General features: G+C 70.0%; 37 protein-coding genes, 1 pseudogene and 1 riboswitch. Of the genes and pseudogenes, 14 read left to right on the top strand and 24 right to left on the bottom strand.

Annotation, left to right across the window (positions count from 1 at the left end):
• Positions 1-457: 457 nt before the first annotated feature.
• A complete protein-coding gene (locus tag AB0I77_RS50175) occupies positions 458-1,738 on the bottom strand; it encodes an MFS transporter (RefSeq protein WP_363289698.1) in 1,281 nt (426 codons plus the stop codon).
• 1,339 nt (positions 1,739-3,077) lie between these two features.
• Between AB0I77_RS50175 and AB0I77_RS50170 the strand changes: the two genes are divergently transcribed.
• Complete coding sequence (locus AB0I77_RS50170) at positions 3,078-3,452, top strand: hypothetical protein (RefSeq protein WP_363289697.1); 375 nt, start codon at positions 3,078-3,080, stop codon at positions 3,450-3,452.
• Here AB0I77_RS50170 and AB0I77_RS50165 read toward each other — a convergent pair.
• The 3 genes from AB0I77_RS50165 to AB0I77_RS50155 all read right to left on the bottom strand — a co-directional run bounded on the left by AB0I77_RS50165 (position 3,415) and on the right by AB0I77_RS50155 (position 6,825).
• The gene (locus AB0I77_RS50165; RefSeq protein ID WP_363289696.1) at positions 3,415-3,765 is read right to left on the bottom strand and encodes a metalloregulator ArsR/SmtB family transcription factor; all 351 of its coding nucleotides are present in this window, start codon (positions 3,763-3,765) and stop codon (positions 3,415-3,417) included. The genes AB0I77_RS50170 and AB0I77_RS50165 overlap by 38 nt on opposite strands.
• 136 nt (positions 3,766-3,901) lie before the next feature.
• The gene (locus AB0I77_RS50160; protein WP_363289695.1) at positions 3,902-5,632 is read right to left on the bottom strand and encodes a SulP family inorganic anion transporter; all 1,731 of its coding nucleotides are present in this window, start codon (positions 5,630-5,632) and stop codon (positions 3,902-3,904) included.
• Between the two features lie 296 nt (positions 5,633-5,928).
• A complete protein-coding gene (locus AB0I77_RS50155; RefSeq protein ID WP_363289694.1) occupies positions 5,929-6,825 on the bottom strand; it encodes an EamA family transporter in 897 nt (298 codons plus the stop codon).
• Positions 6,826-6,953: 128 nt separating this feature from the next.
• Here AB0I77_RS50155 and AB0I77_RS50150 point away from each other — a divergent pair, with 128 nt between their 5' ends.
• Positions 6,954-7,511, top strand: coding sequence for a CGNR zinc finger domain-containing protein (locus tag AB0I77_RS50150; RefSeq protein ID WP_363289693.1), 558 nt, complete (start codon positions 6,954-6,956; stop codon positions 7,509-7,511).
• Between the two features lie 666 nt (positions 7,512-8,177).
• Here the strand turns inward: AB0I77_RS50150 and AB0I77_RS50145 are convergent.
• The gene (locus tag AB0I77_RS50145) at positions 8,178-8,852 is read right to left on the bottom strand and encodes a class I SAM-dependent methyltransferase (RefSeq protein ID WP_363289692.1); all 675 of its coding nucleotides are present in this window, start codon (positions 8,850-8,852) and stop codon (positions 8,178-8,180) included.
• A 381-nt stretch (positions 8,853-9,233) separates the two neighbouring features.
• Here AB0I77_RS50145 and AB0I77_RS50140 point away from each other — a divergent pair, with 381 nt between their 5' ends.
• Positions 9,234-10,043: a PhzF family phenazine biosynthesis protein gene (locus tag AB0I77_RS50140; protein ID WP_363289691.1), complete on the top strand. Its 810-nt coding sequence runs from the start codon at positions 9,234-9,236 to the stop codon at positions 10,041-10,043.
• A gap of 37 nt (positions 10,044-10,080) precedes the next feature.
• Here the strand turns inward: AB0I77_RS50140 and AB0I77_RS50135 are convergent, their stop codons facing one another.
• Complete coding sequence (locus tag AB0I77_RS50135) at positions 10,081-10,881, bottom strand: type II CAAX endopeptidase family protein (RefSeq protein ID WP_363289690.1); 801 nt, start codon at positions 10,879-10,881, stop codon at positions 10,081-10,083.
• Positions 10,882-11,067: 186 nt separating this feature from the next.
• Between AB0I77_RS50135 and AB0I77_RS50130 the strand changes: the two are divergent.
• Positions 11,068-12,066: pseudogene (locus AB0I77_RS50130) on the top strand (hypothetical protein); the annotation flags it as partial.
• Between the two features lie 31 nt (positions 12,067-12,097).
• On the opposite strand, the gene AB0I77_RS50125 reads toward AB0I77_RS50130, so the two are convergent.
• Positions 12,098-13,615, bottom strand: coding sequence for a glutamate--cysteine ligase (locus AB0I77_RS50125; RefSeq protein ID WP_363289689.1), 1,518 nt, complete (start codon positions 13,613-13,615; stop codon positions 12,098-12,100).
• 560 nt (positions 13,616-14,175) lie between these two features.
• On the opposite strand from AB0I77_RS50125, the gene AB0I77_RS50120 reads away from it, so the two are divergent.
• The 3 genes from AB0I77_RS50120 to AB0I77_RS50110 all read left to right on the top strand — a co-directional run bounded on the left by AB0I77_RS50120 (position 14,176) and on the right by AB0I77_RS50110 (position 16,697).
• Positions 14,176-14,760 carry a hypothetical protein gene (locus tag AB0I77_RS50120; protein WP_363289688.1) on the top strand — a complete coding sequence of 195 codons (585 nt, stop codon included), beginning with the start codon at positions 14,176-14,178 and terminating at the stop codon, positions 14,758-14,760.
• A 427-nt stretch (positions 14,761-15,187) separates the two neighbouring features.
• Positions 15,188-15,391: a DUF5999 family protein gene (locus tag AB0I77_RS50115; protein ID WP_363289686.1), complete on the top strand. Its 204-nt coding sequence runs from the start codon at positions 15,188-15,190 to the stop codon at positions 15,389-15,391.
• Between the two features lie 256 nt (positions 15,392-15,647).
• Positions 15,648-16,697, top strand: coding sequence for a LacI family DNA-binding transcriptional regulator (locus tag AB0I77_RS50110; RefSeq protein WP_363289684.1), 1,050 nt, complete (start codon positions 15,648-15,650; stop codon positions 16,695-16,697).
• Between the two features lie 333 nt (positions 16,698-17,030).
• Here the strand turns inward: AB0I77_RS50110 and AB0I77_RS50105 are convergent, their stop codons facing one another.
• From AB0I77_RS50105 to AB0I77_RS50085, 5 genes are all read right to left on the bottom strand, one after another.
• Positions 17,031-18,089, bottom strand: coding sequence for an endo-1,4-beta-xylanase (locus tag AB0I77_RS50105; RefSeq protein WP_363289683.1), 1,059 nt, complete (start codon positions 18,087-18,089; stop codon positions 17,031-17,033).
• 55 nt (positions 18,090-18,144) lie between these two features.
• On the bottom strand, positions 18,145-18,981 hold the full coding sequence (locus tag AB0I77_RS50100) for a carbohydrate ABC transporter permease (RefSeq protein ID WP_363289682.1): 837 nt from the start codon (positions 18,979-18,981) through the stop codon (positions 18,145-18,147).
• Positions 18,978-19,976 (bottom strand): sugar ABC transporter permease, encoded by a 999-nt coding sequence (locus AB0I77_RS50095; protein WP_363289681.1) that lies wholly within the window; start codon positions 19,974-19,976, stop codon positions 18,978-18,980. Before AB0I77_RS50095 ends, AB0I77_RS50100 begins: the two co-directional genes overlap by 4 nt.
• Positions 19,977-19,982: 6 nt before the next feature.
• Positions 19,983-21,275 (bottom strand): extracellular solute-binding protein, encoded by a 1,293-nt coding sequence (locus tag AB0I77_RS50090; protein WP_363289680.1) that lies wholly within the window; start codon positions 21,273-21,275, stop codon positions 19,983-19,985.
• Between the two features lie 183 nt (positions 21,276-21,458).
• Complete coding sequence (locus tag AB0I77_RS50085) at positions 21,459-22,964, bottom strand: glycoside hydrolase family 43 protein (RefSeq protein ID WP_363289679.1); 1,506 nt, start codon at positions 22,962-22,964, stop codon at positions 21,459-21,461.
• 260 nt (positions 22,965-23,224) lie between these two features.
• Between AB0I77_RS50085 and AB0I77_RS50080 the strand changes: the two genes are divergently transcribed.
• Positions 23,225-25,177, top strand: coding sequence for an amino acid transporter (locus AB0I77_RS50080; RefSeq protein WP_363289678.1), 1,953 nt, complete (start codon positions 23,225-23,227; stop codon positions 25,175-25,177).
• 577 nt (positions 25,178-25,754) lie between these two features.
• On the opposite strand, the gene AB0I77_RS50075 is transcribed toward AB0I77_RS50080, so the two are convergent.
• A complete protein-coding gene (locus AB0I77_RS50075; RefSeq protein WP_363289677.1) occupies positions 25,755-26,387 on the bottom strand; it encodes a DUF1707 domain-containing protein in 633 nt (210 codons plus the stop codon).
• A gap of 205 nt (positions 26,388-26,592) precedes the next feature.
• Between AB0I77_RS50075 and AB0I77_RS50070 the strand changes: the two genes are divergently transcribed.
• The 5 genes from AB0I77_RS50070 to AB0I77_RS50050 all read left to right on the top strand — a co-directional run bounded on the left by AB0I77_RS50070 (position 26,593) and on the right by AB0I77_RS50050 (position 30,529).
• Positions 26,593-26,988: a helix-turn-helix transcriptional regulator gene (locus AB0I77_RS50070; RefSeq protein WP_363289676.1), complete on the top strand. Its 396-nt coding sequence runs from the start codon at positions 26,593-26,595 to the stop codon at positions 26,986-26,988.
• A 182-nt stretch (positions 26,989-27,170) separates the two neighbouring features.
• Positions 27,171-28,022 carry a molybdate ABC transporter substrate-binding protein gene (gene modA / locus AB0I77_RS50065; protein ID WP_363289675.1) on the top strand — a complete coding sequence of 284 codons (852 nt, stop codon included), beginning with the start codon at positions 27,171-27,173 and terminating at the stop codon, positions 28,020-28,022.
• A 29-nt stretch (positions 28,023-28,051) separates the two neighbouring features.
• A complete protein-coding gene (gene modB, locus AB0I77_RS50060) occupies positions 28,052-28,873 on the top strand; it encodes a molybdate ABC transporter permease subunit (protein WP_363289700.1) in 822 nt (273 codons plus the stop codon).
• 70 nt (positions 28,874-28,943) lie between these two features.
• Entirely contained in the window at positions 28,944-30,029 is a 1,086-nt protein-coding gene (locus AB0I77_RS50055) for an ABC transporter ATP-binding protein (RefSeq protein ID WP_363289674.1), read from the top strand.
• Between the two features lie 80 nt (positions 30,030-30,109).
• On the top strand, positions 30,110-30,529 hold the full coding sequence (locus tag AB0I77_RS50050) for a TOBE domain-containing protein (protein ID WP_363289673.1): 420 nt from the start codon (positions 30,110-30,112) through the stop codon (positions 30,527-30,529).
• 57 nt (positions 30,530-30,586) lie between these two features.
• Here the strand turns inward: AB0I77_RS50050 and gcvP are convergent, their stop codons facing one another.
• Complete coding sequence (gcvP, locus tag AB0I77_RS50045) at positions 30,587-33,472, bottom strand: aminomethyl-transferring glycine dehydrogenase (RefSeq protein WP_363289672.1); 2,886 nt, start codon at positions 33,470-33,472, stop codon at positions 30,587-30,589.
• Between the two features lie 185 nt (positions 33,473-33,657).
• Positions 33,658-33,753: riboswitch (glycine riboswitch) on the bottom strand.
• Between the two features lie 114 nt (positions 33,754-33,867).
• On the opposite strand from gcvP, the gene AB0I77_RS50040 reads away from it, so the two are divergent.
• Positions 33,868-34,239, top strand: coding sequence for a PRC-barrel domain-containing protein (locus AB0I77_RS50040; RefSeq protein ID WP_363289671.1), 372 nt, complete (start codon positions 33,868-33,870; stop codon positions 34,237-34,239).
• On the opposite strand, the gene AB0I77_RS50035 is transcribed toward AB0I77_RS50040, so the two are convergent.
• From AB0I77_RS50035 to AB0I77_RS49990, 10 genes are all read right to left on the bottom strand, one after another.
• Positions 34,161-35,639, bottom strand: coding sequence for a DNA polymerase IV (locus AB0I77_RS50035; RefSeq protein ID WP_363289670.1), 1,479 nt, complete (start codon positions 35,637-35,639; stop codon positions 34,161-34,163). The genes AB0I77_RS50040 and AB0I77_RS50035 overlap by 79 nt on opposite strands.
• Before the next feature lie 59 nt (positions 35,640-35,698).
• Positions 35,699-36,343, bottom strand: a complete 645-nt coding sequence (locus tag AB0I77_RS50030; RefSeq protein ID WP_363289669.1) for a MerR family transcriptional regulator — start codon at positions 36,341-36,343, stop codon at positions 35,699-35,701.
• A 265-nt stretch (positions 36,344-36,608) separates the two neighbouring features.
• Entirely contained in the window at positions 36,609-37,082 is a 474-nt protein-coding gene (locus AB0I77_RS50025; RefSeq protein ID WP_004002801.1) for a bifunctional nuclease family protein, read from the bottom strand.
• A gap of 85 nt (positions 37,083-37,167) precedes the next feature.
• A complete protein-coding gene (locus AB0I77_RS50020; protein ID WP_363289668.1) occupies positions 37,168-37,905 on the bottom strand; it encodes a MerR family transcriptional regulator in 738 nt (245 codons plus the stop codon).
• A gap of 18 nt (positions 37,906-37,923) precedes the next feature.
• Positions 37,924-38,883 (bottom strand): FHA domain-containing protein, encoded by a 960-nt coding sequence (locus AB0I77_RS50015; RefSeq protein ID WP_363289667.1) that lies wholly within the window; start codon positions 38,881-38,883, stop codon positions 37,924-37,926.
• 61 nt (positions 38,884-38,944) lie between these two features.
• Entirely contained in the window at positions 38,945-39,775 is an 831-nt protein-coding gene (locus tag AB0I77_RS50010; RefSeq protein ID WP_363289666.1) for a DUF881 domain-containing protein, read from the bottom strand.
• A gap of 5 nt (positions 39,776-39,780) precedes the next feature.
• Complete coding sequence (locus tag AB0I77_RS50005; RefSeq protein WP_003988855.1) at positions 39,781-40,113, bottom strand: small basic family protein; 333 nt, start codon at positions 40,111-40,113, stop codon at positions 39,781-39,783.
• The gene (locus AB0I77_RS50000; RefSeq protein ID WP_363289699.1) at positions 40,110-40,946 is read right to left on the bottom strand and encodes a DUF881 domain-containing protein; all 837 of its coding nucleotides are present in this window, start codon (positions 40,944-40,946) and stop codon (positions 40,110-40,112) included. The genes AB0I77_RS50005 and AB0I77_RS50000 overlap by 4 nt, the downstream gene beginning before the upstream one ends.
• A 166-nt stretch (positions 40,947-41,112) precedes the next feature.
• Entirely contained in the window at positions 41,113-43,608 is a 2,496-nt protein-coding gene (locus AB0I77_RS49995) for a mannose-1-phosphate guanyltransferase (RefSeq protein ID WP_363289665.1), read from the bottom strand.
• Between the two features lie 115 nt (positions 43,609-43,723).
• Positions 43,724-44,332 (bottom strand): CDP-alcohol phosphatidyltransferase family protein, encoded by a 609-nt coding sequence (locus AB0I77_RS49990; protein WP_363289664.1) that lies wholly within the window; start codon positions 44,330-44,332, stop codon positions 43,724-43,726.
• Positions 44,333-44,496: the final 164 nt, after the last annotated feature.

Genomic DNA, 44,496 nt, shown 5'->3' with positions numbered 1-44,496 from the left:
GGTGGGGTCGGCCCTCATCCCCCGGCGCGGGGGTTTTTTTTTTTTTTTGGGGGGGGGGGGGGGGGGGGGGCTCCCCCCCCCCCCCCGACCGATTTGAGTGGAGCCGCAGGTCCCGGCAACGGGACGGGGCATGGGGTTGTCGCCGCACGTTGCTCTCCGGATGACCGGTAGGCCCGCTGACGGCATCGGGCTGAACACGTGCGCCGTCGTGACTGTCCGCGCCCGGGAGGCAGCGGGTTGCCCGCAGACTTCGCATGTCCCCGGGGGTGTCGGTGTCGGGTTCCGGGGTTGGGCCGATGGGCGAGTTGGACGCGGTGGGGTCGCCCGCCAGCGTGGCAATCGATCAGCGATCACTGGCACAGGTCAGTTGTCCTGCCTGTGAAGGTGGATTCGATCTCGGGCAACCTTCACTGATCGGTCTTCGTCTCAGCGAAGATCGACGAACTGCTGGTTCGTCTCAGGGAAGGTTGACCGCTTCGGTTGGGTTCGTGGACGAATCCCGCCGTGTGGCCGACGAGTTCGGCGCCGTGGTTTCCGCGAGCACGGACGACTTAGGCATGTTCGGTGATGAGTCCCGCAGACCGCCGAGCGCCAGGACCGTCATCACCACCGCGGCCCCCGCCGCCACACCGAAACCGTGGTGCGCACCGCCCGCGTCCACGACCCGCCCCGCGACCGCCGCGGCGCCTGCTATTCCTGCCGCGCTTGCGGAGTTGCCCCAGGTGAACGCCTGGGTGAGGACGGCGCGCGGGACCGACGACTCTGTGAGCACGGAGGTGAGGATCAGTAGGACCGGCACGGCGAGTCCGGTCAGGGCGAGGGTGGCGCCGACCGCGAGGGGCGCATCGAGGAATGTCAGCGGGAGGCTCGCGAGGGTGAGCCAGGCAGTGGCCGCGGCCTGGTGGCGCCGGGGTGAGCCGCCGTGGCGCCAGGCTCCGTAGGCCCAACCACCCACCAGGTTGGTGCAGTTGGAGGCGAAATAGAGCAGTGCTGCCGCGTCCGGCGTGCCACGTTCGACGGCGTACGCGGCGACGGATACCTGCATCGCGCCGAAGAACACCCCGAGCGTGAGGCCGAGCGCGACCTGCCGCAGGAACGCGGAGCGGAGCAGGGCACGCCCGGCGTGCCGGCGTTCGGCGGGGCCGGGGAGGGGCGGCATGGTGCGGCGCTGGGCGGCGAGGGCGAGCCCGCCGACGACGACGAGCACGGCGGCGAGCAGCACCCCTGCGCCCGGGCGGCCCGCCGCACCGAGGACGCTCACCAGGGCCGGGCCGGCCATGTAGGACACGCCGTTGGCGAGGGCCTCCAGGGCGAAGGCGGTGGGCAGCGCGGCAGCACGTTCGCCGGACAGCAGGGCGGACCAGCGAGCGGCGGACAGGGCACCTAGCTGGGGCAGCGTTGCCCCGACGAGCACTCCGGCGACGAGGTCCGGAACGGCGCCGGCGAGCAGCAGCGCCACGGCCCCGGCATGTGCGCCCAGCGCGCAGGGGAGCACCCGCGCCTGCCCGAAACGGTCGACAAGGCGCCCGATTTGGGGTCCGGCGACGGCGTCCGCGACAGCGAATCCGCCGGTGACGAGACCCGCGGCGGCATACGACCCGGTGCGTGCGTGCACCAGCCAGACGATGCCGATCCCCGTCATGGCGATGCCCAGACGCCCGACGGCGGCGGGAAGGAAGAAGGCCGCTGCACCCGAAGTGCGCAGCAGGGTGCGGTAGTTCGTCGAAGCCGAAGGCACGACGCATCCCTTTCGCCGCCCGGCGGGACGCGCCACACGGGGTCGTCGGCGTCCGGATGTGCCGACCCGTGGCTGCGCCTGAAGCCGTCCAGTGGTGGCGTGGAGTGGGGACGCGCACTTCACGCCGACTCCGTCACCGGGCAGATGTCATGCGGTAGTTGATGACCTCCTCGAGCGTAGGGGAACGGCGCGCGGAAACGAACACCCCCAGAAGCAACGCGACCGGCTCTCCCTCCCCCCGCGCTCTGACCAGCACAACTACGAAACATCCAGTTCCAGGTCAGGGGGGGGGCGTCCTTATGGCGAAGTCGACGTTCGATGTAGGACGCTCGGCGGCAGGCGGAGGAACAGAGCCGGTGGCTGCCTCGCTATTGCTCCGCCCGATGCCGCGCCGGCCGGTTCCTCAAACGGCGGCGTGGAGTCTCGGCGTCCTCCAGGACCGCGGCCTGCGCGGTCACTTCGAGCACTCCCCGGACCTGCCCGTCGAACCGGACTCTCTCGCCGGCAGCCAGAGTCGGCGGACGCCTCAGCCTGCCCACCGGTGCCGCTCTTTCGCCCAGACCGGGCTCCCGGTCTCCGAGAGCCCTCCCGACAGATCATCTCCAGCTTTCCCGACCACAGCAGGTGGAACAGCACGGGCAGAACCTGGATCCGGTCGCCCACCAGCTCGGCTCCCTCCCCTCCCACAGGGACCTTCGGCTCGCTGAGCACCTCCAGGAGACGCTCGGCCACGGCCACCGGCCGACCCGAGCGTGCCCGGCGACACCGCGCCAGCCACCGGACGTTGGCCATGAGCACCGGATCCGGACGGCCGACCCACTCAAACTGCCGGCCCGCCACCCCTGGTGAGCGTGGCGACACTGTCGCCTGCCGTCGTGCCAAATGCAGCCAGAAGGGCGGCGACGATATCGCCCTCACCTGCGGATCTCTGTCGAGCAGGAGCAACGGTCCCGCTCCAGCCACGACTCGTAGCCCACGTGATCCCGCGCGGTCACCGAGTACGCAGCGGCCGGACAGGTTCGACCGCCTCGAACGGAACACGCTGTGAAAGTTCAGCTCAAACGCTGCTAACGCCTCATCGCCGCACGCTCGCGACAGCGCGGCCACCGCACCCCAGCCCAGAAGGCCGCGATTGTCGCCCGTCGGATCCCGGCCGAAGCGAGCGGCGAGCACGGCCTGGCGGGTGACCTCGCGGGGTGGGCCAAGGCGGGTGCGGTGGCCCCGGGCAAGCTGATGAGCAGCCGGGCCGCCACCGTGCACGCGGACGCCACGCTCGCCGAGGCTGCCCACATCACGGCACGCCACCGCATCGCAGCTGACGGTCGTCGATGCTGTGGGCATGCTCCGAGGCGTCGACAGCCGCGGCGACCTGGTCAAGGTGTTCCTCGACCTGGGCAAGGCGTTCCTACCGCCGGATCAGGAGATCGCCACCGAGATCCGGCGCACCGTCCTCGCCTCGGTGCAGGCCGCACGCGAAATGACCGTCACCGTGGCCTCACCTGCCAGTACTGGCCAAGGCCGTGCAGGCGAGCGCGGGCGTGGGGGACGTCCGTCTGGACCTCATGCGTCGCTGGCACGCCTCGACGTCAACGGCGACGGCCGGCGGCCGACGGCCCCGCGACGGCCGTACAAGGCGCACCTCCTGAGCGAACAAGGCTACGAGCGCGGCCGTGCGGTCAAGACGACGGCCCGGGTCCCCTCTGCGCTGCCTTGAGGTCGGCGAGGAGTTCGGCCTGTCCCGCCAGCACACCGGACAGGATCGTCCGGGCGATCTTCAGCAGTTCGGCCACGTGCGGGCTGGTCAGCGAGTAGTACACCGTCGAGCCCTCCTTGCGGGAGACGACCAGGTTCGCCCGGCGCAACACGGCCAGCTGCTGGGACAGATGCGCGGGCTCGATGCCGACCTCGGGCAGCATCTCGGCCACCGCGTGCTCACGTTCGCTGAGCAGCTCCAGGACGCGGATGCGCGCCGGGTGGCCCAGCGTTTTGAAGAACTCCGCCTTGAGTTGGTACAGCGGCGTGCTCACCGTGTCCCCTCCCTTCCGCGCCCGCAGGAGGGTTCGACCCGACGGTCCTCGGCGCATCGCGTCCAGTCACTCGTCACCCGCATGGGGACCATCCTCGTCCCGAGACACCGCCAGGACCGAATCCGCGTCCCCGGGGTCACGAGGCGGACTCCTCGGGGGCCGTCGTTCCCGTCCTGGCGGCGGTGGGTGGAGCGGGCAGCACTCCGGCCGTCTCCAGGTGATCGCGGGCCGCCCGGATCGCCTCGGGCGTGGTGGCGTACTCCCGCCCCTCGATACGCAGCAGGTCCAGCGCGCCCACGGAATCGAAGGCCTGGCGCTGGCCGGGGCGTACCCCGGAGGTCATCACGACGATGCCGCGCCGGTGGAGTTTGTCGACCGCGTCCTTGAGCACCAGCGCGCCGGTGGCGTCGACGGTGGTCACGCGGGACATGCGCAGGATGACGACGCGTACGTCGGCCACCTCGCTGAGCTCCAGCAGGAAGCGGTGGGCGGCGGCGAAGAACAGCGGGCCGTCGAGTCGGTAGGCCACGATGTGCTCGGCGAGCAGGGCGTGCTCCTCGGCGCTGTGGTCGCCCTGGTCGAGCGGCACCTGGTCGAGCCGGGCCTGCTGCGCGACCGCGCGCAGGGCCAGGGCGACGGCCACGGCCAGGCCGATGATCACGGCGTAGACCAGATCGAGGGCAAGGGTGCCGGCCGCCGTGAGGACGAGGATCACCGCGTCCGAGCGGGTGGCCCTGGCCATGGCGCGCAGCGAGCCCACCTCGACCATGCGGATCGCGGTGGCCAGCAGCACGCCCGCGAGCGCCGCGAGAGGGATCCGCGAGACCAGCGGGGCCGCCGCGAACACGATGGCCCCGAGGATCGCGGCGTGGGTGAGGGCCGCCAGCCGCGAGCCGGCGCCGGTGCGGACGTTGACCGCGGTCCGGGCGATCGCGCCGGTCGCGGGGACTCCGCCGAACAGCGGTGCCACGATGTTGGCCAGCCCCTGGCCGAACAGTTCCCGGTCCGGATCGTGTCGCTGTCCCACCGTCATGCCGTCGGCGACCGAGGCTGACAGCAGCGACTCCAACGCGGCCAGTGCCGCCACCGCGACCGCCGGGGCCAGCAGATTCCCCAGCGCGCCGAGGTCGAGGAAGGCAAGTGAGGGCGCGGGCAGCCCGGAGGGCAGGTCGCCGATCGGGCGCGCCCCGTCCAGACCGGCGGCCTGGGCGACGACGGTGGCCGCGATCACCGCGAGGATGGAGAAAGGCACGGTGGGCCGCCACCGCGCCCCGACGAGCATGACGGCCGCCACCGCGGCAGAGAAGCCGACCGCGGTCCAGTTCGGAGTCCGCGCGAACTCCGCCACCGCCCGCCAGGCCACCGCCAGCACCCGGTCGCCCTCCGGCTTGGGCACACCGAGGGCGTTGGGAACCTGTTGCAGGCCGATCACACAGGCGATGCCGAGCGTGAAGCCCTCGACGACGGGAGCGGGTACGTACCGCATGTACCGTCCGGCTTTCAGCAGCGCCAGCGCGACCAGCATCACGCCGGCCATCAGTCCGACGGTCAGCACTCCGCCCGGCCCGTGCTCGGCGACGATCGGCACCAGCACGACCGTCATCGCGCCCGTCGGCCCGGACACCTGGAGATTCGATCCGCCGAACACCGCGGCCAGCGCGCCCGCGACCACGGCGGTCGCCAACCCCGCCTCGGCCCCCAGACCGGAGGAGACGCCGAAGCCGAGCGCGAGCGGCAGCGCCACGATCGCGACGGTCAGGCCCGCGAGGAGGTCCCGGCGGGGGTCGCGGCGCAGGTCCGCCAGATCGGAGCGGCCGGGCAGCAGGACACGCACCGGGACCCACAGCTTGTTCGCAAGGAGGCTCACGACGCGGCGACCTCCGCGTCCCGCAACTCATGCGGGACGAACTTGGCCTCGGCCTGGTACAGCGGAACCGACACGGCACCCCTCGTTTTCCCGCCGCGGACGCGCGCCCGTGGCTTGCGGAGGCTGTGACCGGCAGGCTGACAGTGGCGGCACAGCCACACCAGCATGTAGTGACTTGCGAAATTTTGCAATTAAGAATGTCATACATATGTAATTTGCACACAGGCAGAACAGGGCAGCGGTCGTCCGACGAAGTAACTGTCTAAGGCATTTCAGCCATTACATCAGTCGGCGACTCACGCGGGACGTGCGCCGGGACGATCCACAGGTCCGGCACGCCGAGCGGCGCGGCGCACCGACCAGGCGCCAGCCAGGACTACCAGCGCCATGGCACCCAGTTGACGTGCCGTGAGCTGCTCGTTCAGCAAAACGAAACCGACTCCGGCTGCCACGGCGGGGCCCAGTGCCAGCAGCACTCCGAAGGCGCCCACATCGATGCGCCGCAGGACCGTCATGTCCAGCAAGTACGGGATCAGGGAGGACAGAAGGGCCACCAGGAGCCCGGTACCGAGGACGGCAGGGTGGTCCGCCACCCCGCCACCGTCGGTGACGGCGGTGACCGGAGTCAGCACGCAGGCTCCGCAGGCCAGCGCCAGGGTCAGGCCCGTCCAGTCGGGGAACAGGCGCCCGACCCGCTGACTCAGGACCACGTACCCGGCCCGGCACAGCGCGGCGGCGCCCCCCAGCAGCAGCCCGGCGGCGGAGAGCGAGGCCCCCGGGGTGGCCAGCAGGAGTACACCCGCAAGCGCGAGCAGCCCCACCGCGAGGTGCTCGAGCCGACGGGACAGAACGATCGACAAAGTGAGCGGCCCGAGCAGCTCCAAGGTCGTGGCCACCCCGATCGGCAGGCGGCTGATGGCCTGGAAGTACGCCAGGTTCATGGCGGCGAGGACCAGACCGAGTGAGATCACTGCCCGCCACTGCACAGCCGTGATGTCCCGGAGTCGCGGCCGGACCAGCATCCACAGGATCGCGGCCGAGAAGAACAGCCGCATACCGGCCAGCGCCGTGGGACCAACGGTCGTATACGCCTCCTTCGCCACGGCCGACCCCGCTTGAAGGCTGACGATCTGCGCCAACATCAACGCGGGTGCCGTCGCGGCGCCCTGCCACGGCGGGCGGGGGATCTTCACCGTCGTGCTCCTCCGGGTCCTGTCCGTGGTCAGCGCAGCCTGGCTCTGCCATGACGACCGTGCCGGCCGCCGGGAACTGCCGCCGCGCGCCACTACGGCTCGGACCCACACCATGATGTAATTGCCTTATGCATTTCAACCATTACGGCGGTGAGGCCGCCCGGCTGGCTGCGGACCTGGTCAATCTGACCGCGCCACCACGACCCGAGCAGTGGGAACCACTGCTCGCCACGCACGGCGTGGTGCACCGCACGCTCACCGCCGCGCAGGCCGAGACGATCTGGACATGGAGCCGCCGCCTGGCCGCGTGCTTCGGTCGGCAGGACCTCGAAGAACGGTGTCAGGCAATCAACACACTTCTCGCCGACGCCTCCAGCAGTCCTCGGATTTCCCTGCATGACGGCCGGCCCCACCTGCACTACAGCGCCGTCGGCGCCGACGCAGCCACGCATATCCGCGCCGTCACCGCGGCCGGACTCGCCTACGTCGTGTGCTCCGCCGGCGCCGAACGGCTGGGGCGCTGCGCGCGCCGCGACTGCGGTCTGGCATTCGTCGACACCTCCCGCAATGGCCGACGCGCCTACTGCTCCGTGCGCTGCGCCAACAACGACGCCGTGGCGCGTCACCGCGAGCGGCGCCACGATGACGCCCGGTCGTCAACCGCGCGGAAGACCCAGCGAACGTGACTGCCCGGGACGCCGCCTGCGCTACCAGTGCGGCTACGGCGCCGTCCGCGACTGCCTGCGATCTCTTCGGAATCGCCTTCCACGACCGACCGACCGACCGGACCGAGCTGAGCGCCGGCCGGTCCGCTGTCCGTTGGATCTTGCTTCGGCGGGGCGGTCGAACCGTCGCCCGACGGCTGCCTCGCCGAGGCGGTGCGCGAGTCGGAGCGTCTGATCGCTTCCGTGGCTTTCGCCGCCGTCACTGCTGTGCACGGCCGCACCTACACCTGCCGTTGCCCCGGCCGGTCCTCGACCGTACGGTGTCGGAGCCATGACCGCGCTGCGGATCGGAGGCCGGCTCACCGACCGCGTCGTCGGCCTGCCGCAGTCGGCGGCGTTCCACGCGCCCCACGCGATCCTCGCGGACGCGAACCGCACACACTCAACCCTCCAACGTCCGCATCCAGGCTGCCGTTTGGCGCGGGCGGGTGCCTGAAACGGAACGCCCTGAGAGGAGCTGAGCGGACATCGCGCGTGCGAGACCCGATCTCCCGCCGTCGGGACGCGTACTGGGACCATGCGGTCCACGCCGGGTGCTCAGCGCTGATTTGCCAGCCCCGGCCACGCCCACCACTAACCGTTGCACCGGAGAAGCGTAGGAGATCATCGTCACCGACAATGACGTGGTCATGGCCTTCCGCCCGGGTGCGGGCGCTCCGCGGTGCCGAGGATGTGAGTGGCCGCCGGAGAGGGCAAACGGGTCTCGGGGAAAGGGAACCTCTCCACCGAGGCGAGCGTGAACCCGGCAGCCGAGATGGCCGCTTGGGTGTCGCGGCCGGTGTGGCAACCGCCCATGAAAAGGGGCCAGACCGTGGCGTCCAGGACGCGCTGCGTGCGGCGCATCGCGGGTGAGTCGGCACGTACGTGCTCGAAGAAGCGGAGCTGTCCACCAGGCCGCAGGACGCGGTGCAGTTCGGCGAGCGCGGCTCGCGGATCGGCCACGGAACACAGGGTGAGGCAGACGACGGCCGCGTCGAACGAGCCGTCCGCCACAGGCAGTCGCTCGGCGAGCCCGTCGACCACGTCCACCGGAACCGGGGCCGTACGCGCGCTCTGCTCGGCCAGGGCACGAAGGCGCGGCTCCGGTTCGACGGCCACCACCCGCTTCACCTCGGGCGGATAGTGCGCGAAGTTCAACCCGTTGCCGGCGCCGATCTCGATGACCTCGCCGGCCAGGCCGGACAGCAGGCGCCTGCGGTGTTCCGTGATACCCGCCTTGTCCAGGGCGGGGGCCGCGACCTTCTCGTAGAAGCGGGCGAAGAGCGGATGGCGCAGGGCCGGTCGGCTGGTGCGGGGGCTCATTACTGATCACCGTCCTCTCGGAAACCGCTACCGCCAGCGTCTCACTGAGCAGACGGGCGCGGAGCGGCCGGCGCGCGAGCGCCCGGAGGCGCCAGCCGCCGGGCTGGTGGCCGATCATGCGCGGGACACCCGCGTGCGGTCCGCCGGCATCGCCGCGATGCGCGAGTGGCCGGGCCCGGATGTACGACCACGCGCCGGCCGCCCGCACCGGCCGTGTCGCCACGTTCCGATCACCTCCCAGCCGCCGGCCGCGCTTCCCGCCAACCGCTCCCCCGCCGCCAACGCCCCATCGACGCACCCCATCGACGGCGCCCCGAAACCAATCCAGCACTTCACAATTGGCCTTGGTCCGCCACTCCCCCGCTGCCCTAGCGTCGCGTCATGCGCATCCGAATCGTCGACGCCTTCACCGACCGTCCCTTCGCCGGCAACCCGGCCGGAGTCCTGCTCCTCGATGCCTTCCCGGAGGACGACTGGCTCCAGAACGTCGCCATGGAGGTCAACCACGCGGAGACCGCGTTCGCCCACCGTCTGCCCGAGGGCAGCGAGGCCGACTGGGCGCTGCGCTGGTTCACGCCCGCCGCCGAGGTCGAGATGTGCGGCCACGCGACCCTCGCCACGGCCCACGTCCTGCACACCACCGGCACCCACGGGGGCCCGGTGCGCTTCGCCACCCGCAGCGGTGTCCTGATCGCCACTCCCGGCGAGGACGGCTCGATCACCCTGGACTTCCCGACGGCCCCGCTCACGCCGGTCGATCTCCCCTACGGCGTCGCCGTAGCCCTGGGCGCCGAGCCGCGCGCCGCCTTCGACACCGGTCCGAACATCGGCGACCTGCTGCTCGAACTCGCCGACGAGAAGACGGTCCGCGGCCTCGCGCCCGATCACAAGGCACTCGTCGCCCACTCCGAACGCGGCATCATCGCCACCGCGCGGGCCGAAGAACCCTCCCGCGGCTACGACTTCGTCTCCCGCTGCTTCCTCCCCCGCATCGGCGTCGACGAGGACCCTGTCACCGGCAGCGCCCACACGGCCCTCGCCCCCTACTGGTCCGAGCGCCTGGGCCGCCCCGACCTCACCGGCCTCCAGGCCTCCCGCCGCTCCGGCCTCGTCCGCACACAACTGCGCGGCGACCGCACCCTGCTGACCGGCCGCGCGGTCACGGTCATCGACGGCCGGCTGCTGGCCTAGCCAGTCCCAGAAGGTCACACGGCATGCTGCCGGTGGCTCACGCCGTCGGCAGCCAGCCCACCTTGCCCGCCAGCAGGGCGTAACCGACGAACGCCCCGATGTCGAGCAGGGAATGCGCCACCACCAGCGGTCCCACCCGGCCCCAGCGGCGGTACAGGTACACGAACACCACGCCCATCGCCATGTTGCCGATGAAGCCACCGATGCCCTGGTAGAGGTGGTACGAGCCGCGCAGTACCGAACTGGCCACCAGCGCGGTGCCCGGCGTCCAGCCCAGCTGGCCGAGCCGGCGCAGCAGATAGCCGACGACGATGACCTCTTCGAGGATCGCGTTCTGCATCGCCGACAAGACCAGCACCGGGTACTTCCACCAGACGTCGGGCAACGCCTCGGGCACCACGGTGAGGTTGAAGCCGAGGCCCCGTGCGGCCAGGTAGAAGGCGATGCCGGTGCTGCCGATCACCGCCGCGACCGCGGCCCCGCGGCCCAGGTCCGGCCAGGGCCGGGTGCGGTCGAAGCCGAGGGTGCGCAGGCTCTGCCTCTCCCGCAGCAGGAGGTGCGCCACGAGTGCGACGGGCACGAGCGCCGAGGCGATGCCGAACAGCTGCCAGGCAAGATCCAGCCAGGGACGGCCGGGGGCGGCCGAGGCGTTGAGGGTGGCCGCCTGGTCCTTGAGGCCCCCCGGTTTGGTGACCGACCCGACGAAGCTGATCAGGGCGGACACACCACTCGCACCGAGCGAGACTCCCAGAACGAGAAGCGTCTCGTCCCGGAAGATCCGTCGCGAGGGCCGCTCCCGCGGAAAAGAATCGGCCACCTGGCCCGCCTCCGCCTGCACGCCTGCCTCCAGTTGAGTAATCCCGCCTCGTCCCCACCATCGCGCCGCCAGGGTCTCGAATGGAGTTACGAAGATCCTGCGCGACCGGCCGTCGGGGGACGGACGCCGTACGGGGGCGGACCTCCCTTTTGCATGCCATACGGCCGGATTACGGCACGGCGTTCAACAGAGAGGAATACCACCGTCATGGGACGTCACAGCTTGCCCGATCAGTATGGGGCGGGCGGCAGCGGCCCCCGTCCACGCCCACGGCGCCGTACGGTGGGCCTCGCCACGGTCCTGAAGCTCGCCGCCTCCCCGGACCTGGCGCCCGTCCTCGGGACGGCGGCGAAGCGGGCGCTCGGACGTCTGGGTCCAGCGGCTCAAGGCGGACAGCGGTGCGGCGCGGGCGGCCTCCCGCGGCAGCGTCGCCTCCACCCCGGTCGGGATGGCGATGGTGCCCGCGAAGTCGCTGGGGTGGCCGCAGCAGACGTACACCTGGTTGGAACTGGCCGGCGCCGCCCTGCGGGAGGACTCGCTGGGGCTCGGTGCGGCCGACCCCGCGCGCAGCGCGACCGGGCTGCTCCCGCTCACCCGGCTGGGCACACACAGGCCGCGGCCATGATGAAGACGCTGTCGCAGCGCACCGCCGACAGCGACGGCCAGGTCCTGGACACGCTGCCGCGCGACTCCTCGGACCCCGAGCAGGGCGACCCGAAGCGCAACCAGTCCCTGATCTTGACCGAACAGGCCGCCCGCGCGCACAACTCCTCGGCCGACGCCGACCGGGGTGGCTCGGTGACCGCGCGGGCGAGTCCGCACAGCGGGAGAGGCTGTCGGCGGCGTTCAGCGACCTGGCGCCGGTCCCGAACGGCGCCACGGGGCTGTACGACACCACGCTCGCCGCGTACAAGGCGGCCACGTCCTCCCATGCCGAGGGGAAGTTCAACGCGCTGGTCGTGCTGACCGACGGCGTGAACCAGGATCCGGGCAGCATCTCGCGCGGCCGCCTGATCGCCGAACTGGCGAAGCTCACCGACCCGGAGCGTCCACTGCCGCTCATCGTGATCGCCGTGGGCCCCGACGCCGACCGCGAGGAGGCCGAGCAGATCGCGAGGCGACCGGCGGCTCGGGCAGGAGGTCAGCGATCCCGCCGAGATCCACTCGGTGACCCTTGAGGCGATCGTGGCGGCGGGGGCTCGGGGCAGCCAGGGTCAGGGCCTGTCCAGCCGCTCGCTCACCCCAGCGCCACCGGCTCCGGCAGCCCCACGGGCCAGGTGTGCACCGGCTCGCCCTCGTGCATCAGTTCGCGGTACCGCCGGGTCGTGGCGGCCAGCGCCGCGTCCCGTGACAGGCCGGTCTCCAGGGCGCGGTGGAAGGTCGCGGACTGCCAGGACGCGCCGTTGGCCCGGCGCCGGCACCGCTCCTCGATGACACCGAGGTACAGGTCCCGGTCGGCGGGTTCGACCCCCCAGGCGTCGAGGCCGGCCTCGGCGAGCGGCAGCAGTTCGTCGCGTACGAGACTGACGGCACCCACCTCCGCCGTACCGCCGTACCGGCCGCGCCGGGGCCAGATGAGGCGGGCGTCGATGCCGTACCGGCACGCGGCGTCGAAGTTGGCGGCGGCCGCCTCGAACGGCAGCCGGGTCCACACCGGCCGCGACTCCTCGGCGAGGGCGCGGACCAGGCCGTAGTAGAAGGCCGCGTTGGCGATGACGTCGGTGATGGTGGGGCCGGCGGGCAGCACCCGGTTCTCGACGCGCAGGTGGGGGACGCCGTCGGCGATGCCGTAGACCGGGCGGTTCCAGCGGTAGACGGTGCCGTTGTGCAGGACGAGCTCGGCGAGCTTCGGGACGCCGCCCGCGTCGAGGACGTCCAGCGGGTCCTCGTCGTCGCAGATCGGCAGCAGGGCCGGGTAGTAGCGCAGGTTCTCCTCGAAGAGGTCGTACGCCGAGGAGATCCACCGCTCGCCGAACCAGGTGCGCGGGCGCACCCCCTGGGCCTGGAGTTCGGGCGGGCGGGTGTCGGTGGACTGCTGGAACAGCGGCGGGCGGGACTCGCGCCACAGCTCGCGGCCGAACAGGAAGGGCGAGTTGGCGCCGACGGCGATCTGGGCGGCGGCGACGGACTGGGCGGCGTTCCACACATCGGCGAAGCGCCCCGGGGTGACCTGGAGGTGCAGTTGCACCGAGGTGCAGGCGGCCTCGGGCGCGATGGACTTCGAGGTGCAGGAGAGGCGCTCCACACCGTCGATGTCGAGGGCGAAGTCCTCACCCCGGGCGGCCACGATCTGATCGTTGAGCAGGGCGTAGCGGTCGACGTCGGAGAGGTTGGAGGAGACCAGGTCGTCCCGGTCGAGCGTCGGCAGAATGCCGATCATCACGATTCCCGCGTCGAGCTCACCCGCTTTCCGGTCGGCATACGCCAGCGAGGTGCGGAGTTCCTCGGAGAGCCGGTCGAATACCCGCCCGCCCAACCGGTGTGGGGCTATGTTGACTTCCAGGTTGAACATGGCGAGTTCTGTTTGGAAATCTCGGCTTGCGATGCGTTCGAGCACCTGCGCATTGAGCATTTTCGGCATGCCGTCAGCGCCCGTGAGATTCAATTCGATCTCCAGCCCCATGAGGTTCTTCGGGCGATCGAACCGCTTCTCGGCCAGGAGGCGCTCCAGCCCCGTCAGGCACCGGCGGAGCTTGTCCCGGTAGCGCTGGCGATCGGACAGGTCGAACCGGCCTGCCACGACCTTCTCCCCCATCGAAGCGTCCCTCCTCGAATGGGCGGACCGAAGAGAAGATCCGGCCGCCGGTGTCCCCGGTCAGGTGGGATGATGCCCAGCCGGGACGATCGATAACGTCACGCGCGGGCCCGGCAGCCGCTACGCTGTCGCGGGTGACCGCTGGCACATTCGTCGGGCATGCAGCACGGTGCAGTTTCGAGTTCCCCGAAGAACTCGTGAAAAACGCCGACGAGAATTGGCCGTCCGCTTCCTGGGCGTTCCCCGAGGTCACCGCCGTGCGGCCCAGCCGAAATCGTGAGAATTCCCGCGAATCGCTGACCGAATGGCCCCTTGCTCGACCCAGCGAAAGCGGCTAGACGAAACACTGTCTGAACATGTGTCGTATAAACTTCGCGAACAAGGCAGAAGGCTGGCGCCCGCGTCCCTCGATCCTGCCGTCAGGTGACGTACGGCAAGCCTCACCGGCATCCCTGGTTACGGACCACGGCCCCCGCCTCTCTGACCGCGTGAGCAGACAGCGCCGTCCGCCCCGCCCCGCCCTCGCGCCACCGTGCCTGTCGAATGAGAGGCGACTCACCATGCCGATGCATGTCCCCCCGGCTCCCGCGCCCGCCCTGCGCTCCGTTCTCACCGCCCTCGGTTCTCCCACCGCAGTCCGCGAGGCCCGAACTCCCTCCCTGCTGCACGCCCAGGGACCCGCCACGCCCGAGCTGCCGTTGCCCGTGCACGTCCTGGAGGGGATCGACCCCGCGGGCGTCCCCGCCACCCGGCTGGCCGCCTGGCGCTTCCTGATCCGCTGCGGCGACCGCGCGGTGGCCGCCGCCGACACCATGCTGACCCCCGACGGATGGGCGTTCTCGCACTTCTTCGAGGGGCCGTACATCGCGTCCACCGAGCGCGCGCTGCGCCAGGCCGAGACCATGACGCAGGCGTACCAGCCGCGCCTCCTGTCGATCCCCGGCCTCTACATGCTCACGCTCTGGCTGCACGGCGACTGCGCCGCGGACGGCGCCGCCGGCCGACCCGCCGCCACGGATCTGCTCGTCCCGCTGGCGCCGGCGCCGCCCGGCATCGCCGCGCACAGTCCGCACCGGGTCGCCGAGCTGCTGCCGGTGCTGACCCATCGGGTGACTCCCCCGCCGCTGCTGAGCTCGCCCGCCTGAAGTTCCCTCGCCGCGACGCCTTCGTACCCCGTTCCCGAATTCCGGGTAGCGGGGTACGACGCTGTTTCCGGCACCCGTAGGCTGAGCCGAGCATTTCCTTCGGGAACAAGGTGACCAATTCGCTCGTACGAGCAGTTTATGGCTCGTACGAGCCCGGCGAGGTCGGCGCCCCGTCCGGGCTAGTCCCATCCGGCCACCACGAACCATCCGAAAAGACCGTGCAGTTGGGGTGAACCGTCCGCGCGGGTGAGGCGTCATCAACCTGTGAGAAGTGGTGCTGCTAAATCCCTGCGGATTGACGCCCGTGGGGCAACACTGGGTTCGGACCGACTTATGACAACGGGGGGCGGCCATGAACGACGCTTCAAGCCGCGGGACAGACACAACAGCCATCTCACACGTCACGACAGAGCGAAAGATCCCATCAATGTGCCAGCACAAGCCACCGTGTCCGACAGCCGACTCCGCCGACCGGGAATCCGCCCGTCTCGTGGCGCATCACCCGGAACAGGGGTGGAGCCTGCTGTGCAACGGCGTTCTCCTCTTCGAGGACACCGGTGAGCTCCTGCCGGACGGCCGGGTCATCGCCCCGCACCGCCCAGTCGCGGGCCAGGTGATGACCGCCGCCTGAGGCCTGTCCGGCGGATCCCGCCGGGGAAGCCCAGCGGCGCCGGGCGGTCCACCGTGCCGTCCGGAGACCTTGAGGGGCCGGCTCGCAGCATCCGACTGCGCTCCGGCCCCGACGCATGTCCGGGGGCGGTCACTACCCGTAATCCCTCATGTTCACTGCCGTTCCCGGGCGCGGCCTCTTCCCAGGGCCACCCGTTTTCCGGAAGACTCCTGGAAGTTTCGAGAGTGCCCGGTGAGCTGACGACGGAGGTGGGGAAGTGGCAGCACGCGAGGCCGACGCCGAGACGGCGCCCGAGGCCCGGGGCAAGGTCACGATCACGGAGATCGCCCGGCGGGCCGGGGTCTCGGTGCCGACCGTGTCCCGGGTCGTCAACGGCCGGTCCGACGTCTCGCCGCAGACCCGCGCCCGGGTCGAGGACCTGCTGCAACGGCACGGCTACCGCAAGCGCCCCGCCGCCCCCGGCACCCGCGCCGCCCTGCTGGACCTCGTCTTCAACGACCTGGACAGTCCCTGGGCGGTGGAGATCATCCGTGGAGTCGAGGAGGTCGCCCACGCGGCCGGCGTGGGCACCGTGGTCTCGGCGATCCACGGGCGCACGGGCGACGCCCGCGAATGGATGCGCAATCTGCGGGCCCGCGCCTCCGACGGCGTCATCCTGGTCACCTCGGCGCTGGAGCCGATGCTCCACGAGGAACTGCGCATCCTCGGCGTCCCGCTGGTGGTCGTCGACCCGGCGGGCTCCCCCGCGCTCGACGTCCCCACCATCGGCGCCGCCAACTGGTCGGGCGGCATGGCGGCCACCGAGCATCTGCTGTCGCTGGGCCACCGCAGGATCGCCCTGATCGCGGGCCCGCCACGGCTGCTCTGCTCCCGGGCCCGCTTCGACGGCTACCGCGCGGCCCTGGAAGGCGCCGGTCTCGCGGTGGACGACTGTCTCGTCGTCCCAGGCGACTTCCGCCCCGAGTCCGGGTTCGCCGGCGGCAACGCCCTCCTGGACCTGCCCGAGCCGCCGACCGCGGTGTTCGCGGCCAGCGACCAGATGGCACTCGGCGCGATCGAGGCCCTGCGGCAGCGCGGGCTGCGCGTGCCGCAGGACATGAGTGTGGTCGGTTTCGACGACCTTCCGGAAGTCCGCTGGTCGGCCCCGCCGCTGACGACGGTGCGTCAGCCGCTCGCGGACATGGGCAAGCTCGCCGTCCGCACGGTGCTGCGGCTGGCCCGCGACGAACAGCCGGACTCCCCTCGGGTGGAACTGGGCACGGACCTGGTGGTACGGGCGAGCACGGCGCCGGTGGCCGTGGTCTAGCGCTCCGCCTCCCCGGGCGCCCCCTCGCCGATGACCGTCACCCAGCGCCCCGCCCTCCCGGCCGCCCCTCACCGATGACCGTCACCCAGCGGTCTGCGTCCCCGGGCGCCCCTCACCGAAGACCGCCACCCAGCGCCCCGCCCTCCCGGCCGCCCCTCACCGATGACCGTCACCCAGCACCCCACCCTCCCGAGCGCCCCACACCGATCACCGCCACCCCACCCTCCCGGCCGCCCCACACCGATCACCGCCACCCAGCGGTCTGCGTCCCCGGGCGCTCCCCTCACCGGCGCCCGGGAACGGGTCCTTGCTTCAGCGCCCTACTTCAGCGCCCTACTTCAGCGCCTCCCTGATCGCGAAGTACGCGGGCTTCGGCGCCAGTTGCTCGTCCCACGGCAGTGCGGCGCCCTCGCCATCGAAGAACGCCGGGATCCACGAGTACTTGTCCGTGTAGTCCCACAGAGTGATGCCCACGCACCTGCGCACCGCGAGACAGGCCTCGGTCAGGTCCCGGTACCACTGCGCCTGCGTGGCCAGCTTCGCCTCGTCCGCGGGCAGGTACATCCGCACGTCCACCTCGGTCAGGGAGGTGTCCAGGCCGAGCCGGGAGAAGCGGCGGAGGTTGTCCTCCAACGTGGTCGGATAGCCGTACTGGAGTGCCAGGTGGGCCTGGAGCCCGATGCCGTCGAGCGGCACGCCCTGCGCCTTCAGCTCCTTGGCCAGCTTGTAGTAGGCGTCGCTCTTCGGGCCGACGGACTCGATGTTGTAGTCGTTCAGGTAGAGCTTGACCTTCGGGTCGGCCTGGCGGGCCCAGCGCAGCGCGTCGGCGATGTAGCCGGGGCCGAGCGTCTTGTAGAAGACCGTCTCGCGGTAGGTGCCGTCCTCGTTGAACGCCTCGTTGACGACGTCCCAGGCGAAGACCTTGCCCCGGTAGTGCCGTACCTCCGTCTGGATGTGCTTCTTCAGTACGGCCCGCAGCTCGGCCGCCGTCCAGTCGCGGCCGGTGAGCCAGTCGGGCAGCTGGCTGTGCCAGACCAGCGTGTGGCCGCGCACCTTCTGGTGATTGGCGCGGGCGAGGTTCACTATCTCGTCGCCCTTGGACCAGTCGAAGACGCCCTGCTGGGGTTCGGTGGCGTACCACTTCATGCCGTTGCCGGGGGTGATCTGGTCGAACTCGCTGCCGAGGAGGGCCTTGTACGGCTCGTCGGTGAGCTCGGGGTTGTCGGTGGCGCTGCCGAAGTAGCGGCCGTGGCGCTGGGCGAGGTCGGCGAGGGTGGGCTGTTCGCCGGCCGCGGCGGCCGGACCTGTGACAACGCCCGCGGCGACCAGGACGGTCGCGAGGGCGCCGGCGAGTCTGAGGCGGGTGCGGGAGCGGGTGGTCGTAGTGCGCATGGTGCGACTCCTCACGTGCGGTTGAGTGGGCGAGCCGTACGTCCGCCGGCGCGCGTCATCCCTTCGTCGCGCCGGCGGTGAGGCCGCCGACGAGCTGGCGCTCGGCGACCGAGTAGAAGGCGAGGGCGGGGACCATGGCCAGGACCAGGTAGGCGAAGACGCGGGCGTACTCCGTGGCGTACTGGCCCTGGAACTGCTGGACGCCTATGGGGATCGTCCACCAGGTGGAGTCGGTGAACACCAGCAGCGGCAGGAAGAAGTTGTTCCAGCTGGTGACGACGGCCAGGACGGAGACGGTGCCCAGCGCGGGCCGCGCCATGGGCAGCAGCACCCGCCAGAAGAAGCCGAGCGGGCCGCAACCGTCGAGGGTGGCCGCCTCTTCCAGTTCGCCGGGGATCTGCCTAAAGAAGCCGCGCAGGATGATGATCGTCATCGGCAGTCCGAAGGCGGCCTGCGGAAGGATCACGCCGAGAGGGTTGTCCAACAGGCCCATGGAGCGCAGCAGCAGGAACAGCGGCAGGGCCGCCACCGCGAAGGGGAACATCAGCCCCATCGTGAACAGGGTGAACAGCACCTCCCGCCCGCGGAAGGCGAACCGGGCGAAGGAGAACGCGGCGAGCGCGGAGGCCGCGACGACGATGACGGTCGTCCCGATCGCGATCAGCGTGCTGCTGCCGAGCAGTTGCCAGAAGGCGCCCGAGCCGATGATGTCGGTGTAGTTGGAGATCACCCACGAGTCGGGCAGCCCGATGGGGTTGCGGGAGAGCTCGTCGGTGGACTTGAAGCCGGAGACCATCGCGTAGATCAGCGGCACGACCATCACCGCGCCGACGACCACCAACACGACGTGTACGGGAAGTGTCTTCCCACGGGGCTTACGAGCGGTCGTCACTTCCCGCCTCCTCGCATGGTCGTGGTGGCCCCTTCGAGGTCGCGGCGGAGCACGAACCGCTGGTAGGCGAGGGCGAAGACGAGGCTGATGCCGAACATGACCACGCTGATCGCGCTGGCGTAGCCGACCTGGTAGCGCTTGAAGCCGTACTGGAACATGGTCACGGCCATGGTCTCGGAGTGGTGGTCGGGGCCGCCCGCGGTGGTCACCCACACCAGGTCGAAGAGCTGGATGGATCCGATGACGGACAGGAAGACACTGATGCGCAGCGTCGGCGCGAGCAGCGGCAGGGTGACGTTGCGGAACCGCTGCCAGGCGCCCGCGCCGTCGATGAGCGCCGCCTCGGTCAACTCGCGGGGGATGGACTGGAGTCCGGCCAGGTAGAGCATCATGTGGAAGCCGAAGTACTTCCAGGTCATGACCAGGAAGAGGGTGGCCATCACGGTGGAGGGGTCGGCGAACCACTCCCCGCCCAGCCCGTCGAGGCCGATCCCGCCCAGCAGCCGGTCGGCGAGTCCGTCGTCCGGCGCGAAGATCATGCTGAACAGCACGCCGGTGATGGCCTCGGACAGGACGTACGGCGCGAAGAACAGCATCCGGTACACCGCCCGGCCGCGCACCTTCTGGTTGAGCAGGACGGCCATGGCGAGCGCGAACGGCAGCTGGATGGCGAGCGACAGCAGGACCAGGACGAGGCAGCGCCACAGGTCGCCCAGGAAGACCGGGTCGTCGAAGAGCCGGGTGAAGTTGTCGACGCCGATGTAGTCGGAGGGCATGCCGAAGCCGCCCCAGCGGAAGAAGGCGGCGTACAGCGCGAACAGGATCGGCAGCAGCACCAGCACGCCGAACAGCACCAGGGCGGGCAGTTGGAAGCCGACCGCGGTGAGCCAGTTGAGCGTGCGCCGCCGGGCCCGCCCCCGGGCCGCGCCGGCGGCCGGGGGCGGGAGGCCGGCGTCGGGGCCGGACTGTTTGTTCTGAAGGGACGTGGAGGTCATCGCGGGCTACTGCTCTTCCTTCGCGACCTTGGTGATCGACTCGGTGACCTGCTCGGGGGACTTGGAGCCCGCGATGAGCGCGCCGACGCTGTCGTTGACCTCCTGGCCGAGGGCCGGCGCGTAGGCCTGGTCGAGATAGAGCTGGAAGCCGGTGGCGCCCTTCAACTGCGCCTGTACGGCCTTGATGTTGGGGTCGGCGATGGCGCTCTCGGCCGCCGGGACCACCGGGAGGACACCGGTCTTCTTGACCAGTTCCAGGTCGGTGGCCTCGGAGGCGAAGAACTTCAGGAAGTCGACGGCCGCCTGCGGAGCGCCCTTGCGCAGGGCGTGCCCGCCGCCTCCGCCGAACACCTCGGTGATAGCGCCCTTGCCGCCCTCGACCGTGGGGAACGGGAAGAACCCGAGGTCGTCCCCGAGGCCCTTGCCGGCGTCCGCCTCCACCACCGGGGCCCACTGGCCCATGAGTTCCATGGCCGCCTTGCCGTTGCCGACGGCGGCGGCCTGGCCGGTGGGGGTCGAGTAGGCGGCGCCGAGGAAGCCCTTCTGGAAGGGCTGGAGGTCGACGAGTTCCTTGAGGTGCTCGCCGGCCGCGACGAAATCGGCGCCCGAGAAGTCCTTGTCGTCGTTGGCCTTCTGCAGGGCCTCGGCGCCCGCGGTGCGCATCGCGAGGTAGGCCCAGTAGTACATGCCGGTCCACGTCTCCTTGCCCGCGAGGGCGAGGGGGGTGATGCCCTTGGCCTTCAACTTGCCGACGGCGTCGAGGAAGCCGCTCCAGGTGGTCGGGGGCGCGCTGACACCGGCCCGCTTGAAGAGCGCCTTGTTGTACCAGAAGCCGATCATGCCGATGTCGAACGGGATGCCGTACGCCCTGTCGTCGAGCAGGTACGGCTCCTTCGCGACCGGCAGCAGGCTGTCGGCCCATGGCTGGGTCTTGTCGGTGAGGTCCTCGACCAGCCCGGCGTCGACCTGCTGCTTGAGGACACCGCCGCCCCAGGTGTGGAAGATGTCCGGCAGCTTCCCGGAGGCGGTCAGCGCCGTCATCTTCGACTTGTAGGCGTCGTTCTCCAGTTGAACGATCTTTATCTTGACCTTGGGGTTCTGGGCCTCGAACTTCCTGGCAAGTGCGGCCCAGACCCCCTTCGTGGGCTCGGTGGTCGAGATGTTCCACCACTCGACCGTGGTCGTCCCCGACGACCCTCCGTCCGAGTCGCCGCCACAGCCGCTCAGTGCCGTCATGCTCAGACCGGCGGCGGCGGAGGCCGCCAGGAAGCCGCGGCGGGACAGTGCCGGGTCGCCCATGAAGTGCTCCTTGGGTACGGGACGGCGCGTTCATGCCCGTCCTCTGGACCGAATGTTTCGGAGTTAATCCAGAAAGGTTCGTTGCTGCCGCACCCTAGAGACAGCTCCCAAACAGTGGCAACCCCTTGTACGCGGGGAATGTTGGACGAGTGCGCCGCCGACTTGTTCCGGAAAGCCCCGGCTTCACGATCCCGACGGCACGTAGGCGAACCAGTCGAAGGACGCGCTGCCCTCGGTGACGTACATGCCGATCACCCTGCCGGTGAACCCACCGGCGACCTGCGTGGACAGGTAGCGCCCATCCAGTACGGCCAACGGCGCACCGCCCTCGACCGAGAGGGCGACCGTGTCGGGGCCACCGGGCCTGACCCCGAGGGCTTCCCCGTCGGGGGCCGTGACGGTCGGCGGCACGGGGGACGTCGTACCGATCTCGACGACGAGCGTGACCGGGCCCGGGGGCACCGGCTGACGCGCGAGGCGCTGCCGTACCGGTCCGATCCGGGCGATCACGCTCGCCTCTCCCCCGGCGATCTCGATGTCGTAGTGGTGGGCCTCGTCGAGGCGAACGGACAGGCCGGAGCGGCCCGTTCCGGGTTCCAGGCGGGCCGCGATCCGGCAGTCGGGATGCTGCTGCCGTCGTCCGACGAAGGTGTGGCCCGGCCGGTCGAGGCTGTCCCCCGTGGCGTGCAGAGTCAGCCGTCCCGGCCGCTCGCTCAGCGACCAGGAACCGTCCGGCCTGCTGCGCGGGGAAATCCAGTACGGCGCCAGGTGCTCGGCGTCGAAGTCGTCCCGCTCCGGCAGGGGTTCTACGGGGTGCCAGGCCGCCGGCGCCGGGTGCCGCTCGCGCACCGGACCGACGCGCGGCCAGCCGTCCATCCACTCCACGGGGGTCAGGAAGGTCTCGCGGCCCAGGACGTGGAAGGCGGGGTGGAAGCCGCGCGGGCGGGTGGCCAGCAGCAGCATCCACCAGGTGCCGTCGGGCGCCTGGACCAGGTCGGCGTGGCCGGTGCACTGGATCGGCAGGTTGGTGCTGCGGTGGGAGAGGATCGGGTTGTCCGGTGCCGGCTCGAAGGGGCCGCGCGGGGAACGGGCGCGGGCGATCGAGACGCCGTGACCGTGCGCGGTGCCGCCCTCGGCGAGCATCAGGTACCACCACTCGCCGATGCGGTAGAGGTGCGGCGCCTCCGGGTGCTGCAGTCCCGTTCCGGACCAGACCGGAAGCGGCCCTTCCAGCACCTTTCCGGTCGCCGGGTCGATACGCGCGACCCGGACACCGGAGACGGCGCACCAGCAGGAACCGTCGTCGTCCCAGGCGAGGTCGGGGTCGATGCCGGGCAGGTCGATCCACACGGGATCGGACCACGGCCCTTCCGGATTATCGGCGGTGACGAGGAAGTTGCCCCCGCCCGAGACGTTGGTCGTGATCATGTAGAAGCGGCCGCCGTGATGGCGGATCGTCGGGGCGTAGATCCCGCCGGAGGCCACCGCGTCGTCGGGCAGCGCCAACTGCCCCGGCCGGTCGAGTACGTTGCCGATCTGCCGCCAGTGCACGAGGTCACGGCTGTGGAAGAGCGGAACGCCGGGGAAGTACTCGAAGCTGGAGCACACGAGGTAGTAGTCGTCGCCGACCCGGCACACACTGGGGTCGGGATGGAAGCCACCGATCACAGGATTGTCGTACGTCCGCATGCGCGTCAGTCCCTTCGAGCGTCGCAGGAGAGGGCGAAACTTTCGGATGATCTGGCGAACGTTACGGAGCTGCACTGTAGGTGGCCTGCGCAGGAGGGGCAAGACGTCCGGCGGGGACGGGCACAGCCAGTCTTAACGGAAGCTTGACGCGGCCATCCCCCTCAACCGTGGGCCCTGGCGTCACTCTCCGCTTACGCTGATCCGGCCGTCCGCGTGATGGCCGGATCCAGTCGCTGAGCCGTACCTCAGGAGCACGCCCGATGGCCACCACGGAACACCTCCCGCCCAGCCGCCTGCGCTCCTGGATGCTGGAGGGACTGTCCGACATGGGCAAAGGCGGCGGCTACCAGGGGCCCCACGCCGAACCGGAACCCGCGCACGAGGGCCGGCGCTGGTGGCGGGTCATGTGCCTGACCGGCGTCGACTACTTCTCGACCCTGGGCTACCAGCCGGGTATCGCCGCCCTCGCCGCCGGCCTGTTGTCACCCATCGCGACCATCGTGCTCGTGATCGTCACGCTGGCGGGGGCCCTGCCCGTGTACCGGCGCGTGGCCGAGGAGAGCCCTCGCGGCGAGGGTTCGATCGCGATGCTGGAGCGGCTGCTGTCCTTCTGGAAGGGCAAGCTGTTCGTTCTGACACTCCTCGGCTTCGCCGCCACCGACTTCCTGATCACCATCACCCTGTCGGCGGCTGACGCCTCGACCCACCTGATCGAGAACCCGCACCTCACCGGCGCGCTCCACGACAAGCAGATGATCGTCACCCTGATCCTCGTGGCGCTGCTCGGGGCCGTGTTCCTCAAGGGCTTCCTGGAGGCGATCGGCGTCGCGGTCGTCCTGGTCGGCATCTACCTCACGCTGAACCTCGTCGTCGTGGCCGTCGGTCTGTGGCACGTCATCACGGCCGGCCACGTGATCACCGACTGGTCCAGCGCCCTGACCGCCGAACACGGCAACGTCTTCGCCATGGTCGGCGTGGCCCTGCTGGTCTTCCCCAAGCTGGCCCTCGGCCTCTCCGGCTTCGAGACCGGCGTCGCGGTCATGCCGCACGTCCAGGGCGACCCCGACGACACGGACGAGCAGCCGACCGGCCGGATCCGCGACACGAAGAAGCTCCTGACCACCGCCGCGGTGATCATGAGCGTCTTCCTGATCGCCACCAGCTTCATCACCACGCTGCTGATCCCGGAGAAGGAGTTCGAGTCGGGCGGCCAGGCGAACGGACGCGCGCTGGCGTTCCTGGCGCACCACTACCTGGGCAGTGCCTTCGGCACGGTCTACGACGTCTCGACCATCGCCATCCTCTGGTTCGCCGGATCCTCCGCGATGGCGGGGCTGCTCAACCTGATGCCCCGCTATCTGCCCCGGTACGGCATGGCCCCGCACTGGGCCCGCGCGGTGCGCCCGATGGTCATCGTCTTCACCCTGATCGCCTTCCTGGTCACCTGGATCTTCGACGCGGACGTCGACGCGCAGGGCGGTGCCTACGCCACCGGCGTGCTGGTCCTGATCAGCTCGGCCGCGATCGCGGTGACCATCGCCGCCCGCAAGGCGGGACAACGGAACTGGACCATCGCCTTCGCGGTGATCTCGGCGGTGTTCCTGTACACGACGGTCGTGAACGTCATCGAGCGCCCGGACGGCGTCAAGATCGGCGCCTGCTTCATCGCGGGGATCATCCTCGTCTCCCTCCTCTCCCGGCTGGCCCGCGCCTTCGAACTGCGCGTGACCAGCGTGACGCTCGACGACATGGCGGAACGTTTCATCCGGGACATGGCCGGCGGCAAGATGCGGTTCATCGCCAACGAGCCCGACCAGCGGGACAAGGCCGAGTACCGCGACAAGATCGAGCAGATCCAGCAGGACAACGACATCCCCGGCGAGGATTTCGTCTTCGTCGAGGTCACCGTCCTCGACCCCTCCGAGTTCGAGGTGGGCCTGACGGTGCGCGGCGAGGTCCTGCACAGCCGCTACCGCGTCCTGACCCTGGAGTCCTCCTCCATCCCGAACGCCCTGGCCGCCCTGCTCCTGCACGTCCGCGACACGACCGACCGCACCCCGCACATCTACTTCGAGTGGACCGAGGGCAACCCCTTCGCCAACTTCCTGCGCTTCTTCCTCTTTGGTCAGGGCGAGGTAGCCCCGGTCACCCGAGAGGTCCTACGCGAGGCAGAACCAAACCGCCCCCGCCGCCCCCGCGTCCACACCGGCTGAGCACGGGACGTCCACCACGGGGGGTGAGGGTACGCGCCTGCCCTCACCCGAACGCGGATACGTTGCCCCACCGACCAAGCGCGGGCGTTGCGGCCGGTGGGCCGAGGACAGTCACGTAAACCCCCCAACCAGGCGCGGCACTTGCCACCCACCGACCGGGGGACAGGCACCTGAACCCACCAACCAGACACGCCGCTTGTCACCCACCCACCGGGCACAGACGAGGCACACCCACCGACGGACACAAGCACCTCAACCCACCAACCAGACACGGCACTTGTCACCCACCCACCGAGGACAAGCGAGGCACACCCAGCACCAGGACGCGGCCCTTGTCACTCACCCACCGGGCACAGGCACCTGAACCCACCAACGAGGCGCGGAACTCGCGACCCACCGACCGGCCACAGGCAAGCACACCCACCACCCAGGCCTGGACCCTCGCAGCCACCAACCACCAACCAGGCAAGACACATCGGCCCCGACCATGCATCACGGCACACGCACCCCACCCGACCAAGCAGCAGCCCGCCCACCCACCTCCCCCACTCACCGGTTGAGCCCGGCGCGCCGCCCCTCAGACGCCCGTCAGCTTCCCCCCGAACACCCGTCGCGGCGCCCGCACCACGACCTGCCCGAAACTCAGCTCTCCGACCACCTCCACGCGCAACACCACAGGAACATCCAGCCCACCCGCCCGCCGCGTCTTGATCTTGCCGTAATGCGTCACCAGAGCGTCGGTGTCCACCACGCCGCCCGGACGCGTCAGCAGTTTCAGCGAGCCGCCACGAATGTCGAGGTCGATGCGCAGGGTGTCGTGCGTGATCACGGCCTGGGTGAAGTCGAGCGTCACCTCACCCCACGCGGAACGGATCTCCATCCGGCGCGGCACCACCCACCCATCGCCCCGCCGAGTCGACGCGCCCTCCTGGTCGATCCTGACGACGTCCTTGGCCCTACCGCCGGAGGCAACCGCACCCCCGCCCACCTCCGCCGGCAGGTCCGCGGTCAGGACGGCCAACTCGCCCATCGTGCGCGCGGTCAGGGCGGCCTCGACCCGCTCGTCGAGTTCCTCGGCGGTCAGCCGACCGTCCCCCGCGGCGATGCTCAGCACGTCCACGACCCGGTCCCGGTCCGCATGCGAGGCCCTCAGTTCGAGCGCCGCGGCGACACCGGGCAGCCCCCCGTCCTGCACTGACCCACCGGACATGGCCTCACTCCGATCACTAGCCACTCATTAGCCGCACTGGCCACTCATCGCCGCACCAGCCGATCACAGGCCCATTGCAAGCAAATCGCCAACCGACCGCCAACCGACCGCCAGCGATCCCAACCACACTAAAGCTATATCGCGTTATACCCAACGATCAGCCCCACGTCCACAGTTCCCCACCACCACCCCTATCGTGACCGACATGCAGTCCTACACAATCGGCCAGGCGGCAAGGCTGCTCGGCGTGAGCCCCGACACCGCGCGCCGCTGGGCGGACGCGGGCCGCGTGGCGACCCACCGCGACGAGGGCGGACGGCGGCTCATCGACGGACGTGACCTGGCCGCCTTCTCGGTGGAGCTCGCCAAGGCAGCGGGCGCCGAGGAGGACGCACCGTACACCTCCGCCCGCAACGCCTTCCCGGGCATCGTCACCGCGATCAAGCTGGGCGATGTCGCCGCCCAGGTCGAGATCCAGGCCGGCCCACACCGACTCGTCTCCCTGCTGACCCGCGAGGCCGTCGAGGAACTCGGCCTGGAGGTCGGCATGGAGGCCACCGCCCGCGTCAAGTCGACGAATGTACACATCGACCGCGTCTGACCGGAACCCTCTCCCCGCAGAAACGCACATGCGCACCCCTAAGACCTCCCTCGCCAGCTCATGCGACGCCACAGGGCCCTTATGCCTCGCATATGCGGAAGTATGATCGACGCATCGGAGAAGGCCCGCCGGCCTCTTCCCGATGCGTCAGAGCTCGATACGTCAGAGGGAGTGGACCCGTGATGCCCCGTTCCGCGCGCCGGAGCCGCCGACCCCACCGGACCCACCAGACCCACCAGACCCACCGGACCCTCCAGACGGCCGGCGCAGGAGTCGCCGCACTGCTGGCCCTGACCGCCTGCTCCTCCTCGGCACAGTCGGCGTCCTCGGCGTCCTCGTCGTCCTCGTCGTCCGAGTTGTCCGGCACGGTGACGGTCTTCGCCGCCGCCTCGCTCCAGGAGAGCTTCACGGCCCTGGGCAAGGAATTCGAGAAAGAGCACCCCGGCACGAAGGTCACCTTCAGCTTCGGCGGCAGCGACACCCTCGCCGCGAGCATCACCGGCGGCGCCCCTGCCGACGTCTTCGCCGCCGCGAGCCCCAAGACGATGGCGACCGTGACGGACCAGAAAGACACGGCCGACGCGCCCACCACCTTCGCCCGCAACCAACTGGAGATCGCCACACTGCCGGGCAACCCCGACAAGGTCTCCTCCCTCAAGGACCTCACCAAGTCGGGCCTGAAGGTCGTCCTGTGCGACAAGACGGTGCCGTGCGGCTCCGCCGCCCAGACCGCGCTGGAGGCCGGCAATCTCAAGCTCACGCCGGTCTCGTACGAGCAGGACGTCAAGAGCGCACTGACGAAGGTCGAACTGAAAGAGGCCGACGCCGCCGTCGTCTACAAGACCGACGTGAAGGCGGCGGGCGACAAGGTGGAGGGCGTGGACTTCCCCGAGTCGGCCAAGGCCATCAACGACTACCCGATCGCCCTCCTCAAGAACGCGCCCAACCCGGCCACGGCGAAGGCGTTCATCGCGCTGGTGAAGTCCGCCGAGGGCCAGAAGGCCCTGACCGAAGCCGGGTTCCTCAAGCCGTGACCGAGGCCGGCAAGACCGACACCGTCGCCCTGTCCGGCGGGCCCCCGCGTCGGCGGGTCCGGGCGGGCGGCGGCCGAGGGGTGCCGCTGCCCCTCCTGGTCCCCGCCCTCGCAGGCCTGGCCTTCCTGCTCCTCCCCCTGATCGCCCTGCTCGTACGAGCCCCATGGCGCGCTCTCCCGGAGCAGCTGACCAGCGCCGAGGTCTGGGAGGCGCTCCGCCTGTCGTTGGTGTGCGCCACCGCGGCGACCGCGTTGAGCCTGGTCGTCGGCGTGCCGCTGGCCTGGCTGCTGGCCCGCACCGACTTCCCCGGCCGCGGCCTGGTCCGCGCCCTGGTGACCCTGCCGCTCGTCCTGCCCCCGGTGGTCGGCGGTGTGGCCCTGCTGCTGGCCCTCGGCCGCAACGGCATCGTCGGGCAGTGGCTGGACTCCTGGTTCGGGATCACGCTCCCCTTCACCACGACGGGCGTCGTGCTCGCGGAGACGTTCGTGGCGATGCCGTTCCTCGTCATCAGCGTGGAGGGCACCCTCCGTGCGGCCGACCCGCGTTACGAGGAGGCGGCCACCACCCTGGGCGCCTCCCGCTTCACCGCGTTCCGCCGGGTCACGCTGCCCCTGATCGCGCCGGGCATCGCGGCGGGCTCCGTACTGGCCTGGGCACGAGCCCTCGGCGAGTTCGGGGCCACGATCACCTTCGCGGGCAACTTCCCCGGCCGTACGCAGACCATGCCCCTCGCGGTCTACCTGGCCCTTCAGAACGACCCGGCCGCGGCGATCGCCCTCAGCCTGGTCCTGCTGGCCGTGTCGATCGCGGTCCTGGCGGGCCTGCGGGACCGCTGGATGACACCCTCATGACGCCGCTCGGCCACCACAGCCCCCTGAAGGGCCTCAGGACCCCTTCCTGGACGGATCCGGACGCCCCCTCATGACCGACGCCACCACAGCCGACCTCGTCACCGAGGACACGCGCGACGCGGGCCTGGACGCCCGCCTCGTCGTCGACCGCGGCACCTTCCGCCTCGACGTCACACTGACCGCCGCCCCCGGTGACGTCGTCGCCCTGCTCGGCCCGAACGGTGCCGGCAAGACCACCGCCCTGCGCGCCCTCGCCGGTCTCGCCCCGCTCACGGGCGGCCATCTGCGGCTGGACGGCGCCGCGTTGGACCGTACGCCGCCCGAGTCCCGCCCGGTCGGCGTCGTCTTCCAGGACTACCTGCTCTTCCCGCACCTCTCCGCCCTCGACAACGTGGCCTTCGGCCCGCGCTGCCACGGCGCGACCAAGGCGGAGGCCCGCGCGCAGGCCGCGGTCTGGCTGGACCGCATGGGGCTCGCCGAGCACGCGAGCGCCAAGCCCCGCCGGCTCTCCGGCGGCCAGGCCCAGCGCGTCGCCCTCGCCCGCGCCCTGGCCACCCACCCCCGTCTGCTCCTCCTCGACGAGCCGCTCGCCGCCCTGGACGCCCGCACCCGACTGGAGGTGCGAGCCCAACTCCGGCGCCACCTGGCCGAGTTCGAGGCCGTCGCCGTCCTGGTCACGCACGACCCGCTGGACGCCATGGTGCTGGCCGACCGGCTGGTCGTCGTCGAGCACGGCGGGGTCGTCCAGGAGGGCACGCCCGCCGACATCGCCCGCCACCCCCGCACCGACTACATCGCCCAACTGGTCGGCCTGAACCTCTACCGGGGACGGGCCGACGGCCACACCGTCCGGCTCGACACCGACAGCGCCATCACCACCACGGAGAACCTCACCGGACCGGTCTTCGTCGCCTTCCCGCCGAGCGCCGTGACCCTCTACCGCGACCGGCCCACCGGTTCCAGCGCCCGCAACGTCTGGCGCTGCGAAGTGGCCGGCCTGGAGACCCACGGCGACCAGATCCGCGCGGACCTCACCGGCGAACTCCCCCTGGCCGCCGACCTCACCACGGTCGCCGCGGCCGAACTCGACCTGCACCCCGGCGCGCCGATCTGGGCAACGGTCAAAGCGACGCAAACGCACGTGTACCCGGCATAAGACCCTCCTGCGGCTACGGTGGAGTTCCCCCCAGGCGCCCCACGGCGCCCCCACCTTCTGCCCTTCGCGAGGCCTTCCCCATGAGCCTGAGCATCCGCAACCAGCTCGCCGGCACCGTCACGACCATCACCCCGGGCGAGGTGATGGCCACCGTCAAGGTCAGCCTCACCGGCGGCCAGGACCTCACCGCGGCGATCACTCTGGAAGCCGCCCAGGAACTGGGCCTCGCCGCGGGATCGGCCGTACGCGCCCTGGTGAAGTCGACCGAGGTCTCCCTCGCCACCGCCCCGGTCGAGGGCCTGTCCATCCGCAATCAACTGCCCGGCACGGTCCGCGACATCGCGACGGGCGGTGCCATGGCCTCCGTCAAGGTCGCCGTCGAGGGCGGCGACCTGACCGCGGTGATCACCAGGGACGCCGTCACGGAACTCGCCCTGGCCTCCGGCACCCCGGTCGTCGCCCTGATCAAGTCGACGGAGGTCGCCCTAGGGACCCCGTAACGCACAAGGGCCCCGCCCGACGAACAGCCGGACGGAGCCCACACCACGTACTACGTCTCAGTCCTCGTACGCGTCCAGCGGCGGGCAGGAGCACACCAGGTTCCGGTCGCCGAAGGCCTGGTCGATACGGCGCACCGGCGGCCAGTACTTGTCCGCGGCCGAGACCCCGGCCGGGAAGACGGCCTCCTCGCGCGTGTACGCGTGCTCCCACTCCCCGCCCAGCGTGGCGGCGGTGTGCGGGGCGTTCCGCAGCGGGTTGTCGTCCGCGGGCCACTCGCCCGAGCCGACCTTCTCGATCTCCCTCCGAATGGCGATCATCGCCTCGCAGAACCGGTCGAGTTCGATCAGGTCCTCGGACTCCGTCGGCTCGATCATGAGCGTCCCGGGCACGGGGAACGACATCGTCGGCGCGTGGAACCCGTAGTCGATGAGCCGCTTGGCCACGTCGTCGACACTGACACCGGTCGCCTTGGTCAGCGGCCGCAGGTCGATGATGCACTCGTGCGCGACGAGCCCGCCCGGCCCGGTGTAGAGCACCGGGTAGTGCGGCTCCAGCCGCTTGGCGATGTAGTTGGCGGAGAGCACCGCCACCTGCGTGGCCCGCTTGAGCCCCTCGCCGCCCATGAGCCGGACGTACGCCCACGAGATCGGCAGGATCCCCGCGGACCCCCAGGGCGCGGCCGAGATCGGCCCGACGCCCGTCTCGGGGCCGGCGGCGGGCTGGAGCGGGTGATTCGGCAGATACGGCGCCAGATGCGCGCGCACACCGACCGGGCCGACGCCCGGACCGCCGCCGCCGTGCGGGATGCAGAAGGTCTTGTGCAGGTTCAGGTGCGAGACGTCACCGCCGAAGTGCCCCGGCTTGGCCAGCCCCACCAGGGCGTTGAGGTTGGCGCCGTCGACGTACACCTGCCCGCCCGCCTCGTGCACCTGCGCGCAGATGTCCGCGACGTGCTCCTCGAACACACCGTGCGTCGACGGGTACGTGATCATCAACACCGACAGCTCGTCGCGGTACTGCTCGATCTTCGCCCGCAGGTCCTCGATGTCGATCTCGCCGTCCTCGGCGGTCTTCACGACGACGACCTTCATCCCGGCCATGACGGCGCTGGCGGCGTTGGTGCCGTGCGCCGAGGAGGGGATCAGGCACACCGTGCGCTGCTCGTCACCGTTGGCGCGGTGGTATCCGCGTACGGTGAGCAGCCCGGCCAGCTCGCCCTGCGAACCGGCGTTGGGCTGAAGCGACACCTTGTCGTACCCGGTGACCTCGGCGAGCTGCTCCTCCAGCTCCCCGATGAGCGTGAGGTAGCCCTGCGCCTGCTCGGCGGGCGCGAAGGGGTGCATCTGCCCGAACTCGGGCCAGGTGACCGGCTCCATCTCCGTGGTCCCGTTGAGCTTCATGGTGCAGGAGCCCAGCGGGATCATGCCGCGGTCGAGCGCGTAGTCGCGGTCGGCGAGCCTGCGCAGGTAGCGCAGCATGGCGGTCTCGGAGCGGTGCTGATGGAAGACGGGGTGCGTGAGCACGTCGTCGGTCCGCAGTCGCGCCTCCGGAAGGGCTTCCTCGGTGGCCGCGTCGAGCGCCTCGATGTCGCCCTCGACCCCGAAGGCGGCCCATACGGCGTCCAGTTGGGCCCGTGCGGTGGTCTCGTCGCAGGCCACCGACACCTGATCGGCGTCCACGAGACGCAGGTTGACGCCGTTGTCGCGCGCGGCGGCGACCACCGCGGCCGCCCGGCCCGGGACCCGCGCGGTCAGCGTGTCGAAGTAGGAGCCGTGCACGACCTCGACACCGCCGGCCGTCAGCCCCGCGGCGAGGATCGTGGCGTACCGGTGGGTGCGCCGCGCGATCGTCCGCAGGCCCTCGGGCCCGTGGTAGACGGCGTACATGCCGGCCATCACGGCGAGCAGCACCTGGGCGGTGCAGATGTTGCTGGTCGCCTTCTCGCGGCGGATGTGCTGCTCGCGCGTCTGCAGGGCGAGCCGGTAGGCCTGGTGCCCGTCGGCGTCCACGGACACACCGACGAGCCGCCCGGGCAGGCTGCGCGCGAACTTCTCGTGCACGGCCATGTAGCCGGCGTGCGGCCCGCCGAACCCCATCGGCACACCGAACCGCTGCGTCGTCCCGACCGCGATGTCGGCGCCGAGCTCCCCGGGTGACGTCAGCAGCGTGAGCGCGAGCAGGTCCGCGGCGACGGTGACGAGGGCGCCGAGTTCGTGGGCCTGGTCGATGACCGGCTTGAGGTCGCGTACGGCACCGGAGGCGCCCGGGTACTGCAGGAGCACGCCGTTGATCTCACGCGCGGCGATCTCGGCCGGAATGCCGTCACTGAGGTCGGCCACCACGACGTCCACACCGGCCGGCTCGGCCCGGGTCTCGATCACGGCGATGGTCTGCGGCAGCGTGTCCGCGTCGACCAGGAAGAGGCCCTTCTTGTTCTTGCCCATGCGCCGCGACAGCGCCACGGCCTCGGCGGCGGCCGTGCCCTCGTCGAGCAGCGAGGCACCGGAGGTCGGCAGACCGGTCAGGTCGGCGACCATGGTCTGGAAGTTCAGCAGCGCCTCGAGCCGCCCCTGCGAGATCTCTGGCTGGTACGGCGTGTAGGCCGTGTACCAGGCCGGGTTCTCCATGACGTTGCGCAGGATGACCGGCGGGGTGAAGGTCCCGTAGTAGCCGAGCCCGATCATGGAGTCGAGAACCTGGTTGCGGTCCGCCAGCGACCTCAGCTCGGCCAGCACCTCGGCCTCGGTGCGCGCGCCCGGCAGGTCCAGCGCGTCGGCGTTCTTGATCACGTCCGGCACCGCGGCGGCGGTGAGCTCGTCGAGCGAGCCGTAGCCGACCTGCGCGAGCATCTTGGCCCGGGCCTCGTGGTCGGGACCGATGTGGCGCTGCTCGAACGGGATTCCCTGTTCGAGCTCGGAAAGCGGAATTCGTTGGGCTGTCATTGCGGAGGCCTCCTGGTCTGACACGACCTTCGAGGGGCACCACGGCGCGGGTACCCGGACGGCCTCCCCCTCTGTCATCTCAACCTGAGAGCTTCACCGGGCCACCCGAGGTGTCCCGGCTTTCACCGTCGGTGAGAGCGGAAGCCGTCGACGCCGTCGGCATCCGCCCTGCTTTCCAGAGTGACCTCGTCCGTGCGGTACGTGGGCCTGAGAGATTCCGGGGAGGATTTGCTCCTTCGGCGCCTCCGATGGTGTCTGGAGGACTCTCCCGCACAGGGTCAGCAGCCGCTCGCCAGCCTACCAGCGAGGGCAACGCCCGAACGTTCGAGTGGCCGCCTCCCCGAATGTGCTCTTTCGTAGTGCTTACGGATGCGTTGCGACCAAGTGGAGGGCCCGTGCAGACCGACATCGATCCGCGCAACCTGATCGGCCGCAAGGCTTTCGACCGCAGCGGCACCAAGATCGGCACCATCGACGAGGTCTACCTCGACGACGCGACCGGTCTGCCGGAGTGGGCAGCCATACGGACCGGCCTGTTCAGCAGGGACGCCTTCGTCCCCCTGGAGCCCAGCGAACTCGTCGAGGGCAGCCTGCACATCCCCTTCGACCGCGCCCTGATCAAGGACGCCCCCGACTTCGGCGTCGGCCGCCATCTCTCCCCGGAACAGGAACTCCAGCTCTACCACCACTACGGGCTGGACGTGGCCGCTCCTCCCTCGCTCCCGGACCACGACTTCGGCAAACTGGCGGGCACGGAGGACACCTGATCCGGCGCCTCCCCGGCGTCATCGGCGTCGTCGTCCTCGGCGATCTCGTCGGTCTCGGCGGGTCTTCGCAGCACCAACGGCAACGGCTCCGCCGGCTCCAGATCAGGATCGTCGATCCGAAAGGTCCGCACTCGCCCGGGCTCCGAATAGGGCGTCTCGAACCGCACGGTGACCCTCCCGAGCCCACTGCCCTGCACCCATCCGTGCCCATGCTCGGCATGCCGCACATCGTGCCCCGACGCCCACCGCCGTTCCACGGGCGCCTGCGGTTCCTCGACCGCCTCGCCCTCGCCCTCCTCCACCGGAACCGGAAGTTCCGCCCGCTCCTCCGCCGCCTGTGCGAACAGATCCTCCTGCGTGTAGTCGGCGAGCCCGCTGACGCCCACCCCCAGCAGCCGCACCCCACCCGTCGTGTCCACCGAGTCCAGCAGCCGCGCCGCCGCTTCCCGTACCACCCCCGGGTCGTCCGTGGGCCCGCGCAGGGTCTCGGAGCGGGTCAGCGTCGAGAAGTCGTACCTGCGCACCTTCAGCACGATGGTCCGCCCGGAGAGCCCGGCTCCGCGCAGCCGCCGCACACACCGGTCGGCCAGGCGCTGCACCTCCAGTCCGACCCGGACCCGGTCATGGATGTCCACGTCGTACGTGTCCTCGACCGACACCGACTTCGTCTCCCGCTCGGCCACCACAGGCCGCTCGTCGTGCGCCAGCGCCATGGCGTACAGCGCGTGCCCGTGGGCCTTCCCGAGCAGCCGTACGAGCTCGTCCTCGCCCGCCTCGGCGATCTCGTCGACCGTGGTGATCCCGGCCCGCCGCAGATGGTCGCCCGTCGCCGGTCCGACCCCCGGCAGCGTCCGTACCGACATGGGGGCGAGCATGGCCCGTTCGGTGCCCGGCTCGATCACCACCAGTCCGTCCGGCTTGGCCTGCTCCGAGGCGATCTTCGCGAGCATCTTGGAGGCGGCGAGGCCCACCGACCCGGTCAGCCCGGTGACCGCCCGTATGTCGGCACGCAGCTTCCCGCCCGCCAGCCGCGCCGAGCTCTCGTCCCAGGCCGCTCCCCCGGCCTCCAGGTCCACGAACGCCTCGTCCAGGCTCAGCGGCTCCACCAGCGGCGACAGCGCCCGCAGCAGCGCCATCACCTGGTCGCTGATCACACGGTAGAACCCGAAGCGCGGCACCAGGTACGCCGCGTTCGGCGCGAGCCGCCGGGCCTGGGCCATGGGCATCGCCGAGTGCACTCCGAAGACCCGCGCCTCGTACGAGCAGGTGGCGACCACTCCGCGCGGCCCGAGACCGCCCACGATGACCGCCTTCCCACGCAGGCTCGGCTTGGACGCCTGCTCCGCCGAGGCGAAGAAGGCATCCATGTCGAGATGCAGGATCGTGGGCGCACTTCTCACATGTCCGATGCTGCCCTACGCCACTGACAATGCGGATGCCCGAAGGGCTGTGGCGGCTGTCAGACGGCCCGGTTGCGCCGCCGCGCCAGCTCGTCCGCGGGGTTCTGCCCAATGAGGGTCTCCCCGGTGTCGACCCGCTCCCCGTGCAGCTGCGAGAGCGCGCTCTCGACATCCCGCCACACCACACCGACAGCGATCCCGAAGATGCCCTGGCCGCCCTGGAGCAGCGCGTGGACCTCGTCGGGCGAGGTGCACTCGTAGACCGTGGCGCCGTCACTCATCAGCGTCATGCGCTCCAGGTCGCGGAAACCGCGCTCGCGCAGGTGCTGGACCGCGGTGCGGATGTTCTGCAACGACACACCGGTGTCCAGGAAACGCTTGACGACCTTCAGGACGACGACGTCCCGGAAGCTGTACAGACGCTGCGTCCCCGACCCGTAGGCGGCCCGCACACTCGGCTCGACAAGCCCGGTGCGGGCCCAGTAGTCCAGTTGTCGGTAGGTGATGCCGGCGGCCGCACAGGCCGTCGGGCCGCGATAGCCGATCTGCTCGGACGCCATGGACGTCGCCCCTCCGCTGCTCGGCACGGCCGCCGGTCGCTGCGGAGCGTGATCGGCCGCGCTGCCGTGAAGCGGGTACGGACCGCTCGCCCCGGGACTGCGTCCAGGGGCACCCCCAGCCGTACCGTCGCCGCTGCTTCTCACGCCGACCTCCGTCCTTGACCTGCCTTCTCGACGGTAGGCAGTCACCAGGGGTGCGTCAACGATCGCCACACTCGGCACGCCGAGTGATAATCACCCTAGGAGTGGTTTCCCGTGCCCCACCGCGGGGAAAGGCTAGCCGAATGCTCTCGGAGCGGGCCGCAGGACGCTCTCACGCGCCGCCGGCAAATGCCTGCATTTGAGGCGTCACCGGACGCGTCTGGGGCCGCCCGGCCGGGATTTCTCCTCCGCCGGGACGCCCTTTGCCTCACTGGCTGCTGGTGCCGAAGTCCTCGGGGGAGATCTGGTCGAGGAACTCGCGGAACTTCTCCACCTCGTCCTCCTGCTCGTCGGGAATCGCGATGCCCGCGTCATCGAGCACGCCATCACTGCCGTAGATCGGCGTTCCGGTGCGCAGGGCCAGCGCTATGGCGTCGGACGGTCGGGCACTGACCTCCACCCCGCTGGCGAACACCAGCTCCGCGTAGAAGACGCCCTCACGCAGGTCGGTGATGCGCACTTCGGTGAGCTCCTGGCCGACGGCCTCCAGCACGTCCTTGAACAGGTCGTGGGTCAGCGGTCGGGCGGGGGCCATGCCCTGCTGCGCGAAAGCGATCGCCGTAGCCTCCCCAGGCCCGATCCAGATGGGGAGGTAGCGGTCGCCTCCCACTTCACGCAGGAGCACGATCGGTTGGTTGGAGGGCATTTCGACCCGGACACCTACGACATCGAGCTCGTTCACACAGCAACCCTAGGCCGTGCCCGGGACGTTTGGGTAGTCGGGCAGGAAACGGGTGGCCGATCCGGCCTCCGCACACCCGCCCGTCTCAGGGCAGCCGCACACCCAGAGCGGTCTGCACCAGCGCCGCGTGCAGTTTCACCGTGAGCCCGGCCAGTTCCTTCGTACGGGCTTCGGCATGCGCCCTGGTCTGCGGGTTGCGGTGGCGCTTCAGCGGGGCCACGACCTGGTCCACGAGCCCGGCCTCGCGGTCGGCGGCGGCCTTCATCACCCGCAGGTGCCGCGGCTCGATCCCGAACCGCCCCAGTTCGGCGATGAGCGAGGCCACCGTGGCCGCCTCCGCGTCGTACGCCCCGTCGGGCAGCGGGGTGATGAGCCCGTACGACTCCCACTCCTGAAGTTCCTGCTCGCCGATCTCGGCGGCGGCCAGCAGCTCGGCCCGCCCGATCCGGGCCGCGGTGGGCGCCTCGGCCGTCTCCGGCCCGGACTCGCCGTCCCGCTGACGGCCCATGACGGGCAGCGGCAAGGCCTCGCCCCGTTCCATGGCGTCCAGGTGCTCGCGAATCACCTTGAGGGGCAGATAGTGGTCCCGCTGCATCCTCAGGACATGGCCGAGGCGCTCGACATCGTCCGTGCTGAACTTGCGATACCCCGAAGGAGTCCGCTGCGGGTCGATGAGGCCCTCCGACTCCAGGAAACGGATCTTGGAGATGGTGACCTCGGGGAACTCGTCGCGCAGCACGTTCAGCACCGCGCCGATGCTCATCAGCCCACTGTCCGCGGCGGCGGTGCCGTGCGGGGCACCGCCGCTCGGTGTTTGAAGCATGGACCTTCCCCTGGAGGGTCAGTAGCCCCGCTGGCTCGCGTAGAACACCAGCCGATACTTGCCGATCTGCACCTCGTCACCGTTCGACAGGGCGACCTGGTCGATGCGCTCGCGGTTGACGTACGTTCCGTTCAGGCTGCCCACGTCCGCCACCGTGAACGAGCCGTCCGGAGCGCGGCGGAACTCCACATGCCGCCGGGACACCGTCACGTCGTCCAGGAAGATGTCGCTCTGCGGATGACGCCCGGCTGTGGTCAGCTCGCCGTCCAGCAGGAAGCGGCTGCCCGAGTTCGGCCCGCGGCGCACCACCAGGAGCGCCGAGCCGAGCGGCAGCGCGTCGACGGCCGCCTGTGCCTCCGGGGAGAGCATGGGCATCGGCGTCTGGCCCGTGGCCTCGGCGTCGTAGGCCTCGAGTCCGGAGATGGAGATCGTGGACGTCGTTTCGGACGGGCGCTCGGGCGTGGCCCCTGCCCGCAGCGGCGCGCCACAGTTGGAGCAGAAGCGGCTGTTCTCCGCGTTGCGGTTACCGCACCTCGTACAGACCAGGGCCGACATGGACGGATCCTCCTGCCGCGGCTGCCCCGCCGGGGCATTGGACGCGTACGGGTCGGCGGGAAACCCTCCACCCGTACTTGAGGTTGACGGTTGGCCGAAACCTATGCCTCCGGACTGGCCAGGGTCAACCGACGGCGCGCCCCGACCTCCGGAAATGTCACCGCCCGGACCACCGACCTGGTCCCGGAACAGCGGGCGCTGACCCTCTGCGTCAGGCTGTGCGCGATGACGAGCAGTCGCGTTGTCGCTGCCCTCTTTCGCGCTCTTGCCGAACAACTTCGCAAACAACTTCACGGGCGATTCCCCTTGACCGAAACAGACCCGCCCGTGGGGCAGGACGAACCCTGATTGAACACACCGGCCGACCCGGACATCCTCACAACGTCCGTATCCACCTGACAGTTTCCACCACGCACCACCCATTCGGTGCGCCGACCCCCCGCAACCTCATGCCCTGGCCGGACGTCCCCCATGCACCCGGGGTTCACTGGGAGGACGACCGAGCGTAGTCAGGCCGCTTCGCCGCTCGCAAGGCATCCACGACGATCTTGCCCGACCGCTCGACGGTCGCGGTGGCCTGCTCCTTCTCAAGAGTCTGCACCACGCCTCCAGGGATGTTGAGCGCCGGCTCGAGGTCCTGCGGCTTGCCGATGACCTTGAAACGATAGGGCGCGTTGATCTTGTTCCCGTCGACGCTCACGCCGTTGTCGGAGTCCGTCAGGAAGGTACCGGCGACAACCCGCACGCCGTTCACCTGGATCGCCTCCGCACCGGCCGCGCGCAACTCCTGGACCGCGTCGAGCAGCATGTCCGCCTTCACCGCCCCCTCCGTGTCGTCGATGGTCATGGTGATGCCGGGCCCCTGCGCGGCCACCGTGCCCGCCAGGATCCCCAGCTGCTTCTCCTTCTCGACCGTCTGCTTGCGGGCCTCTTCGGCCTGGTCGGAGCTGTTCTCCAGCTCGTCACGCTGCTTCTCGAGCCCCTGCTTCTCGTCTTCAAGACGCTGGGTACGGTCGTCCAGTTCATCGAGGATGCGAACTAGATCTTCCTGGCGCGCGCCCCGCAGCGCGCTGTCGCTGTCGCTGTTCGACGCCACCTGGACGGCCAGACCGAAACCCAGGCCGAACAGCAGCATGGCGACGATGAGTTGAGCCCGGGTGACGCGCGGCGGCCACAAGCCCTGCACCAGCCGCCGGCGGCCGGTCAGCTGCGGCTCCTCGGGGGCGTCCCCGGCCGAGGGCGCGGCCCCGGCGGCCACTTCGTCGGGCAGCTTCTTGCGCAGCCTGTTGTCGGGCGATTCGTCCTGGTTGCTCATCGGCCTCACGCCCGGAACACATGTCGGCGGATCGCCGCGGCGTTGGAGAAGATACGGATGCCGAGGACGACGACGACACCGGTGGACAACTGGGCCCCCACGCCCAACTTGTCGCCCAGGAACACGATCAGCGCGGCCACCACCACGTTGGACAGGAACGACACGACGAAGACCTTGTCGTCGAAGATGCCGTCGAGCATGGCTCGCAGCCCTCCGAACACGGCGTCGAGTGCCGCCACGACGGCGATCGGCAGATAAGGCTCGACGACCGCCGGAACCTCGGGCCGAACCAACAGTCCGGCCACGACTCCCACGACGAGGCCCAGTACGGCGATCACGATGTGCCCTTCTCGGTTTGCGGCTGTGCTGTTCGTACGATCACACTCGGTGCGGCGGGCAGCCGGAGGTCGTCCTCCACGGAGATACCGGTCCGGATGCCGTAGTTCTCCTGGAGGGCATTCAGATACAGCCCGTCCGCGCTGTTCTGGAACCTGGTGCTCAGCCGCTTGCCGTCCCCCACGGCAAGCACCGTATACGGCGGGACCAATGGCTTGTTGTCGACCAGTATCGCGTCACCCGCGGCCCTGATCGCCGACAGTGCCGTCAGCCGTTGCCCGTTGACGGAGACCGCCTCAGCCCCCGATTCCCACAACCCGTTGACCACGCGCTGCATGTCACGGTCGCGCACGCGTCCGGTGTCGGAGAACCCGGAGGTCTCGCGCGGGTCGCCGTCGCCCCCCGTGGTCGCTTCCTTGGCGTCGTCCACGACCAGTTTCACACCGGGGCCGTGGACTTCGGTGGCGCCCGACAGGATACCCACGAGTTCCGTCTGGTCGCTGTCGCCGCTCTCCTTGAGCGCCTCCCGCTGTCGCGCGCTCACCTCGTCGCGCAGCTTGTCGACGCTGCCCTCCAGTTTGTCCGCCGCCTCGGTCGCCCGGTCGATGCGGTCGATCAGCTCCTCGCGCTCCTTGGCGACGACAGGAGCCGCGACCCGCGCCTGCGCCGCGCCGACGGTTACGACGAGCGCCGCGAGCACCAGGCCGGCGGCGAGACCGAGCTTCGCCCGGAGGGTCTTGGGCATGCCACCCGTGCCCTCGGCCTTCTTGCGCGCGGCGGCCTCGGCGTACCCCTCGTCGAGGCTGTGGTCCATGACATTGGTGAGCAGCGACATGGACGCGTCCGGACGCGACGCGCGCGTGGGGGTGCTCCGAACGGGGGGCTGCTGCGGCATGCCGCACATCGTCGCACGTCGCGCGAGCTACCTCCGAATGGCCCCACCGGCGTGCCGGACAGGCCCCTGGGGGACACATGTCCGGCACGCGCGCGTGCGGTGTGTTTCAGCGGCCGGCGCTGTCCACGACCGCCGACCATTCGTCGAGCAGGGCCTGGGCGGAGGCGTCGTCCGGCCCTTCCGCCCACAGATGGGTGACCGCCTCAGCCGGGTCGGGCAGCACCATCACCCAGCGCCCGTCGGTCTCCACGACTCGCACACCGTCGGTCGTGTCGACAAAGCGATCACCGGCCGCTTCCACGACCCTCCTCATCACAAGGCCCTTGACGGCCCAGGGAGTCGCCAGGTCCCGCTTGAGGACGTGCGCCCGCGGAATCCGCGCGTCGATCTGGCTGAGCGTCAACTGCGTCCGCGCCACCAGCCCGATCAGCCGTACGAAGGCCGCCGTACCGTCGAAGACACTGCTGAACTCGGGGACGATGAAGCCGCCCTTGCCGTCACCGCCGAAGATCGTCGAGTCGTCGCGCCCGACCCGGGTCAGATCGTCGGGAGAGGTAGTCGTCCACTCGACCTGCGTGCCGTGATAAGCGGCCACCTGCTCGGCGATCCTCGTGGTGGTCACCGGCAGCGCGACGCGGCCACTGCGCCGCTCCGCGGCCACCAGGTCGAGCATGACGAGCAGCGCGCGATCGTCCTCGACGATCCGCCCCTTCTCGTCGACCAGCGACAGCCGTTCACCGACGGGGTCGAACCGCACCCCGAACGCGGCCCGCGCGGACGCCACGATCTCTCCCAGCCGCACCAACCCCGACCGCCGCGTATCCGCCGACTCCGTGGGCCTGGACTCGTCGAGCCCAGGGTTGATCGTCAGCGAGTCCACCCCGAGCTTGCCGAGCAGGCTGGGCAACACAAGCCCGGCACTCCCGTTCGACGCGTCGACGACGACCTTCAGCCCGGACTCGGAAATGCCCGTGATATCGATGTTCCGCAGCAGCGATCCGGTGTACGAATCGAAGACACTCGCCGGGAAGTGCAGGTCTCCTATCTCGCCCGGGAACGCCCGCCGGTACTCCTGCCGCGCGAACACCCGGTCCAGCTTCCGCTGGCTCGCCTGCGAAAGGTCGGCTCCGTTCCCGTCGAAGAACATGATGTCCACGGAATCCGGCACCCCTGGCGTGGTCCGGATCATGATCCCGCCGGCACTGCCCCGCGCGGTCTGCTGCCGGGCGACGGGCAGCGGTACGTTCTCCAAGTCCCGTACGTCGATGGCGCTGGCCTGGAGCGCGGAGATGACCGCCCGCTTGAGCGCACGGGCGCCTCGGGAGTGGTCACGAGCGGTGGTGACGGTGGAGCCCTTCTTGAGCGTCGTCGCATAGGCCCCGGCAAGACGCACGGCGAGCTCGGGAGTGATCTCCACGTTCAGGATTCCGGACACCCCGCGGGCACCGAAGAGATGCGCCTGGCCCCGGGACTCCCAGATGACCGAGGTGTTGACGAACGCGCCGGCCTCGATGGTCTTGAACGGGTAGACCCGCACATTGCCCTGAACGATCGATTCTTCGCCGATCAGGCACTCGTCCCCGATGACCGCGCCGTCCTCGATCCGGGCCGCACGCATGATGTCGGTGTTCTTTCCGACGACGCAGCCCCGCAGATTGCTGTGCTGCCCCACATACACGTTGTCGTGCACAACGGCCTTGTGCAGAAAGGCCCCGCTCTTCACGACGACGTTCGAGCCGATGACAGTGTGCTCGCGGATTTCCGACCCGGCCTCGACCTTGGCGTAGTCCCCGATGTAGAGAGGGCCACGCAGCACGGCATCGGGGTGCACCTCGGCGCCCTCGGCCACCCATACACCCGGAGAGATCTCGAACCCGTCGAGATCGACGTCGACCTTGCCCTCCAGAACGTCGGCCTGCGCCTTCACATAGCTCTCATGCGTGCCGACGTCCTCCCAGTAACCCTCCGCGATATAGCCGTAGACCGGCTTCCCCTCCTTCATCAGCTGAGGGAACACATCGCCGGACCAGTCGACGGACACATCGGCCTCGACATAGTCGAAGACCTCGGGCTCCATCACATAGATGCCCGTGTTCACGGTGTCCGAGAAAACCTGGCCCCAGGTCGGCTTCTCGAGGAAGCGCTCGACCTTGCCTTCCTCGTCCACGATGGTGATACCGAATTCCAGCGGATTGGGTACACGCGTCAGGCAGACGGTGACCAGGGCGCCTTTTTCCTTGTGGAAGTTGATGAGCTCGGTGAGATCGAAGTCGGTCAGGGCATCACCGGAAATGACTAGGAAAGCATCGTCCTTCAACGCCTCTTCGGCGTTCTTGACGCTTCCGGCGGTACCGAGTGGCTTCTCCTCATTGGCATAGGTGAGCTCCATTCCGAGCTCCTCGCCATCACCGAAGTAGTTCTTGACCAATGAGGCCAGGAACTGGACGGTGACGACGGTCTCGTTGAGCCCATGCCTTTTGAGCAGCCGCAGAACGTGCTCCATGATCGGCCGGTTGGCCACCGGCAGGAGCGGCTTGGGCATGCTTGAGGTCATAGGGCGAAGGCGTGTGCCTTCGCCTCCGGCCATCACGACGGCCTTCATGTCGGAAGCGTCCTCCTCTAAGAGACGACGGTCTAGCCGACTTCACCCGTCCAGATTGTCCCGCACTTTTCCACCGCGGGCCATCGGGCCAGTACGGCCGCTTCCGTCGGCGAGTTCAGTCGGTCATGGCGTCCGCACGGACCAGGCGGCGGACTTGTACCACGTAGAGAACTCCTGCCCACCAGTAGAGTGTTGTACCCCATCCGGCGAACGCCCATCCGAAAATAGCAGCGAGTGACGGGATCCATCCACTTCCGTCACTGAGCAGGAGCAGTGGGAAGGCGTACATCAAGTTGAAGGTCGCTGCCTTGCCCAGGAAGTTCACCTGTGGCGGCGGATAGCCATGGCGTCTGAGGATGCCCACCATCACCAGCAGAACCAGCTCTCGCGCCAGCAGTACAGCGGTCAACCAGATTGGCAGAATCTCGCGCCAGGTTAGGCCGACCAAAGTCGAAAGAATGTAGAGCCGGTCGGCCGCGGGGTCGAGGAGCCGGCCAAGGCTGCTGATCTGGTTCCAACGCCGGGCGAGCTTGCCGTCCAGATAGTCGCTGATGCCACTCAGGGCCAGCACCAGAAGGGCCCAGCCGTCACTCTTGGGACCGCCGAACTCAGGCCTGAGGATCAGCCACAGGAAGAGCGGCACCCCGGCGAGCCGCGCCATGCTGAGGATGTTGGGGATGGTGAGGACCCGGTCCGTCTGGACGCGGGTCTCCTGTACCTCCACCCGGGAGCCTCCTGTGGGAAACGTGCCAACGATGCTCCCTGACCTTACCTCAACGCAAAAAAGCTCCGGCTCTTGGGCTGAGTGCCCAAGAGCCGGAGCTCTAAAAGGAGTTCGGCGGCGTCCTACTCTCCCACAGGGTCCCCCCTGCAGTACCATCGGCGCTG

Origin of the sequence: Streptomyces sp. NPDC050619 (genome assembly GCF_040654815.1) — a bacterium.
GTDB lineage: Bacteria > Actinomycetota > Actinomycetes > Streptomycetales > Streptomycetaceae > Streptomyces.
The sequence above is the reverse complement of the archived record's forward strand: the minus strand, read 5'-3'. Positions and strand labels throughout refer to the sequence as shown.

Bases quoted from the DNA above. Each gene is read 5' to 3' on its own strand.
- AB0I77_RS50170 (WP_363289697.1), top strand. From the start codon at position 3,078: ATGCTCCGAGGCGTCGACAGCCGCGGCGACCTGGTCAAGGTGTTCCTC.
- AB0I77_RS50150 (WP_363289693.1), top strand. From the start codon at position 6,954: ATGCATTTCAACCATTACGGCGGTGAGGCCGCCCGGCTGGCTGCGGAC.
- AB0I77_RS50145 (WP_363289692.1), bottom strand. From the start codon at position 8,852: ATGAGCCCCCGCACCAGCCGACCGGCCCTGCGCCATCCGCTCTTCGCC.
- AB0I77_RS50140 (WP_363289691.1), top strand. From the start codon at position 9,234: ATGCGCATCCGAATCGTCGACGCCTTCACCGACCGTCCCTTCGCCGGC.
- AB0I77_RS50125 (WP_363289689.1), bottom strand. From the start codon at position 13,615: ATGGGGGAGAAGGTCGTGGCAGGCCGGTTCGACCTGTCCGATCGCCAG.
- AB0I77_RS50120 (WP_363289688.1), top strand. From the start codon at position 14,176: ATGCCGATGCATGTCCCCCCGGCTCCCGCGCCCGCCCTGCGCTCCGTT.
- AB0I77_RS50115 (WP_363289686.1), top strand. From the start codon at position 15,188: ATGTGCCAGCACAAGCCACCGTGTCCGACAGCCGACTCCGCCGACCGG.
- AB0I77_RS50105 (WP_363289683.1), bottom strand. From the start codon at position 18,089: ATGCGCACTACGACCACCCGCTCCCGCACCCGCCTCAGACTCGCCGGC.
- AB0I77_RS50095 (WP_363289681.1), bottom strand. From the start codon at position 19,976: ATGACCTCCACGTCCCTTCAGAACAAACAGTCCGGCCCCGACGCCGGC.
- AB0I77_RS50090 (WP_363289680.1), bottom strand. From the start codon at position 21,275: ATGGGCGACCCGGCACTGTCCCGCCGCGGCTTCCTGGCGGCCTCCGCC.
- AB0I77_RS50085 (WP_363289679.1), bottom strand. From the start codon at position 22,964: ATGCGGACGTACGACAATCCTGTGATCGGTGGCTTCCATCCCGACCCC.
- AB0I77_RS50080 (WP_363289678.1), top strand. From the start codon at position 23,225: ATGGCCACCACGGAACACCTCCCGCCCAGCCGCCTGCGCTCCTGGATG.
- AB0I77_RS50075 (WP_363289677.1), bottom strand. From the start codon at position 26,387: ATGTCCGGTGGGTCAGTGCAGGACGGGGGGCTGCCCGGTGTCGCCGCG.
- AB0I77_RS50070 (WP_363289676.1), top strand. From the start codon at position 26,593: ATGCAGTCCTACACAATCGGCCAGGCGGCAAGGCTGCTCGGCGTGAGC.
- modA (WP_363289675.1), top strand. From the start codon at position 27,171: ATGCCCCGTTCCGCGCGCCGGAGCCGCCGACCCCACCGGACCCACCAG.
- AB0I77_RS50055 (WP_363289674.1), top strand. From the start codon at position 28,944: ATGACCGACGCCACCACAGCCGACCTCGTCACCGAGGACACGCGCGAC.
- AB0I77_RS50050 (WP_363289673.1), top strand. From the start codon at position 30,110: ATGAGCCTGAGCATCCGCAACCAGCTCGCCGGCACCGTCACGACCATC.
- gcvP (WP_363289672.1), bottom strand. From the start codon at position 33,472: ATGACAGCCCAACGAATTCCGCTTTCCGAGCTCGAACAGGGAATCCCG.
- AB0I77_RS50020 (WP_363289668.1), bottom strand. From the start codon at position 37,905: ATGCTTCAAACACCGAGCGGCGGTGCCCCGCACGGCACCGCCGCCGCG.
- AB0I77_RS50015 (WP_363289667.1), bottom strand. From the start codon at position 38,883: ATGGGTGGTGCGTGGTGGAAACTGTCAGGTGGATACGGACGTTGTGAG.
- AB0I77_RS50010 (WP_363289666.1), bottom strand. From the start codon at position 39,775: ATGAGCAACCAGGACGAATCGCCCGACAACAGGCTGCGCAAGAAGCTG.
- AB0I77_RS50000 (WP_363289699.1), bottom strand. From the start codon at position 40,946: ATGTCGCTGCTCACCAATGTCATGGACCACAGCCTCGACGAGGGGTAC.
- AB0I77_RS49995 (WP_363289665.1), bottom strand. From the start codon at position 43,608: ATGAAGGCCGTCGTGATGGCCGGAGGCGAAGGCACACGCCTTCGCCCT.